This window comes from Bacillus stratosphericus, from assembly GCF_020524495.1.
GTDB lineage: Bacteria > Bacillota > Bacilli > Bacillales > Bacillaceae > Bacillus > Bacillus stratosphericus_B.
This window is the reverse complement of record NZ_JAIVLB010000018.1, coordinates 1-57,671: the sequence shown is the minus strand read 5'-3', so window position 1 is coordinate 57,671 and position 57,671 is coordinate 1. Positions and strand designations below refer to the sequence as shown.

The 57,671-nt window shown below is 40.4% G+C and carries 67 protein-coding genes and 1 pseudogene (1 of these 68 running past the window's edge); 4 read left to right on the top strand and 64 right to left on the bottom strand.

Annotated elements, in window-relative coordinates:
• The 10 genes from panD to LC033_RS09085 all read right to left on the bottom strand — a co-directional run.
• Positions 1–85, bottom strand: the start of a protein-coding gene (gene panD, locus LC033_RS09130) for an aspartate 1-decarboxylase (protein WP_024422780.1). It extends 299 nt beyond the left edge of the window; only the first 85 of its 384 coding nucleotides appear in the window; it begins with the start codon at positions 83–85; the stop codon falls past the left edge of the window.
• Entirely contained in the window at positions 78–944 is an 867-nt protein-coding gene (gene panC / locus LC033_RS09125; protein ID WP_226567953.1) for a pantoate--beta-alanine ligase, read from the bottom strand. Before panC ends, panD begins: the two co-directional genes overlap by 8 nt.
• Complete coding sequence (gene panB, locus LC033_RS09120; protein WP_226567952.1) at positions 941–1,780, bottom strand: 3-methyl-2-oxobutanoate hydroxymethyltransferase; 840 nt, start codon at positions 1,778–1,780, stop codon at positions 941–943. The genes panC and panB overlap by 4 nt, the downstream gene beginning before the upstream one ends.
• 199 nt (positions 1,781–1,979) lie before the next feature.
• On the bottom strand, positions 1,980–2,963 hold the full coding sequence (locus tag LC033_RS09115; protein ID WP_226567951.1) for a biotin--[acetyl-CoA-carboxylase] ligase: 984 nt from the start codon (positions 2,961–2,963) through the stop codon (positions 1,980–1,982).
• A complete protein-coding gene (locus tag LC033_RS09110; protein WP_226567950.1) occupies positions 2,936–4,138 on the bottom strand; it encodes a CCA tRNA nucleotidyltransferase in 1,203 nt (400 codons plus the stop codon). Before LC033_RS09110 ends, LC033_RS09115 begins: the two co-directional genes overlap by 28 nt.
• Entirely contained in the window at positions 4,131–5,276 is a 1,146-nt protein-coding gene (gene bshA, locus LC033_RS09105; protein WP_226567949.1) for an N-acetyl-alpha-D-glucosaminyl L-malate synthase BshA, read from the bottom strand. Before bshA ends, LC033_RS09110 begins: the two co-directional genes overlap by 8 nt.
• 2 nt (positions 5,277–5,278) lie before the next feature.
• Complete coding sequence (gene bshB1, locus LC033_RS09100) at positions 5,279–5,983, bottom strand: bacillithiol biosynthesis deacetylase BshB1 (protein WP_226567948.1); 705 nt, start codon at positions 5,981–5,983, stop codon at positions 5,279–5,281.
• On the bottom strand, positions 5,970–6,389 hold the full coding sequence (gene mgsA / locus LC033_RS09095; protein ID WP_226567947.1) for a methylglyoxal synthase: 420 nt from the start codon (positions 6,387–6,389) through the stop codon (positions 5,970–5,972). Before mgsA ends, bshB1 begins: the two co-directional genes overlap by 14 nt.
• Before the next feature lie 17 nt (positions 6,390–6,406).
• Positions 6,407–7,210 carry a 4-hydroxy-tetrahydrodipicolinate reductase gene (dapB, locus tag LC033_RS09090; protein ID WP_226567946.1) on the bottom strand — a complete coding sequence of 268 codons (804 nt, stop codon included), beginning with the start codon at positions 7,208–7,210 and terminating at the stop codon, positions 6,407–6,409.
• 5 nt (positions 7,211–7,215) lie between these two features.
• Positions 7,216–7,551, bottom strand: coding sequence for a nucleotide pyrophosphohydrolase (locus LC033_RS09085; RefSeq protein ID WP_226567945.1), 336 nt, complete (start codon positions 7,549–7,551; stop codon positions 7,216–7,218).
• A gap of 137 nt (positions 7,552–7,688) precedes the next feature.
• Here LC033_RS09085 and LC033_RS09080 point away from each other — a divergent pair, with 137 nt between their 5' ends.
• Both LC033_RS09080 and LC033_RS09075 read left to right on the top strand, forming a co-directional pair.
• On the top strand, positions 7,689–8,561 hold the full coding sequence (locus LC033_RS09080; RefSeq protein WP_226567944.1) for a YitT family protein: 873 nt from the start codon (positions 7,689–7,691) through the stop codon (positions 8,559–8,561).
• A gap of 35 nt (positions 8,562–8,596) precedes the next feature.
• A pseudogene (locus LC033_RS09075) lies at positions 8,597–8,770 on the top strand (IS3 family transposase); the annotation flags it as partial.
• Between the two features lie 53 nt (positions 8,771–8,823).
• Here the strand turns inward: LC033_RS09075 and ypjB are convergent.
• The 36 genes from ypjB to LC033_RS08895 form a co-directional block, all read right to left on the bottom strand.
• Positions 8,824–9,627: a sporulation protein YpjB gene (gene ypjB, locus LC033_RS09070; RefSeq protein ID WP_226567943.1), complete on the bottom strand. Its 804-nt coding sequence runs from the start codon at positions 9,625–9,627 to the stop codon at positions 8,824–8,826.
• A gap of 65 nt (positions 9,628–9,692) precedes the next feature.
• Positions 9,693–10,286 (bottom strand): lipoprotein heptaprenylglyceryl N-acetyltransferase LhaT, encoded by a 594-nt coding sequence (gene lhaT, locus LC033_RS09065; RefSeq protein ID WP_226567942.1) that lies wholly within the window; start codon positions 10,284–10,286, stop codon positions 9,693–9,695.
• Between the two features lie 102 nt (positions 10,287–10,388).
• Positions 10,389–11,156: a menaquinol-cytochrome c reductase cytochrome b/c subunit gene (locus LC033_RS09060; RefSeq protein WP_226567941.1), complete on the bottom strand. Its 768-nt coding sequence runs from the start codon at positions 11,154–11,156 to the stop codon at positions 10,389–10,391.
• A gap of 40 nt (positions 11,157–11,196) precedes the next feature.
• Positions 11,197–11,871 carry a menaquinol-cytochrome c reductase cytochrome b subunit gene (gene qcrB / locus LC033_RS09055; protein ID WP_003215804.1) on the bottom strand — a complete coding sequence of 225 codons (675 nt, stop codon included), beginning with the start codon at positions 11,869–11,871 and terminating at the stop codon, positions 11,197–11,199.
• Positions 11,872–11,873: 2 nt separating this feature from the next.
• The gene (locus LC033_RS09050) at positions 11,874–12,380 is read right to left on the bottom strand and encodes a ubiquinol-cytochrome c reductase iron-sulfur subunit (protein WP_226567940.1); all 507 of its coding nucleotides are present in this window, start codon (positions 12,378–12,380) and stop codon (positions 11,874–11,876) included.
• 142 nt (positions 12,381–12,522) lie between these two features.
• Entirely contained in the window at positions 12,523–12,969 is a 447-nt protein-coding gene (locus LC033_RS09045) for a YpiF family protein (protein ID WP_226567939.1), read from the bottom strand.
• Positions 12,970–13,029: 60 nt separating this feature from the next.
• Positions 13,030–13,569, bottom strand: a complete 540-nt coding sequence (locus LC033_RS09040) for a ReoY family proteolytic degradation factor (protein ID WP_226567938.1) — start codon at positions 13,567–13,569, stop codon at positions 13,030–13,032.
• A gap of 75 nt (positions 13,570–13,644) precedes the next feature.
• Positions 13,645–14,916: a tetratricopeptide repeat protein gene (locus LC033_RS09035; protein ID WP_226567937.1), complete on the bottom strand. Its 1,272-nt coding sequence runs from the start codon at positions 14,914–14,916 to the stop codon at positions 13,645–13,647.
• Positions 14,917–15,205: 289 nt separating this feature from the next.
• A complete protein-coding gene (aroA, locus tag LC033_RS09030; protein WP_226567936.1) occupies positions 15,206–16,492 on the bottom strand; it encodes a 3-phosphoshikimate 1-carboxyvinyltransferase in 1,287 nt (428 codons plus the stop codon).
• A gap of 9 nt (positions 16,493–16,501) precedes the next feature.
• Entirely contained in the window at positions 16,502–17,608 is a 1,107-nt protein-coding gene (locus LC033_RS09025; RefSeq protein WP_376776430.1) for a prephenate dehydrogenase, read from the bottom strand.
• Between the two features lie 109 nt (positions 17,609–17,717).
• Entirely contained in the window at positions 17,718–18,809 is a 1,092-nt protein-coding gene (gene hisC, locus LC033_RS09020; protein ID WP_226567934.1) for a histidinol-phosphate transaminase, read from the bottom strand.
• Positions 18,810–18,820: 11 nt separating this feature from the next.
• A complete protein-coding gene (gene trpA / locus LC033_RS09015) occupies positions 18,821–19,624 on the bottom strand; it encodes a tryptophan synthase subunit alpha (protein WP_226567933.1) in 804 nt (267 codons plus the stop codon).
• Positions 19,621–20,820 carry a tryptophan synthase subunit beta gene (trpB, locus tag LC033_RS09010; protein WP_226567961.1) on the bottom strand — a complete coding sequence of 400 codons (1,200 nt, stop codon included), beginning with the start codon at positions 20,818–20,820 and terminating at the stop codon, positions 19,621–19,623. Before trpB ends, trpA begins: the two co-directional genes overlap by 4 nt.
• Complete coding sequence (locus LC033_RS09005; protein ID WP_376776429.1) at positions 20,801–21,469, bottom strand: phosphoribosylanthranilate isomerase; 669 nt, start codon at positions 21,467–21,469, stop codon at positions 20,801–20,803. The genes trpB and LC033_RS09005 overlap by 20 nt, the downstream gene beginning before the upstream one ends.
• Complete coding sequence (gene trpC, locus LC033_RS09000; protein ID WP_226567931.1) at positions 21,466–22,218, bottom strand: indole-3-glycerol phosphate synthase TrpC; 753 nt, start codon at positions 22,216–22,218, stop codon at positions 21,466–21,468. Before trpC ends, LC033_RS09005 begins: the two co-directional genes overlap by 4 nt.
• Positions 22,211–23,233, bottom strand: coding sequence for an anthranilate phosphoribosyltransferase (gene trpD / locus LC033_RS08995; RefSeq protein ID WP_226567930.1), 1,023 nt, complete (start codon positions 23,231–23,233; stop codon positions 22,211–22,213). The genes trpC and trpD overlap by 8 nt, the downstream gene beginning before the upstream one ends.
• The gene (trpE, locus tag LC033_RS08990; protein ID WP_226567929.1) at positions 23,205–24,752 is read right to left on the bottom strand and encodes an anthranilate synthase component I; all 1,548 of its coding nucleotides are present in this window, start codon (positions 24,750–24,752) and stop codon (positions 23,205–23,207) included. The genes trpD and trpE overlap by 29 nt, the downstream gene beginning before the upstream one ends.
• A 231-nt stretch (positions 24,753–24,983) precedes the next feature.
• Entirely contained in the window at positions 24,984–25,367 is a 384-nt protein-coding gene (gene aroH, locus LC033_RS08985; protein ID WP_226567928.1) for a chorismate mutase, read from the bottom strand.
• Complete coding sequence (gene aroB / locus LC033_RS08980) at positions 25,364–26,455, bottom strand: 3-dehydroquinate synthase (RefSeq protein ID WP_226567927.1); 1,092 nt, start codon at positions 26,453–26,455, stop codon at positions 25,364–25,366. Before aroB ends, aroH begins: the two co-directional genes overlap by 4 nt.
• The gene (aroC, locus tag LC033_RS08975) at positions 26,455–27,627 is read right to left on the bottom strand and encodes a chorismate synthase (protein ID WP_226567926.1); all 1,173 of its coding nucleotides are present in this window, start codon (positions 27,625–27,627) and stop codon (positions 26,455–26,457) included. The genes aroB and aroC overlap by 1 nt, the downstream gene beginning before the upstream one ends.
• A 72-nt stretch (positions 27,628–27,699) precedes the next feature.
• Positions 27,700–28,479: a CheR family methyltransferase gene (locus LC033_RS08970; RefSeq protein ID WP_226567925.1), complete on the bottom strand. Its 780-nt coding sequence runs from the start codon at positions 28,477–28,479 to the stop codon at positions 27,700–27,702.
• Between the two features lie 140 nt (positions 28,480–28,619).
• Entirely contained in the window at positions 28,620–29,066 is a 447-nt protein-coding gene (gene ndk, locus LC033_RS08965; protein WP_226567924.1) for a nucleoside-diphosphate kinase, read from the bottom strand.
• A 129-nt stretch (positions 29,067–29,195) separates the two neighbouring features.
• Positions 29,196–30,158: a heptaprenyl diphosphate synthase component II gene (gene hepT, locus LC033_RS08960; protein ID WP_226567923.1), complete on the bottom strand. Its 963-nt coding sequence runs from the start codon at positions 30,156–30,158 to the stop codon at positions 29,196–29,198.
• 24 nt (positions 30,159–30,182) lie between these two features.
• Positions 30,183–30,887: a demethylmenaquinone methyltransferase gene (locus tag LC033_RS08955; RefSeq protein ID WP_226567922.1), complete on the bottom strand. Its 705-nt coding sequence runs from the start codon at positions 30,885–30,887 to the stop codon at positions 30,183–30,185.
• A 3-nt stretch (positions 30,888–30,890) separates the two neighbouring features.
• On the bottom strand, positions 30,891–31,658 hold the full coding sequence (locus LC033_RS08950; RefSeq protein ID WP_226567921.1) for a heptaprenyl diphosphate synthase component 1: 768 nt from the start codon (positions 31,656–31,658) through the stop codon (positions 30,891–30,893).
• Positions 31,659–31,772: 114 nt separating this feature from the next.
• A complete protein-coding gene (gene mtrB / locus LC033_RS08945; protein WP_226567920.1) occupies positions 31,773–32,003 on the bottom strand; it encodes a trp RNA-binding attenuation protein MtrB in 231 nt (76 codons plus the stop codon).
• A 23-nt stretch (positions 32,004–32,026) separates the two neighbouring features.
• Entirely contained in the window at positions 32,027–32,596 is a 570-nt protein-coding gene (gene folE / locus LC033_RS08940; RefSeq protein ID WP_226567919.1) for a GTP cyclohydrolase I FolE, read from the bottom strand.
• Between the two features lie 190 nt (positions 32,597–32,786).
• Complete coding sequence (gene hbs / locus LC033_RS08935; RefSeq protein WP_226567918.1) at positions 32,787–33,065, bottom strand: non-specific DNA-binding protein Hbs; 279 nt, start codon at positions 33,063–33,065, stop codon at positions 32,787–32,789.
• Positions 33,066–33,436: 371 nt separating this feature from the next.
• Positions 33,437–34,915: a stage IV sporulation protein A gene (spoIVA, locus tag LC033_RS08930; RefSeq protein ID WP_008344534.1), complete on the bottom strand. Its 1,479-nt coding sequence runs from the start codon at positions 34,913–34,915 to the stop codon at positions 33,437–33,439.
• A 205-nt stretch (positions 34,916–35,120) separates the two neighbouring features.
• A complete protein-coding gene (locus LC033_RS08925; protein WP_226567917.1) occupies positions 35,121–35,846 on the bottom strand; it encodes a YphF family lipoprotein in 726 nt (241 codons plus the stop codon).
• An 18-nt stretch (positions 35,847–35,864) separates the two neighbouring features.
• Positions 35,865–36,068, bottom strand: coding sequence for a DUF2768 domain-containing protein (locus LC033_RS08920; RefSeq protein ID WP_008344530.1), 204 nt, complete (start codon positions 36,066–36,068; stop codon positions 35,865–35,867).
• A gap of 265 nt (positions 36,069–36,333) precedes the next feature.
• Positions 36,334–37,371, bottom strand: a complete 1,038-nt coding sequence (locus tag LC033_RS08915; RefSeq protein WP_226567916.1) for an NAD(P)H-dependent glycerol-3-phosphate dehydrogenase — start codon at positions 37,369–37,371, stop codon at positions 36,334–36,336.
• 14 nt (positions 37,372–37,385) lie between these two features.
• Complete coding sequence (gene der / locus LC033_RS08910) at positions 37,386–38,696, bottom strand: ribosome biogenesis GTPase Der (RefSeq protein ID WP_226567915.1); 1,311 nt, start codon at positions 38,694–38,696, stop codon at positions 37,386–37,388.
• 159 nt (positions 38,697–38,855) lie between these two features.
• Positions 38,856–39,050 carry a capping complex subunit for YIEGIA gene (locus LC033_RS08905; RefSeq protein ID WP_008344527.1) on the bottom strand — a complete coding sequence of 65 codons (195 nt, stop codon included), beginning with the start codon at positions 39,048–39,050 and terminating at the stop codon, positions 38,856–38,858.
• 6 nt (positions 39,051–39,056) lie between these two features.
• Entirely contained in the window at positions 39,057–39,941 is an 885-nt protein-coding gene (locus LC033_RS08900; protein ID WP_226567914.1) for a YIEGIA family protein, read from the bottom strand.
• Entirely contained in the window at positions 39,938–40,531 is a 594-nt protein-coding gene (locus LC033_RS08895; protein ID WP_226567913.1) for a YphA family membrane protein, read from the bottom strand. The genes LC033_RS08900 and LC033_RS08895 overlap by 4 nt, the downstream gene beginning before the upstream one ends.
• A gap of 127 nt (positions 40,532–40,658) precedes the next feature.
• Between LC033_RS08895 and LC033_RS08890 the strand changes: the two genes are divergently transcribed.
• The gene (locus LC033_RS08890) at positions 40,659–40,790 is read left to right on the top strand and encodes a YpzI family protein (protein ID WP_226567912.1); all 132 of its coding nucleotides are present in this window, start codon (positions 40,659–40,661) and stop codon (positions 40,788–40,790) included.
• Between the two features lie 29 nt (positions 40,791–40,819).
• Here the strand turns inward: LC033_RS08890 and fni are convergent, their stop codons facing one another.
• From fni to LC033_RS08805, 17 genes are all read right to left on the bottom strand, one after another.
• Positions 40,820–41,875 (bottom strand): type 2 isopentenyl-diphosphate Delta-isomerase, encoded by a 1,056-nt coding sequence (gene fni / locus LC033_RS08885; protein ID WP_226567911.1) that lies wholly within the window; start codon positions 41,873–41,875, stop codon positions 40,820–40,822.
• 14 nt (positions 41,876–41,889) lie between these two features.
• Entirely contained in the window at positions 41,890–43,041 is a 1,152-nt protein-coding gene (rpsA, locus tag LC033_RS08880; RefSeq protein WP_226567910.1) for a 30S ribosomal protein S1, read from the bottom strand.
• 223 nt (positions 43,042–43,264) lie between these two features.
• Positions 43,265–43,942 carry a (d)CMP kinase gene (gene cmk / locus LC033_RS08875; RefSeq protein WP_226567909.1) on the bottom strand — a complete coding sequence of 226 codons (678 nt, stop codon included), beginning with the start codon at positions 43,940–43,942 and terminating at the stop codon, positions 43,265–43,267.
• A 71-nt stretch (positions 43,943–44,013) separates the two neighbouring features.
• Entirely contained in the window at positions 44,014–44,196 is a 183-nt protein-coding gene (locus tag LC033_RS08870) for a DUF5359 family protein (protein WP_099681003.1), read from the bottom strand.
• Between the two features lie 63 nt (positions 44,197–44,259).
• A complete protein-coding gene (locus LC033_RS08865) occupies positions 44,260–44,907 on the bottom strand; it encodes a flagellar brake protein (RefSeq protein ID WP_226567908.1) in 648 nt (215 codons plus the stop codon).
• A gap of 102 nt (positions 44,908–45,009) precedes the next feature.
• Positions 45,010–46,359: a germination protein YpeB gene (gene ypeB / locus LC033_RS08860; protein ID WP_226567907.1), complete on the bottom strand. Its 1,350-nt coding sequence runs from the start codon at positions 46,357–46,359 to the stop codon at positions 45,010–45,012.
• Between the two features lie 16 nt (positions 46,360–46,375).
• On the bottom strand, positions 46,376–47,293 hold the full coding sequence (gene sleB / locus LC033_RS08855) for a spore cortex-lytic enzyme (RefSeq protein WP_226567906.1): 918 nt from the start codon (positions 47,291–47,293) through the stop codon (positions 46,376–46,378).
• A gap of 132 nt (positions 47,294–47,425) precedes the next feature.
• A complete protein-coding gene (gene prsW / locus LC033_RS08850; RefSeq protein WP_226567905.1) occupies positions 47,426–48,082 on the bottom strand; it encodes a glutamic-type intramembrane protease PrsW in 657 nt (218 codons plus the stop codon).
• Positions 48,083–48,238: 156 nt separating this feature from the next.
• Positions 48,239–49,207 carry a YpdA family putative bacillithiol disulfide reductase gene (locus tag LC033_RS08845; RefSeq protein WP_226567904.1) on the bottom strand — a complete coding sequence of 323 codons (969 nt, stop codon included), beginning with the start codon at positions 49,205–49,207 and terminating at the stop codon, positions 48,239–48,241.
• A 122-nt stretch (positions 49,208–49,329) separates the two neighbouring features.
• The gene (locus LC033_RS08840) at positions 49,330–50,604 is read right to left on the bottom strand and encodes a Glu/Leu/Phe/Val family dehydrogenase (RefSeq protein ID WP_226567903.1); all 1,275 of its coding nucleotides are present in this window, start codon (positions 50,602–50,604) and stop codon (positions 49,330–49,332) included.
• A 183-nt stretch (positions 50,605–50,787) separates the two neighbouring features.
• Positions 50,788–51,366 (bottom strand): genetic competence negative regulator, encoded by a 579-nt coding sequence (locus tag LC033_RS08835; protein ID WP_226567902.1) that lies wholly within the window; start codon positions 51,364–51,366, stop codon positions 50,788–50,790.
• Positions 51,367–51,531: 165 nt separating this feature from the next.
• A complete protein-coding gene (locus LC033_RS08830; RefSeq protein WP_226567901.1) occupies positions 51,532–52,320 on the bottom strand; it encodes a metallophosphoesterase in 789 nt (262 codons plus the stop codon).
• Positions 52,321–52,411: 91 nt separating this feature from the next.
• On the bottom strand, positions 52,412–52,864 hold the full coding sequence (locus tag LC033_RS08825; RefSeq protein WP_226567900.1) for a YpbF family protein: 453 nt from the start codon (positions 52,862–52,864) through the stop codon (positions 52,412–52,414).
• A gap of 61 nt (positions 52,865–52,925) precedes the next feature.
• Positions 52,926–53,687 carry a LysM peptidoglycan-binding domain-containing protein gene (locus LC033_RS08820; RefSeq protein ID WP_226567899.1) on the bottom strand — a complete coding sequence of 254 codons (762 nt, stop codon included), beginning with the start codon at positions 53,685–53,687 and terminating at the stop codon, positions 52,926–52,928.
• Entirely contained in the window at positions 53,632–54,273 is a 642-nt protein-coding gene (locus tag LC033_RS08815) for a CPBP family intramembrane glutamic endopeptidase (protein ID WP_226567898.1), read from the bottom strand. Before LC033_RS08815 ends, LC033_RS08820 begins: the two co-directional genes overlap by 56 nt.
• Complete coding sequence (locus LC033_RS08810; protein ID WP_226567897.1) at positions 54,270–55,775, bottom strand: RecQ family ATP-dependent DNA helicase; 1,506 nt, start codon at positions 55,773–55,775, stop codon at positions 54,270–54,272. Before LC033_RS08810 ends, LC033_RS08815 begins: the two co-directional genes overlap by 4 nt.
• Positions 55,768–56,820: a YpbB family protein gene (locus tag LC033_RS08805; protein ID WP_226567896.1), complete on the bottom strand. Its 1,053-nt coding sequence runs from the start codon at positions 56,818–56,820 to the stop codon at positions 55,768–55,770. The genes LC033_RS08810 and LC033_RS08805 overlap by 8 nt, the downstream gene beginning before the upstream one ends.
• A 268-nt stretch (positions 56,821–57,088) precedes the next feature.
• On the opposite strand from LC033_RS08805, the gene LC033_RS08800 reads away from it, so the two are divergent.
• Positions 57,089–57,337: a ferredoxin gene (locus tag LC033_RS08800; protein ID WP_226567895.1), complete on the top strand. Its 249-nt coding sequence runs from the start codon at positions 57,089–57,091 to the stop codon at positions 57,335–57,337.
• Between the two features lie 55 nt (positions 57,338–57,392).
• Here the strand turns inward: LC033_RS08800 and LC033_RS08795 are convergent.
• The coding region (locus tag LC033_RS08795; RefSeq protein WP_226567894.1) for an IS3 family transposase at positions 57,393–57,671 on the bottom strand (279 nt) is incomplete at its 5' end.

Sequence of the window (57,671 nt, the reverse complement as noted above, 5' to 3'; positions counted from 1 at the left end):
CGATTGTAATACTGCCTACATAATGTAAATTTGCTTCTGTCACAGTTGCTTTGTGGAGCTTTGAGGTCATAAAGGTTCTATACATGTTTTTCACCGCTTTCAGGAACATAGAAAATCACATTATCAATCAGTCTTGCATGAGAGAACTTCACAGCAATAGCAATAATCACCTTACCTGTTAGCTGCTGAAGTGGTTCAAGTTCTGGATAGGAGTAAATCTCAATATAATCAATTTCTCCACTTGTTTGAAGAAGCTCCTCTTCAACTAACTGATAAATACGATGTAGATCACGTTCTCCTTTTTCAACAGCTGACTGTCCTTTTTTTAAGGCCCGGTATAGAGCGGGTGCTTCCTGTCTTTCGGTCTTAGACAAATAGACATTTCTTGAGCTTTTCGCTAAACCGTCTTCTTCTCGAACTGTTGGAACAGACACAAGGTGAAGGTCAAAGAAGAAATCCTTGATCATCCCATCTATCACAGCGACTTGCTGTGCATCCTTTAGACCAAAGTATACATTTGTTGGTGCAACGAGATGAAACAGCTTTGTGAGCACAGTGACAACGCCGTCCAAGTGCCCTGGACGTTTCTTCCCGCATAAGACATCAGTACGCTTTTGAACAGTCATCGTAATAGATGGTTCATCTTGATACATTTCTTTCACATCAGGTGTAAATAAAATATCCACTCCCGCTTCCTCTGCAAGGCGCTGGTCTCTTTTTATATCTCTTGGATAGGATTCAAAGTCTTCGTTCGGTCCAAATTGCAAAGGATTGACAAAAATGCTCATCACCAAAATGTCATTTTGTTCTCTTGCCTTTTTTGCCAAAGTCATGTGTCCTTCATGAAGGAAGCCCATTGTTGGGACAAAACCGATAGAATGCTGCTTCTTTTGATGCTGCTTTATGAGTTCTTTTAGCTCATGAATATGGGTAACAACGTTCATTTCTTGATTCCCCCATATAAACCATCAAGGACTTCTTCTTTGATATGAAATGTGTGTGCTTCCTCTGGAAATGTACGTGCTTTTACTTCTTTCGTATATTGTATGAGCGCTTCTTCTAGTACAGCATCGAGTTGCGCGTATTGTTTCACAAATTTAGGTATTCTAGACACCCCGTAGCCTACCACATCATGGTAAACGAGAACTTGTCCGTCCGCTTCAGCTCCTGCACCAATTCCAATGACAGGAATCTTCAGAATGTCGGTAATACGTTTTGTCAGTTCACCAGGTACGCATTCTAGTACAAGTGCGATCGCACCTGCTTCCTCACATTTCAGACTATCTTCAATCAATTTCTGAGCACTCTCTTGGTCTTTTCCTTGCACTTTATACCCGCCAAGTACACCGACTGATTGAGGTGTGAGTCCTAAATGACTGACGACAGGAATTCCGCCTCTTGTCAAAGCTTGAATGGATTCGAATACTCCGTCTCCGCCTTCTAGCTTCAGGGCATCAGCACCGCTTTCTTGCATGATACGTGCTGCATTTTTCATCGTTTCTTCTAATGAATAATGATAAGACATAAATGGCATATCGGTCACAATAAATGTATCTTTTGCGGCTCTTTTGACTGCTTTTGTGTGATGAATCATATCATCTATCGTCACTTGTACTGTTGAATCAAGTCCAAGTACGACCATCCCAAGTGAGTCACCAACTAAGATCATGTCGACTTCCGCTTTTTCGGCTTGCTTTGCAGCTGGATAGTCGTATGCTGTCAGCATCACAATAGGTTCGTTTTGTTCTTTCATTTTGAAAAAATCTAGCTTTGTTTTCATTTGTTCCTCCTCATTCTGGAGAGGAAATGGCTTGCCTCACATCACATGCTCTTTTCTCTCATGCGCGGGCAAATCATCCCTCTGTCCAAGTCCCTTAGGATCAAGGCAGAAATTTATCAATTTTTTCTTCCTAACAGGTACAGTTCTTTTTCAGATACTGCCCACACGAAGTATATCAAAAATGTGCCGGGTGTTCCACTTAAGTTGACTTGGTCTCTATGTCTGCGGAGTAGATTTTTTGGATACCCTCCGTCGTTTCAAGTAATAGGACACCTTCATCATTGATTCCGAGCGCCGTTCCTGTATATTGCCCATTGACGGTGCAGGCGACAATATGTTTACCGATGGTCATCGTATACGATTCCCATAATTGTTTGATCGGTGCAATTCCGTGCTTTAGATAATCATCATACCTTCTTTCGAAGATGTACAAAATGTTTTGAATCAGCGCAGCTCTGTCTACCTTTTCATTCAGTTCCATTCGTACACTTGTAGCTACATCCTTTAGTTCATCAGGAAAATCATCTGTCATTTGGTTCACATTTATGCCTTGGCCGATAATCACCGCATGAACCTGGTCAGCTTCTGCCTTTAATTCAGTTAGAATGCCAACGACCTTTTTTCCGTTTAACAAGATATCGTTTGGCCATTTAATGGAGGGACTGAGTCCTGTTTTCTGCGCGATTGCTTCTGTGATAGCTACAGATGCCAAAAGCGTCATTTGCGGTGCTTTGTGTAATGGGATTTCAGGCCGGAGAATCAGACTCATCCAAATGCCTGTCCCATTTGGTGAATGCCACGTTCTTTGAAGGCGCCCTTTTCCGTTTGTCTGATGATCACTGACAACAAGCGAGCCGTGGGGGGCTCCTTCATTTACAAGGTCATGGGCGATAAGCTGAGTTGATTCGACTTCTTCTTGAAAGTAAATGTGTCTGCCAAATTCTTCTGTTTCTAGACCAAAAAGAATTTCGTCCTCACTAATTTTGTCCGGTTTACGAAGCAGGCGGTATCCTTTTCTTCTGACGGCCTCTACCTCATAACCTTCTTTTCGTAAATCCTCAATATGCTTCCATACAGCCGTTCGGGAGCATCCAAGCTCATTACATAATTGCTGGCTCGAAACAAAATCTTGCTCAGAGGTGGTAAACAATTCAATTAATCGTTTTCTAATTGCTGATCGCATGCTATGAGCCACTCCTCTATGGCTTCTTTTCGGTTTTTTAAACGGTTTTGCAGAACTGCTTTCTTCACTAAATTAAGCTCTTCTGCAATCCATTTACCTGATGTCTTTTGCCGAAAGGCCATTAAATCTTTTCCTGAAACTGCAAGATCTTGAAGCTTTTTAATAGACAGGGATTCATATGAACGCTTCGCCGCCTCCAGCTCGTCAAAGAAAATGCGGCGCTCATGCTTTAGCTGCGTAATTTTCAAACTGGATAATAGCACGTGTTCACCAACTTCAAACATCTTTTCCGCATCCCAGTCACAATCGACATATTTACTGATGGCAACCGCCTTTTTTAGGAGCTTCGTTGACAACTTCCATTCTTTTAATAAGGACACAGCCTCTGTCTCATCTAGACGAAGCAAGTGGATAAAGGATCCCCATACCTCTTCTAGTCCATCTAATAAATAATATGGAAATGCTTGCAGGGATTGATTGAGCCTATTCGCTTTGAGACCTGGCAATTCTTCATACAATTTCGTTGAGATGAGCACCTTAATTGCTTGCTCACAATAGCGACCTTTTAAAAGCTTCTCCATTTCAATCTTTTTGCGCTCAACAGATATGTTGGCAAGCAGATGCTTATCTTTTTTCATCGCATCAGCCATTTCAGCAGACAGCTCAAAGCCGAGCTGACTTAAAAAACGGACGGCTCTCATCATGCGAAGCGCATCTTCTTGAAAGCGGCACGCAGGATCTCCAACGGTTTGAATTCGTTTCCGATCAATATCCTGTTTGCCTCCTACATAGTCAATGATCTCACCATTTATATCCATGGCCATCGCATTGATCGTTAAATCTCTTCTTAAAAGATCTTCTTTCAATGATGAGATAAACTCTACTTCCTTAGGTCTGCGAAAGTCTTCATATTCTGATTCACTTCGAAACGTAGTGACCTCATAGCTGACCCCATCATGTAAGACTATGACTGTGCCATGCTCCTTACCAACATCAACCGTTTTATGAAATAAAGACTCCACTACATCAGGTGTTGCATCTGTCGCAATATCAATATCTCCAATTTCTCGCCCTAAAAGGACATCTCTCACTGCTCCACCAACAAAGTAAGCCTGATAACCATGTTCGTGCAATGTATGTAAGACAGGGATAGCATGTGTGAATGGTTCATTCATCTTCATCATCACCTTCGATCAATTCTAGGTAAAGCTCTTCATACTCTCTCACAATTTTTTCAGAAGAGAAACTGACATGGACGCTTGACTGTGCTGCCATCGACACTTGTTGATGCATCGCTTCATCCTTGAGTAACGAGATCGCATATTTTGCTGCTCCGTCTATATCGCCGAGCGGGACAAGAAATCCTGTCTCTCCATGAGTAATGACCTCTGGAATTCCACCAACATCTGTCCCAATACAAGGTACCCCGCATGCCATTGCTTCAAGAAGTACAAGGCCAAAGCTCTCCTTCTCAGAAAGCAGCAGCTTCAAATCACTAATCGAATAAAGCTCCTCCACCTTCTCTTGCTTTCCTAAAAATAACACGCGGTCAGTCAGTCCTAGCTTTTTCACGAGTTCACATACAACCGATTTTTCAGGACCATCACCAATGAGCAACAGCTTTGCATGCACCTGTTCAGAAATCTTTTTAAAAACATGAATCACATCATGCACCCGCTTCACTTTTCGGAAATTCGATACATGGATAACGACTTTTTCGTCCTGTAAAAGGCCATAATGTTTCTTCAGCACATCGTGATCTTCACGCAAATAAATACGCTCATCGACGAAATTATGGATCGTATCGATTTTTTTATCTGGTTTAATCAAATCGTACGTCTGTGCGGCTAATGAATTTGACACAGCCGTTACGCGGTCAGATGATTCGATCGCAAACCGGATCACTTCCTTTAATGATGGATCATAGCCTAAAACCGTAATATCTGTCCCGTGAAGCGTGGTGACGACATTAACAGAGTGTCCTGTCATTTGCTTCGCTAAGAACGCACAGACAGCGTGCGGAACCGCATAATGCGCGTGAATAATATCCAACTTCTCTCGTTTTGCTACATCTGCTAATTTACTTGCTAGTGCAAGGTCATAAGGTGGATATTGAAAAACAGCATATTGATTGACATCAACCTCATGAAAATAAATATTCGGATACACTTTATTGAGTCTAAACGGAATGCTAGAGGTGATAAAATGAACGTCGTGCCCTTTTTCAGCTAAACGTTTTCCAAGCTCTGTGGCAATAATCCCTGAACCGCCGACGCTTGGATAACAAGTGATTCCGATCTTCAACTTCTTCATATTTACCCTCCGAGTAAGTCATCATCAATCAAAAGTGGTTTCTTTGTCAGAAACCCTTCTGCATAAGCTTTATTGACTTCCCTTCCATACATAGACTCTCTCATTTTGACAAAATCAATATAACCATTCACAAGCGGTGTCTCCACAGAATGCACCGATTTGACAAATTGGCTTTGATACGCATGTAAGCTATCGATTTTTTGGCTCATCTCACTAGAAATATCGATCACAAAATCTGGACGTTGATGACCGTTAATCATGTAATAATACATCTGGCTTATTTTATGCGCTGGCTGCTTGTATGAATCTTCAAATTTACGTATACCTGCAGAAAAAGCTGCCTCTTCTACAAGTGAGCCCGCATGACCATGATCAGGATGTCGATCTTGGTGGTGCGGGGCAAAAATAAGTCGTGGTTTGTATGTTCGAATGACGCCCGCAATTTCCTTTATCGCTTCGTCATTCAGATAAAGTCCTCTATCTGGCAGCGTGAGCTGGATTCGAGTCGTCACTCCTAAAATAGCTTCTGCTTCTTTTGCCTCTTCTTTTCGGCTGTTCACCGTGCCATTTGAGGATAATTCAGCCTGGGTCAAGTCGCAAATCCCGACACGCGCCCCTTTTTTTACGTATTTTGCAATCGTTCCACCCATTCCGATTTCTACATCATCGCTATGGGCACCGAATGCAAGGATGTCAAGTCGTTTCATTTGTTCCTCCGTTTTTTGCTACATCTCGAAAATCAAACGTACCTTTATTTAAATTCCTGACTAAAATTTCAGCTGTTCCCATATTGGTTGCTAATGGGATGGCATACACATCGCAAAGCCGGATGAGTGCCGATACATCTGGTTCATGCGGCTGTGCGGTTAGCGGATCTCTAAAAAAGAGCACAAGATCCATTGCATTATTAGCAATTAAAGCACCAATCTGCTGATCTCCTCCAAGTGGCCCTGATTGGAAACGATGGATGGGAAGCCCAGTCGCTTCTTTCACTCTCAAACCTGTTGTCCCTGTTGCATAAAGTGTATGATCTGCCAAAATATCACGGTACGCAATGGCAAACTGAATCATGTCACTTTTTTTCTTATCATGAGCGATTAAAGCAATGTTCATCAGGAATCCACTCCTTATTAGTCGATGATATTTTCTAAACCATAAACGAGTTGGTCAATGTGCATGACTTGTTCCACCGAAAGCTTCACACCTGACATAAATGAGGCACGGTTATACGAATCATGACGAATGGTCACAGTCTGTCCATCCATCCCAAACAGTACTTCTTGATGTGCAATCATGCCCGGAAGCCTTACGCTGTGCAAACGGATGCCATCGTAATCTGCTCCTCGTGCCCCTTCGATTAATTCTTTTTCTTCTGGATGTCCCTGCTTTTTGCTTTGTCTTACTTCTGCAATCATTTCAGCTGTTTTTAGGCCCGTACCGCTCGGGGCGTCCAGTTTTTTATCATGATGAAGCTCAATGATCTCAACGTCAGGAAAGTAATTTGCTGCCATTTTGGCAAACTTCATCATTAAAACAGCACCAACAGCAAAGTTAGGTGCAATAATGCATCCTATGCCCTTTTCTTCTGTTAATTGCTGAAGCTGCTTCAGGTCAGCCTCTGAAAAACCAGTTGTGCCTACGACTGGACGCACGCCATGTTCAAGCGCTTTTTTCGTATGTACTTTTCCGCTTTCTGGTGTCGTCAGATCAATTAATACATCGGGTGCTGTCTCTGAAAGACACACATCAATATCCGTATATATTGGCGCATGAGATGTCGTATGAATCACATCAGATAATTTTTTCCCTTCGTGTCTATGATCAAGTGCTGCCACTAGCTCAAAATGGTTTGTTTCTTCTGCCAGCTTGACAGCCTCTATCCCCATTCTTCCTCTTGCTCCAGCGACTACTACTTTGATGGTTTGGTTCGTCATCGTCTCTACTTCCCTTCCTTTTTCGTCCAGCGGTCTTTGTCTCTTGTATTGAATTTATGCATCACACGATCATGAGCTTCTTCAAGTGAAATATTGAGTGAATTCGCCAGACATGTTAACACAAACAAAACATCGCCAATTTCTTCTTCCATGCTTTTTTCCGTTTCAGTTGTTTTTTTCGGCTTTTCTCCATAATAATGGTTAACCTCTCTTGCTAGCTCACCCAACTCTTCTGTCATACGGGCCATCATGGCAAGTGGGCTGAAATAGCGTTCTTTAAATTGTCCTATATAATCATCTACTTCTTGCTGCACATGGCGCAGTGTTTTTTCTTTCGTCATGAAGCTCATCCTCCTATCCGTCTCTTACATGTTAGCGAAATCATAAATATTTGACAAATGTTTAAAACTCGGTTTGCTAGTTTCTCTCCCATACCATATAATATTATCGCTGTCTAAGCAAAAAAAGGAGGGATCTTTTGCTAAAAGAAATTCGTTTTAAAAACATCGTATTTATTTTAATAGGGTCTGCGATTTTTTCTTTCGGTCTTGTTCATTTTAATATGCAGAACAACTTGGCGGAAGGCGGATTTACAGGTATTACACTGCTTTTATATTTTCTATTTCACATTGACCCTTCCATTTCAAACCTTGTCTTAAACATTCCAATCTTTTTTATCGGCTGGAAAATGCTTGGAAGAACCATGTTTACCTATACAATTGTAGGAACAATCAGCCTTTCTGTCTTCCTTGCCATCTTCCAGCGCTTTCAAATACATATGCCTCTCCAGCACGATTTAGCCTTAGCTGCACTCTTTGCAGGGGTGTTTATCGGAACTGGCCTTGGGATCATCTTTAAATTCGGTGGTACTACAGGTGGCGTCGACATTATTGCAAGACTGATCAACAAGCATTATCAGGTGGCAATGGGAAGGACAATGTTTATCTTTGACGCATGCGTCATTACCATCTCTCTCACCTTTTTAAATTACAAAGAAGCCATGTATACACTCGTTGCAGTCTTTGTCGCTGCGAAAGTCATCGACTTCATGCAAGAAGGCGCTTACGCAGCCAAAGGGGCCATGATTATTTCAGAAAAGGATGATATCATTCAAAAGAAAATCACAGAGGAAATGGAACGCGGAGTGACCATTTTAAAAGGCGTTGGCTCCTATACGAAACAGGAACGCAATGTCCTTTATTGTGTCGTTCCAAAAAATGAGCTTGTTCACCTCAAAAGCGTCGTGACATCAGTTGATCCTCATGCATTTGTCTCAGTGAGTGACGTGCATGACGTACTTGGTGAAGGCTTCACATTAGATGAACATAAAAAGCCACTCAATCCCCATTAAAAAAAGAAGCCCCAAATGTTAGACACAATCTAACATTTGGAGGTATCTTAAAGTCTGAATTTATGTACCTAAAAGCATTTGAGAACATCGACCACTTTAAGCAAGAACTTGAGCAATATATTGATTACTACAATTAAAAACGAATAAAGACAAAACTAAAAGTCATGAGTCCCATACAATATCGAACTCATGACTCGAAAGCTGTCTAATAAAAACCCGTGTCCAAATTTAGGGGGTCACTTGAAAAATGGTGCTTCTTTTTTTATGACTTTGGGTAATCAGCTTGCCGCTTTTGCTTCTTTTCTTTTTCAGCACGGTATTTTCGGAACCCAACATACGTTAACGTTAATAAAATAATACTTCCTGTTGTTAAGATGACCCATAAAAGTGATGGATCGGCTTCATCTTGATCGACGTGAGCAAACACACTCGATAAATCCTCTTCCAGCTTTGTGAGGCGCTCAAGCTTTGTCCCACTAGATGCTTTTAAAAATTCCCCTTGTTCGATCACTTCCATGTGCTGCTTAATGGTTTGAAGCTTTTCTGGCGAAATATCGATGGTTAAACTCGGATAAATCATATCGTATAAAGAAACCAGCTCATTCCAAGTTTCATAGAACATCGTCGATTCTGGATCTTTCACTTCCTTTTTCAAAGTAAGAAAAGATTCCATAATGGGCTTTTCGAGCGAACCCCACAGAGGTTCAGAGTCTGATTGAATCGCATCGAGCAGCATTCTAAACTGAGAGGCATAACGAAGTTTTTCGCGCTCATTCAAGTCTTCCTGCGGGAGCCCTTTAATCATATCTTGATAGCCAAGTGTAATTTGCCGCACCTGTGTATTCGGTAGAGTTCCATGCCAATTCTCAGCTTTAAATGTCTTTTCAACATACAATGCGACTTGTAATGCTTCATCATATTTAGCTTGTCTCGTTAATTGAAAGATTGAATCTGATAGTTCCGTTAATTCTTGCAGCGCTATAGCGGCTGTATCCTCACCTTTAGCAGCAGCTGGATGACATACGAGAAAAAATAATAGAATCATCGCGATTGGCTTTCGTTTCATGCAAGTCCCTCCTAGCCCTTCTCTATACAGCGTATGAAGAAAAGGACAAGGTTAGACCAACATTGTTAAGGGAGTTCAAGCTTGATCGATTTTTTGGATATGACGAGATAATACGAGACAAGAAGAACAGCGATACTTAACCAAAACGTGACATAGCCGATCTCATTCGAATACGCAGAAAGCATAGAATAACGCGGCATCATACCAAATACATAATCAATCACATCATTATGTAAAATCCATATGCCAGCTACAACCAAATGGCGCATCTGAAAACGATAATACGGCGCAAATAAAACCGCCTGAACCGCCATGGCAAAGTGTGAACCAATCAGCATATACCCTTCCCACGGAAAATCATCAACAGATAAAAGAACGAAGATATTCATCCCTACCGCCCACAACCCATATTTGATCAAGGTTACGAGGGCAAGTGCTTCAAAATAAGGGGCGCGACGTTTCATCAGAAATGCAAGTAATACAAATAAAAAGAAAAAGCTTGCCGTTGGGCTGTCTGGAACAAAAGGTAAAAAGATAGCCGGCGTCTCTACGATCTGCGGAATATACCAGTAGTATCCATACACAGTGCCAACAAAGTTAACAATGAGCACCAGCACAAGCATGTAGCGTGTGGCTAGCAGATATTGAATCCATCTCATATTTCTCTTCACTCACGATCTGTTAAAATCAGAAAAAAAGCTGACTGCGCCAGCTTTTTTCTCTTTTGAGTATATCCTTGTACTTGCATTTAAACAACTGAATTATTTAGATTTGACCTCAGATAAATATTTAGAAAGCTTTTCAAGCTCTTCATCGCTGCCTTTAAAGATACCCTTAGGCATGTTGCCTTTTCCTTCTACAGCGATTTTAGCGATTTCCTCAGGAGCTAGGCCATTGTCAACAAGTGACGGTCCAGCTGCACCGCCCTGCATATTATCACCGTGACAGGAAATACACGTCTGCTCTTGATAAATTTTATACTCTTCGGCTGAAGTGTCAATCTCCGCTTCTTTCTTAATTTCACCTTGTTTCGCAGCTGCTTCCCAATCATGAGTAGCAACAGACTCCCAAGTTAAATAGGTTGCTGCACCAACTGCAAGGATCATCATCCCGACTGCAATCGGTCTTCTATACGGTCTGCGTTCAGAACCAGAATCAAGAAATGGTGCGAGCAAAAGTGCACCAAACGCAATTCCCGGCATAATCATTGCGCCAACTACAGTATAGCTTCCTGCAGCAAATTCATATTTTAATAACTGGTACAAAAATAGAAAATACCAGTCTGGCAGCGGAATATAGCCAGTATCTGTTGGATCAGCCATCCGCTCAAGCGGAGGTGCATGAACAACAGTTAGGACAAGAAATCCAATTAAAAAAACGGCACCTACAAGCCATTCCTTTAAAAGAAAGTTCGGCCAAAAGGCTTCTGTTTTTCCCGGATATTCGGAATAGTCTTTAGGTATGTTAGGTTTTCTTTCTGCCGGAATTCTGGAATCTCCGACAAACTTCATCCCTTTTCCCCTATGCAAAGTCATCCCCTCCTCATAGAACATTCATCAAACGCATATTTTATAGCGGTCCAGAAATTCCTTGCTTACGAATCATAATAAAGTGGGCAGCCATGAGCCCAAATAATGCCGCTGGCAAGAAAAAGACATGGATAGCAAAAAATCTCGTCAGCGTTTGTGCTCCTACAATGTCAGGATGACCTGCAAGCAGCGTTTTAATCTCTTTTCCAATGAAAGGTGTCGCCTCTGCAATTTGAAGACCAACCTTCGTTGCAAACAGCGCCTTCATATCCCATGGTAAAAGATAACCTGTAAAACCAAGTCCAAGCATCACAAAGAAAATGAGCACACCAACAATCCAGTTTAGCTCTCTAGGCTTCTTATACGCCCCTTGGAAAAAGACCCTTAGCGTATGTAAAAACATCATGACAATAACTAGGCTCGCACCCCAATGATGCATTCCTCTGACAATCTGTCCGAATGCCACTTCATTTTGCAAATAATAAACAGATTCCCATGCATTTTTAATGTCCGGTACATAATACATCGTTAAAAACATGCCCGAAAGGACTTGAATTACTGTCACAAAAAACGTTAAACCGCCAAAACAATACACAAAGGCGGAGAAATGATGCGCTGGATTGACGTGCTCTGGCACCTCATGATCCGCAATATCTCTCCATATCGGTGTAATGTCTAGCCGCTCATCTACCCAATCATAAATCTTGTTAAGCATCGTTACCCTTCCCCTTTCGGCACAGCTTTTCCAAGATAGAGGTATCCGTCCTTCACTTGCTGCTTATAATGGTCAAGCGGTGCAAGCGGTGGAGTTCCGGGTACGTTTGTACCATCCTTGTCGTACAGCCCATAGTGACATGGGCAGAAAAATTTGTTTGGATTTTTCGGATCACTGTTCCAGTTCACTGTACATCCTAAATGTTTACAGATTGGCGATAAAGCGACAATTTCATCTCCTTCTTTGTACACCCATGCTGACCTAGATTCCTTTGACTCATACCACGCGTCAACTTGATCAATTTTAAAGTCAAAGCGCTTTGGTTCATTTGTCAGTTCATCCACACTGACAACTTGAACCATATCCTGCTCCTCTGTTCCTTTTAGCACAGGGTCAAGCGCAAAGCGAACCATAGGCATGAGCATTCCAGCGGCCATAAATCCCCCCACGCCTGTCAACGTGTAATTCAAAAATTGACGCCTGGACACTCCATGTCTCTTCTCGCTCATTTTTTTCCCCCCCTCAGGTCGTCAGCTACTTTATAACTGAATTAGAAAAAATTTCATAAAACTAGGACACCCTCATAATATATCAATCTATTCACAAGGTCAACAGCCTAAAAAGCTATGTACAATGCAAATGTAAGGGTTTTTATGAAGGGTTCCACTTTTGTAACAAAAAGTTCAAAATTTGTTCTACACTGTCTTGAATGATTTTTTGCTTTAATTCGACCTTTAGATGCTCTAGCGGAACCGGCTTCAACATAAATGCCGATTCACTCATTTCTAAGTACTCTTTCCAATTGTGATCGGATGTGATAAACACAACATGCTGAAAATGTTCTTGTAAAGACTGTTTAACCGCAAGTATGTCTTCTTGCTTACGATCATTTATTTCTAAATATGTATGAGGAGGAAAAAGAAATACTCGCCCTTTCAGCTGCCTTTCAAGTTCCTCTGCTACAAGTATTGTAAACTCACCTAAAGACACGCTTTGTTTGATTTGGCCTGCATCCATTCCAACTAATGGAATGATAGCGGTATCAATGTAATCTTTAGATTTCAAGAAGCGATCAGTATCCTCCGCCTGAAACTTCATCTATTTCCCCTCTTTCATGACATAAGCCCTGCCTGTATGGGCAAGGCTTATTGGTTCAGTTTATGATAATAGGCTCAATTCTTTTGCTAACTTATTAAATGTTTCTTGATCATGACGGTCAAGGGCTTCATCTATTTCTTTCATGAGTCGTTCTTTTTGAAAAGTAGCGATAGAGTGCTCTAGCACTTTCTCAGCGAGATCCTTATCTTTTTCATTTTCATAAAGATCCTTAGGAATATGCGGATTTGTTTCAAGGACTGCTGCATATTCCGGCGAACGAAAAGCAGAACGGAAATTCAATTGAATAAACAAATCCTGCTGTTTATTCAAACGAATATCATGGAATGATTTCTCAGCATCTGTCGTCATAATGTTTTCTTTATAAAATCTAAAGGGAACTTCATCCACACAGTGTGTTGACATGATAATTCCCCTTGGGCAAAATTCTGCTTGCTCTACAAAATGAACCTTTTCCATCAAAGAGTCGTGACTCATTAAATAATTTAATATCCAAACACACTCTCTTCGCTTTAACTGATAATGGTTTAAGAACCACCGGATAAATTCCTTCTTTTCATTGACAGAAACAGGGGTCTGCATGTTATTCCCTCCTCTATCGTAAATTAAATTGCTATACATGAATTATTCAACAAACCAGTTCTTCATTCCTGCATACTATAAGGAAAATTCATCTTCAATTCTTAAAATCGTTTCTTCAATTTCTTCGTTCGTGCCATCTTTCTGAAGAACTTTTCGTAATAACGGCAATGCTTCTTTCTGTCTGCTTTCTTCTAAAAGAAACGAAGCGTATTCATATAAAAAGTCACGTTCCTCATTAAAATCAGGGAGAGCAAGCTTGAAGTACTCGGCTGCGTCTTTGTATTCCTCTCGTCCAACAGAAGCAGAGGCAGCAAACCAATTCCATTTTGGATCCTCTTCCCCAAAGCTTTTAACCTCTTTAATGACATCCAGGATTTCATCAAATAGCTCTTCATTTAAATAGATCGCAAGTAGCGTTTGAATCGCTTCAATATATCCTGGATCAAGAGCAAGTGCTTTTTGAAGCAGTTTTTTCGCATCTTCCGAATCCCCAGATTTTAAATCAATCTTTGCAGCATATAAGTATAATTCTTTGTTATACTCATCAATTTTAATACCCTCTTTTACTACCTCTAAAGCCTCTTCATATAGACCTTCTTCCTCATAACTTTTCGCTAAAGGCATATAAAGAGACGAATAAGACGGATCAATATCCTTTAGTTCTAAAAACTGTTGTATGGATGTTTTCGTTCTGCCAGCTCTCATCGCTGTAAGTCCGTAACCAAAGAGTGTATTCGGATCTGCTTGATCCTGAACTGCCTTTTCGTACCATTCAAGCGCATCCTCAAATTCTCCAGCTGTGCTTAACGATTCAGCGAGCCGCTGGTATACATTGACACCGCCAATCTCATTTTGTTGATTAGCAACTTTGTAGTAATAGTCGGATGCTTTCTTTGAAAGACCTTGAGAAAAATACAATTCACCTAATGCAAAATCAATGATAGCTTCATTCGGAAGTAATTCTTTCGCTTTTAAAAGCTTTTGTTCACTAACTTCAAATAGTCCTTGCATTTGATATAAATCTGCCATTAACAATAAACTCTCTGGATAAGCATCGTCATCTTCAGAAATCGTTTCTAATACAGCAATCGCCTTCTCTTCTTCATCTGAATCAATTAATAGCTCTGCATAAAAACAGGTTAAACCGGTTTCCTCTGGGTATAATTCATGTAAATCACTGATAAGATTCCGCGCTTTGTCGATATCTCCCCAGTCATAGTATAGCTGAGCTGCCTGTGCTTTTTCTTCATCATGCAAATACTTTTCTGCTTGAGCAAGTGTTTGGAGTCCTTTTTCAGTCTCACCTGCCTCTACTAATTTTATGGCTTCTTGTAATGAACTATTCAAATCAAACCGTTCCTTTCTGTTTCCACAAACCTAAACTGTTGTTACTTCATATCATAATCGACAGCTACACATCCAGCAAATATGTTGCTCTTTTTAAATGAACCCATTTTTGTGTTTTAAAGACTCTTTTTCGTTTCATACTTTACTAAACTGACGATTTGTAAACCGTAGGCGCTCAAAAATCATTTTTTATCGAGCAAAATGATTTTTTTCAAGGTTTCACCTTGAGACAAGCTATGCTATATTTTTTTCAAATATGCAAAAGGAAAGAAAAAGCCTGAGGACATCCTCAGACTGTTTTCGTTAAATATTCAATGTGTTCAAAGAAATTTGGATAAGATACATGTACTGCATCTGTATCTTCAATCTGGACTGATTGCTCTGTGATACACGCAGCAATCCCTAACATCATGCCGATCCTGTGATCTCCATAGCTTGAAACGACTGCGCCACCCTTAAGCATCGTTTTCCCATGAATCTTCATTCCGTCATCTGTTGCTTCAATATTAGCACCAAGTTTTTTGAGTTCTGAAACCACTGTATCAATTCGATTGGTTTCTTTTACTTTTAACTCAGCGGCATCTTTAATAATCGTCGTTCCTTCCGCTTGGGTAGCAAGGAGCGCAATAATAGGAATTTCGTCTATGAGTCTGGAGATCATATCACCAGAAATTTCAATGGCTTTTAATGAAGAGGTAGAGATCGTTAAAACACCGTATGGTTCTCCGCCTTTGGCATCCACTTCATTGATATCCAAGTTCGCACCCATTTGTTTCAGCACATCAATAATACCAGTTCTTGTTTTGTTTAAGCCGACATTTTTCAATATAATCCGGCTGTTTGGAACGATAGATCCAGCTACTAGGAAGAATGCAGCTGAAGAAATATCTCCAGGGACAAATATATCTGTCGCTTTTAACGTTTGTCCTCCTTCAATGGAAACACTTTGTGCATCTTCATGTAGCGAGACACCAAACATTGAGAGCATTCGTTCTGTATGATCTCTTGATTTATGTGGTTCAGTTAACGTCGTCGTTCCTTCTGCTTGAAGTCCAGCTAAAAGAACAGCAGACTTAATTTGTGCACTAGCAACAGGAGACTGATAAGAGATGGCTTTTAAATTGCCTCCACGAATAGAAAGCGGCGTATATTCACCATTTGCTCTGCCATCTATCTTGGCACCTAATTGTTTTAGTGGACCTGTTACTCGTTTCATTGGTCTTTTAGCAATACTTTCGTCACCGATCAGCGTACTGTGAAACTCACAACCTGCTAAGATCCCCATCATTAAACGAATGGTTGTACCAGAATTACCAACATCGAGGATGTCACTCGGCTCCTTAAGCTCTTTGAGCCCCTTGCCGTGAATGACAACATCGGTCCCTTTTTGCTCGATGTCAACGCCCATCTTTCTGAAACAATCAATCGTATTTAAACAATCGGCTCCAGGAAGAAAATTTTTCACCACGGTGGTTCCATCAGCAATTGCACCAAACATCACTGATCTATGAGAAATGGATTTATCACCTGGAATATGAATTTCTCCTTTCATAGGAGCATTTTTATGAATTTTCATATTTGCACCTCAGTCAGCATAAAATGTATCGTAATTCGCTCTGTTTTTTATACAGATTTCTGCTCGCTTGCGATCGTCATCTGTTTGAAAACTAATGCGTAAAATTCCGTTAATGTCTTCACGTGTTTCAATAATACGGATATTCGTAATACTAATGTTTTCACTTGCTAGATGCCCTGTAATCTCCGAAATGACACCAGGATAATCCGGGACATCCACATAAAGATCATAAAAAGCAGGAATGGCTCCTTTTTTCCGCAGAGGGAGCCCGTCACGATATTCCTTGGCATCTTGAAAATAAGAGAATAATCCCTCAGCGTCTTCTTGCTGAACAAAGGACTCAATGCGGTCGATCTCTTTTTTCCATTCATGGAATCGGTCCAAAATCTTGTTTTTATTGTGCAAAAGGATATCGCGCCACATTGCAGGATTACTTGATGCAATCCGTGTAATATCACGAAAGCCTCCAGCAGCAAACCGTTTTACAAGAGGGAAGTGTTCTTCAAAATGATACGCTTGATGCACAAGACTAGCTGCAACTATATGTGGGAAATGACTAATAACACTTGTCACAGCATCATGCTCTTCTGGACTCATTTCTATAAAATGAGCATTTGTCCCTTTTAATAAATCCTTTAAACGATCAACAGCCGGACGACTCGTTGTATTTGCTGGCGTTAAAATGTAGAATGCATTTTCAAATAAAAAGTCTTTTGCTGCAATGACACCTGATTTATGAGAGCCTGCCATTGGATGTCCACCAATAAATTGATAATGGTCAGGCAACGTTTTTTCAGCAAAATTGACGACCTTTTGCTTTGTGCTGCCAACATCAGTAATTGTTAGCTCTCTTTCAATTCCAGATCCTGCAATATCACTTAACATCTTGACGGTTTGTTGGACTGGCGTTGCCAAAATAATCGTTTTAGATTCATTCAAGCCTTCCATAAATGAATTGGCTGTTGCATCAATAATACCAAGCTTTGTTGCAGCAACCATTTGCTCATCAGAAACATCGTAGCCTATTATTTTTTTGTGAGGATATTCTTTTTTAATCGATAGTGCGATGGAACCACCAATTAAACCAAGTCCAGCGATCAATATTGCTTCGTTCATGTTCATCACCTGATTTTTCGCGAAAATTAAACAAGCCCATTCAATAGGTTATATTGGATTGGTACAATGAAAGCCATATCCTATAGCAGAATATGACTTCATTGTTATGCTACGCACGAATGCCTTGTAATAAATCGGCAAGTATACTTAGGATTTCTTCATTTTGCTCCTTTGTTCCTACAGTAATACGCAAAGAAGTTGGGAATCCAATTACTTTACGAACAATATAGCCTTTTTTCAATAGTGCATTAAATAGCTCGTCTGCATCTCTTTCAAAATCAATCAGCACAAAATTTGTTTGAGACGGATAGATAAATAGCCCAAAACGATTAGCAAATTCTTGATATTGCGTTAGACCTGCTTCATTTTTTTGTCTGCATGATTGAATAAAGTCTTGGTCTTTTATGGCTGCACGCGCAGCTGCCTGTGCGATACGACTTGTATTAAAGGGCTCTCTTGCTGGTTCAATGGCTCTAATCAGTTCCTCTGATGCGATCCCATAGCCTACTCGAAGTGCTGCAAGCCCATAGGCTTTAGAAAACGTTCGAAGGACGATGACATTTTGATATGAGTTTAATAAAGATAAACTGTTCGGAAAATCTTCCGCTCGAACGTATTCAAAATACGCTTCATCTAGAACGACAAGCACGTGAGATGGTACTTGATCTAAAAACGCCACAAACTCTGCTTCTGACAAATGATTCCCAGTTGGGTTATTTGGATTACATACCCAAACGACCTTCGTTTTTTCATCAATGGCATCCAGCATTCCCTGCAGATCGTGAGCTCCCCCCTCTAAAAGAGGCACTTCTCGAATTTCTGCATGTTCAATCACTGCATTGTGACGGTACTGTGGAAAAGATGGAGAGGGGATGACGGTATTTGTATATTGGTCAAGGAATGCTCTAGCAATAATTTGCACAAGTTCATCTGAGCCATTCCCGAATATTAATTGTTTTTCACTCACTTGAAGAAACTCAGAAAGATCCGTTCTTAAACTTGCACTGTATCCATCTGGATAAATCGCTAATTGTTCAAGCTCAGCTTGTATGGCCTCTCTTACATGTGTGGAACACCCAAAAGGGTTTTCATTTGAAGCCAATTTCACAATTTTATCTAATTGATATTCTTTTTTGACCTCTTCAATTGGTTTCCCAGGTTGATATGGTTTTAGCTGTTTTAATTGATCCTTGATTTGCAAAATGTTTCACCTCATTTGAATGAATAGAGGGGACTAAACGTTTTTGCATATGTTTCAAATTCTCTTAAAGCATCTTGGCGTGTATTACTTGCTATCAATTGTTCTTGAAGTTCTTCAATTTTTTTTACAAGTGCACTGCCTACAACGACACCGTCACTCATTTTATTCATCGAGTCTACCTGCTCTCTTGTTGAAATGCCAAAGCCTACTGCAACCGGTATTTGACTGAGCTGTTTCACTTGTTGAATAAAATCAGTGATAGAGGCGTCAAAGGATAGTCTGACACCTGTTACACCAAGAGATGAAACACAATACACAAAACCTTCTGCCTGCTCTACGATTTTTTCTAATCGTTCCTTGCTTGTTGGTGCAACGAGCGATATATATGAAATGTCATGTGTTTGACAGTTCTTCTGCAGCTCCCTGCTCTCTTCAAACGGCAAATCGGGTGTTAAGAGCCCCGAAATGTGATTTTTGTGCAGTAAAGCGAAAAAGTATTCTGTGTCTAATTGTAACACAGGATTATAATACGTAAATAGAATTACAGGAATTTTTACACCGTTTTTTTTCATCTTCCCTGCTAACTCTATCGCTTTTACGATATTCATGCCTTGATTTAGAGCTCTTCTGGAGGCTCTTTGAATCACAGGACCGTCTGCTAATGGATCGGAATAAGGAACACCTAGTTCAATAGCATGTGCACCAGCTGCTTGGAGAGTGATAGCTAAATCAATGGTGATCTCTTCTGACGGATCTCCTGCCGTGATAAATGGAATGAATAATTTCTCACCTTGCTCTAATTGAAATGTAATCATTTTGTTTTACCCTCACTTTCAAGCACATTCATTAATGTATGCACATCCTTATCTCCTCTTCCTGATAGGCAAACAAGGACGATTTCATCTTCATTCATATTCCGGCTCATCTCAAACGCTTTGGCTAAGGCATGTGCTGATTCAATCGCTGGCAGAATACCTTCTTTTTCTGTCAGCAACTTTAACGCATGTAGTGCTTCTTGATCTGTGGCACTTACATATTGAACCCGTCCACTTGCATGCAAGTATGCATGCTCTGGTCCGATTCCAGGGTAGTCTAAACCAGCGGAAATAGAATACGGTTCAATAATTTGGCCAAATTCATCTTGGATCAGATAGGTCAACGATCCATGAATTACACCTTTTGTTCCTTTCGTGATGGTCGCTGCATGAAGAGGGGTGTCAATTCCTTTCCCAGCTGCTTCTACACCAATGATATCCACCTCTTCATCTAAAAACGCTCGGTACATTCCAATGGCATTACTTCCACCTCCAACACAGGCAATCACTTTATGAGGAAGCTGACCTTCTTTTTCAAGTAACTGTATTTTTGACTCATCACCGATCATTCGCTGGAATTCACTGACGATTTGAGGATAAGGATGAGGACCAACTACTGATCCAATCATGTAAAAATGGTCGCTGCAGTGCTGGACCCAATAACGGATGGCTTCGTTGGTTGCATCTTTTAATGTCCCGTTTCCGCTTGTGACAGGAATGACCTCAGCCCCGAGCAGTTTCATTCGGAACACATTGAGTGATTGTCTTTCCACGTCTTCTTTTCCCATAAATACGGTGCAGGATAATCCAAACTTTGCGGCGACCGTTGCAGCAGCTACCCCGTGCTGACCCGCCCCTGTTTCGGCGATAATGTTTGATTTCCCCATTTTCTTCGCTAGTAGGGCTTGGCCAAGCGCGTTGTTAATTTTATGAGCGCCGGTGTGGTTTAAATCTTCTCTTTTCAAATAAATTTTTGCACCGCCGAGATACGCTGATAATTGGTCAGCGTATGTGAGTGCTGTCGGTCTGCCTGAATAGTTTTGTAAAAGCGCTATATATTCCTTTTGAAAAGTAGGGTCTTCTTTTAATTCATGAAATGCTTTTTTGATTTCTTCCAGTGGCTGCATGAGCGTTTCAGGGACAAATTTCCCTCCGAATTCTCCATATCGGCCAATTTCATTCGGATATGCATACATCATTTAACACCCTTTCTTCAAACGCTTTGATCTTTGCGCTGCTTTTCTTCCCGTTTTCTTCTATTCCGCTTGAAAGATCGATGGCTTTTGGGCTATAGGCAAGCAGATCTGTGATCGTTGCTGGTGTCACTCCACCTGCAATAGCGCAAGTCTTTACCAGATGCTTTGCATGCTGAACGTATGAAGGTACCGCCTCCCAAGCAAAAGCTGTTCCAGACCCGCCTCTTATCCCTTTCACCTTCGCATCAATGAGATAGCCATCGACGAAAGGGGCAAATGCCGTCATTTTTTCGAGCGTTCCTTTTAAATTGGGCTCGTGATGAAACACTTTCCAAACGATCGCCCTTGTTTGTTGTTTTATTTCTTTTGCATCTTCTCGTGTTTCATCTCCATGAAGCTGCACGATATTTAAGGGAATGTGGTTTGCGATGTCACACACTTTCTGTATCTTTTCATTTACAAATACACCTACAACATCTTTCCTGCACTTTGTTTGTACTAGCCAGTGTTTTACTTGGTCTGGATGAACTTGTCTTTTACTTGGAGCAAAGATAAATCCGATGGCATCTGCTCGAGATTGCGAGATACATTTGACATCCTCTTGTGAGACTGCACCGCAATATTTTAAATAAGGCTTCGTCATTTTCATTCTCCAAACAATGTATGAACGGCTTTTTCCTGTGATGGTTCTCTCATTAAAGATTCACCAACAAGGACAGCGTCCGCTCCATGTTTTTCTAAAAAGATAAGATCATCAAATGTCTGAATGCCGCTTTCACTCACTAGTAATACATCCTTTGGAACAAATGATGCAATCTCTTTTGTTTGCTCGACTGTTGTTGTGAATGTATTTAAATTCCGGTTGTTCACTCCAATGATCTCAGGAGTAAAAATGTTTAAGATATTCGTGAGTGTATCTGCTTCATGTACTTCTACGAGGACATCAAGCCCTTTTTCTTTTGCTTCAGCATACAGTTCATACAGCTTTTTCGGCTCAAGTACTTCTCCAATTAATAAAATCGCATCAGCCCCTATACATTTTGACTCTTCTACTTGTATTGGGTCAATGATGAAATCTTTTCTTAAAATTGGACATACAACGTGTTCTTTAATGAGGGACAGGTACTCGTTTTTCCCTTGGAAAAACGGTTCATCGGTTAAGACAGATAAGCAATCTACGTTAGATTTTTCGTATGCTTTTGCTGTTTGTAAAGGATCAAAATTCGGCTGAATGATCCCTTTAGAGGGAGACGCTTTTTTCACCTCAGCAATGAGTCCGATAGAGCGATAGGGATTCATCAGTGCTTTTTTAAATGATCGTCTTTCATATTTTCCATCAGCAGGTAATTGCAAGGTTTGGATATGTTCTTTTTTACGAGCGATAATTTGATTAAGCATGGATCTCTTCCTCTTTCGTTTTTTGTTTTAATCGGTTTAATTGTTGTTTGGCTGACCCGTTTTTGATCGTTTCTAACGCTTTTAATGTTCCCACCATAAGGCTTTCTGACTTCCCTGCCACATATAAAGCAGCTCCAGCATTAAGGGCTGTAATATGAAGCGGTGCTCCTTCTGTTTGATGATTCAATATATTCAGAATCAATTTGGCGCTCTCTTCCGGTGAATGGACCTGAATGTCTGATAAATGCCCTTTTTTCAATCCAAAGTCTTCTGGGTTTAGGGTATACTCTGTCATTTCATCTTTTTTCAATTCAATCACATACGAATTTGCAGTAATCGTTAATTCATCCAGCCCATCTTCTCCGCAAACAAATAAAACATGCTCTGGCTCAAGAGGGGCAAGAGCTTTGGCCATTAGCTTTGCCTTTTCCTTTGAATACACACCGATGATTTGCTTTTTGGCTTGCATCGGGTGGCATAGCGGACCTAATAGATTAAATACCGTCCGAAATCCGAGCTGCTTACGGACTGAGGCTACTTGTTTCATAGATGAATGATAGAGCGGTGCAAATAAAAAGCCCATGTTTTTCACCTGTATTTGTCGTCTTGTTTCTTCTGGTGTCGATTGAATTTGGATTCCAAGACATTCTAGCACGTCGGCACTCCCGCTTTTAGAAGAAACCGAACGATTTCCATGTTTGGCGATTTTAGCACCGGCAGCGGAAGCTACAATGGCAGCGGCCGTCGATATATTAAATGTCGATAAACCATCCCCTCCAGTACCGCACGTATCAACGACGTCAAGTGATCGTTCCATTGGTGCTGTATTTTTCCTCATTGCTTTCACAAAGCCTGTCATCTCTTCAGAGGTTTCCCCTCTATGCGCTAAGATAGATAGACTTGCAGCAACTTCAGCATCTGTTAAAGAGCCACTCATCATCTCATGCATTAGTCTGTTCGCTTCATTTTCTGATAGGAGTCCACCATTAACTAGAGCTGATAGTTGTTGATTCACTTTGCACATTCTCCCTTTCTGAGAAAATATGTTCAGCAAGCTGAATGGCTTTCAGAAGTGCTCCTGCCTTGTTACGCGTCTCTTCCCATTCGTTTTCAGGAACAGAGTCAGCCACAATACCGGCACCAGCTTGTATAGAAGCGGTCTGATCTTTAACGCTCATGGTACGAATGGTAATACAGGAGTCGATATTGCCGTCGAACCCAATATAGGCGATACAGCCGCCATACGTTTCTCTTGGCTCAGGCTCCATTTCATTTAATAATTGCATGGCGCGAATTTTCGGTGCACCTGTTAATGTACCTGCTGGAAATGCGGACATGAGGGCATCTACTGGATGCGTATCTTGCTTCAACTGCCCTGTCACAACGGAGATGATGTGCATGACATGTGAAAAGTTCACTACTTTTGTACAGGTCGGGACGGATACACTGCCGTATTCTGCCACACGGCCTACATCATTCCTGGCAAGGTCCACTAACATGTAATGCTCTGCTTTTTCTTTTTCATCATCTAAAAGCTCGCTTGCTAGTGCTGCATCCTCTTCTTTGGTTATTCCTCTTTTTCTTGTACCTGCGATTGGATGGATTTCTAAGTGTCCATTTTTTGCATGAATTAATCGTTCTGGTGAGCTTCCAACTAAATCTCGATCTTTTAATTTCATAAAATACATATAGGGTGATGGATTCACAATCCGAAGCACACGATACAATTCAAATGAACTTACCGTGACAGGGATATCAAAACGCTGCGAGAGTACACCTTGGAAGATATCACCCGCTCTAATGTACTCCTTGATTTTTTCTACATCCTTTAGAAATTGCGTTTTTTCATATGTTGAGGTCACTTGTTCAAAGGACGGTGGTTCGTTCATATTCCCTGATAAAATCAGTTCTTTCATATCAACCTTTGTGTGGAGCTGCTGAATCATATGTTCAAGTCGCTCTTGATTTTTCTTATAAGCTCGTATTTTTTCGTCCTCTGTTTCATTTCCTGTCAGCTGAGTATATTGAATAAAATGAACATGATTCGTTTCGTGGTCAAAAGCAATCATCGTTTGACAGACAAATAATGTGCAGTTATCAGTCGTTGATGCATTCACATGCGGTCTGACAGAAGGCTCAATACTTGGGATGAGATCGTAACTCAAGTACCCAACGGCTCCACCTGTAAATGGGATGTCAACATCTGGTGTCTTGATTTGATATTGCTCTTTCATCCAGTCTAGTAAATCTTTCAGCTCTGCTTTTTGCATCACTTCCTGCCCCGCAGCATCACGCGCAAAATATTGATCTTGGGTATCATGTAAGGTTAAGAAAGGGTGTAATCCGATAAAGGAATATCTTGACCAGCTAGAAGACTCATCTTTGCTTTCTAGCAGATACACTATATCCTGTTTCAGTTTCTCAACAATTTGAATAGGTGAGAGTGTATCGACTGTAATGGTTTCAACAATCGGGATCGTTTTGTAAGACGCACTGTCCTTTAAAAATTGGGTAAGGTTTGTTTGAAAATTCATAAACACACTCCTTAAATGGGATTAAGGAGAATGAGGGGAATATAGAGGGGTTTGTTTGAGTATACGAAATAAGCCTAAAAGAGGCTTCCTCTTTTAGGCAGTATGATTAAATAGAAGTATCGTATCTCTGCTCAACTCTACTCATCTCAACTACCCTAGTCTCATTCTCATCTTCTCTATGCTTGTAATGCCGTTTACACCTGTGTGTAAACTTCGACTGTTCATATCGTATTATAATTGCTTGTTTTTTGTCAACTGTAAATCAGGACGAAGCGTGACGGCTTCTTCCAAGTACACATGATGTATGTCTTCCTGCTTTGTATCTGTTTGGACGGTCATTAAAACGCGAATGCATTGATTTAGACCGCCATGAATGTCCAGCTCCTGCATACAAGTGACAGGAACATACGTCCAGCCTTCAAACTGACGAAGTGCTTTTGCCGGAAAAACGGAGTGAATATCTTGTGTAGCAGAAATTAAGATCTGCACGACACGTTCTGGATCTACTTGGTTTTTTGAAATGATGGCTTCTAGCAGCTGTTTCGTTTTGTTTAACACTTCTTTTTCTGTATCTTCTGTCAAAGTTGTAGCCCCACGTATCCCGCGAAACATCATAGACATCCATCCTCCCGTTTCCATTCTTCAAGCCAGTAATGCAGCTCTTCTTTCGTGAAAGATTGCAAGGTAACGTCTCCAACCTGTTTTAATAAAACAAATTGAACATGGCCACCTCTTGCCTTTTTATCACCAATCATGCGATCGACAAATGTTTTAGTTGAAATATCTTGCGTGACTTGTACTGGAAATCCTAGTTCTTTCATCCATTCTTTCATATCCGAACGATTGAGGGAAAGTCCTAATTGCTTTTCGCTCACATATAAAGCAAACTGCATACCAATCGCAATAGCATCCCCATGAGTGATGGCGCCATATCCATACTCCGCTTCAATGGCATGCCCAAGCGTATGGCCTAAATTTAAAAATGCACGCACGCCTTGTTCCTTTTCGTCTTCTTGGACAATCGACGCTTTTACTTGAATCCCTTGATACAGTATATGTGACAGCTCGTCTTTTGATAATTCCTTTAGCGAACGAATGGTCATAAGCTCTGATAAAAAGTCTTCACTTGAAATCAGCGCATGTTTGATGACCTCAGCAAAACCCGATCTCAGCTCAATTTGAGAAAGTGTCTCTAGCATACTGGTATCATAAATCACAGTTCTCGGCTGATGAAACGCGCCAATTAAATTTTTACCTAGCGGATGATTGATTCCTGTTTTTCCACCCACTGCACTGTCATGTGCAAGCAAAGTGGTCGGAATTTGAATAAAATCAATACCTCTCATATAAGTGGCAGCAGCAAAACCAGCCAAGTCTCCAATCACACCGCCTCCTAGCGCAATGACGCACGAGGAACGATCAAGCTGAAATTGAATGGCTTTCGTATGAATATACTCAAACTGCGCAAAAGATTTCGATTGTTCTCCGTTTGGTACAACCACTTTTTGCACAGACCACTTCTGCTTCAGTAATTGAACCATTTCCTCTCCGTAAATGGCATCAACTGTTGAATCTGTGATAATCAAGAGCTTAGTAAAGGAGCACCCAGTGGAAGTAATCAAGTCTAGGATATTTTGTCTAATCCCATCACCGATATATACAGGATAAGTGGCTGAAGACGTCTTCACTTCCAGTGTTTTCATTAAAACTCCCTCTGAAGCTGACGCATTTTTTCAATATTTTCTTTAATGCGATCAATTTGGTCAAGACCAAACTGCTCAACGACTGCATTGGCAATTTCCCAAGCCACGACTGCTTCTGCAACAACGCTTGCGGCTGGAACAGCGCAGCTATCAGAACGCTCAATACTTGCAGAGAAAGGTTCTTTTGTTTCTATATCAACGCTTTGAAGCGGCTTATAAAGAGTTGGGATTGGTTTCATGACCCCTCTTACGACAATCGGCATGCCGGTTGACATTCCGCCTTCAAGACCGCCTAAGCGATTCGTTTTTCTTGTATAGCCCTTTTCTTCATCCCAAATAATTTCATCATGAACGTCACTGCCATTTTTAGAAGCTGCCTCGAAGCCAATACCAAATTCTACACCTTTAAAAGCATTGATACTTAGGACAGCACCAGCAAGCTTGCTGTCTAATTTGCGATCATAATGAACATAGCTTCCAACTCCAACTGGCATGCCTTCAACGATGACTTCCACAATGCCGCCAATCGAATCGCCGTTTTTTTTAGCTTCGTCAATGGCATCCATCATTTTTTGACCTGCTTCACTGTCATAGCAGCGAACGGGTGATGCTTCTGTTACCTTTTGCAAATCTTCAATAGACTCATATGCGGTATCAGCTGCTTTCACTCCACCAATTTCAAGGACGTGACCAGCTACTTTGATCCCAAGATGAGCTAAAATTTGTTTCGCTACCGCTCCTGCTGCCACGCGAACCGTTGTCTCACGGGCTGATGAACGCTCTAATACGTTCCTCATATCACGATGTCCATATTTAATCGCACCATTTAAATCCGCATGCCCTGGTCTTGGACGAGAGATTTGACGCTTCATTTCACTTTCTTCTTCTTCAGTGATAGGCTCTGCACCCATCACCTTTGTCCAGTGCTTCCAGTCATTGTTTTCAACGACAAGTGTAATAGGAGAACCTAATGTTTTCCCGTGGCGAACACCACTCAGCACTTTCGCTTGGTCTTTTTCGATCAGCATTCTTCTTCCGCGGCCATGACCTTTCTGTCTTCTAGCCAGTTCATAATTGATGTCATCCTGCTCTATATAAAGTCCCGCTGGAACTCCTTCAATGATTGTGGTCAGTTGTGGACCATGTGATTCACCTGCTGTTAAGTACCTCATGACTCAATCTCCCTTCATCGCATTAACGCTTTTAAGTAAAGCTATAATAACACATCTCCTAGAAAAAATCAGCTAGATACCCTTTTTTTGATAAAAGAAAGTATCAGCAGATGTCAGTCCAAACTTTTCCGGGTGAAAAATTTGTTCTGTGGAACCAACAAATAAAACCCCATTTTGTTTTAAACTACTGCTCATTTTCAAGTAAATTTCTTCTTTCGCGTCTTCTGTGAAATAAATAAGTACATTTCGGCAGACAATGAGATCGAGCTGTTTTTCATATGGATCTGCTAAAAGGTTGTGCTTTTTAAATTGAATGTGCTTTCGAACCTCGTCCTTCACAGTGTAAAATGAAGAATCTTCTTTTGTGAAATATTTTTGTTTGATTTGAACTGGCACCTCTTGCAGGGAGCGTTCGTGATATGTCCCTTTTTGTGCTGATTGCAGGACTTTATCATCAATATCTGTTGCGATAACTTGGAAGTTCTTTACAAGAGGATGACTTGAGAGTAGCATCGAGAGCGTATAAGGCTCTTCGCCTGTCGAACATGCTGCGCTCCATATTTTTAAACTCCCATCGTTTTTTGAAAGAAGGGGAAGGATTTTTTGATCAAGGACTTCCCAACGCTGATAGTTTCGGTAAAATTCTGACACATTAATTGTCATTCGGTCCATCGTTTCATCTAACAGCGCTCTGTCCTTTTCAAGAGCAGATGCGAATGCTTCAAAATCTCTAAATCCTTTTTTATCATAAAGTGACGTTAATCGTCGTTTCATTTGTGCTTCTTTATATAAATGAAGATCAACCCCGGTTAGTTTTTTCCATTTTTCAACAAATACTTGATATTGATTCATCAATGTCCTCTCCCGTCTCATATCTTTGTCCTAGTATAGCTGTTTTTATCAAAAATTTGCATCATCTCATGCGAAATTTCTTATAGAAATCAATATAAAAAAGCCAAAGTGCTCACTTGATGAACACCTTGGCTTGAACATTAATAAATCCAGCTTGAAATTGTTTGATCCCAATTTGTGAGTTCTTCTTGTTTAAAGAATAGGTTAATTTCTCTTTCGGCACTTTCTGGTGAGTCTGAGCCATGGATAATGTTCTTTCCAACGGTTAATCCATAATCTCCTCTTATTGTGCCAGGCAGTGCTTCTTTCGGATTTGTTTTACCGATAATCTGTCTTGTCACATCAACTACCTGTTCACCTTGCCATACCATTGCAAAAACAGGTCCTGACGTAATAAAGGAAACCAATTCCCCGAAAAATGGTTTTTCTTTATGTTCTCCGTAATGTGTTTCCGCTACTTCTTTCGGAATACTCATTAGTTTTGCACCAACAAGCTTAAGCCCCTTTTTTTCGAATCTTGACACAATTTCACCGATTAATTGTCTTTCAACACCATCAGGCTTGACCATAAGAAATGTTTTGTCCATATGCTTTTTCCACCCCGTCATTATGTATGTATAGGCTTACATTGTTACAAAGTGATCTTATCATTTTTTTTTATCATAATCAATTTTTGACAAAAAATTTCACAAAAAAACCAATCAACTAGAAGTTGATTAGAATTTTCGTTTTCCAATATATTTGGCAATGGAGGATAAGGATGTCTTCGCTCGTCCCTGCGGAAGCTTGTCTAGCTGTTCAAATGCTTTTTTCAAATACATTTCACTCACTCGATTAGAACGGTCGATCGCATCTGTTTGTTTTAGACTTTCAATCACAGGCTTCAGCTGCTTTTCGGTCGTTTCACTATTAATCAGCTTCAATTGACCTTCTAGTGTCGGACTCATCAGTGCATATAAGACTGGGAGTGTTACATTGCCTTGTAAAAGATCTCCGCCAACAGGCTTGCCTAGCGCTTCTTCAGTTGATGTAAAGTCAAGGACATCATCGATGATCTGATAGGACATGCCGACATAGTATCCAAACCAGTAAAGGGCTTTATGTGTTTTTTCATCTGTGCCTGCTGCAATCGCACCTAATTGACAGCTGCCTGCAATAAGCAAGGCTGTTTTTCGCTTGATTCTTCTTAAATATGTACGCAGGTTTTGATCCATGTTGTATTTGTCTTTTACTTGCTCTATTTCACCGAGACAGAGCTCAACGACCATTTTTGACAAAATTTCATGTGCCATTGGGTGGTTGATTTTAGTCATGTACTCAAGCGATCTTGCAAATAAGTAATCCCCTGTGTACATGGCAATTCTGTTATCCCATTTTGCTTTGATGGTTGGCTTTCCTCTTCTCAGTTCTGCATCATCAATGACATCATCGTGAACAAGCGATGCCATATGAATCAATTCCAAGGCAACGGCTACATATTTAATTTTATTAATATCATAGTCGCCAAACATACCTGAAAGGAGAACAAAAACGGGGCGGATTCGTTTTCCGCCCGCTTGTAGCAAATGAAGCCCTGCTTCACTTAATAATGCATAATCAGAGCGAACTGTTTGTTCAAGCTCTTTTTCAATTATATCTATATCATGATTTAAAAAAGAGATCATTGCTTTTAGTTTCATTATCTTCACCCAAATATCGTTTATTCAAAGCTTCTTTCCGATATGTGTTGCTGCTACACCGCCTGTAAATGGATGATACGAGACATCAGACAAACTTGCCTCTTCGAAAAGAGCCGCCAGCTCTTTCATGCCAGGGAACGTTTTGGCTGATTCTTGAAGCCATGAATACTCCTGATAGCTCTTGGCAAACAGCTTACCAAAAAGCGGCATAATGTATTTGAAATAGACGTGATACCCTTGTTTAAAGCCCATTATCTCAGGCTGTGATGTCTCAAGGCAGACAACCATTCCACCAGGCTTCACCACTCTTGTCATTTCCTTTAACACCGTTAAGTAATCAGGGACATTTCGAAGACCAAAACCGATCGTGACATAATCAAATTTGTTATTATCAAAAGGAAGCTCCATTGCATTGCCGTGGAGCAGTTCAATTTGATTGTAGCCCCCTGTCTTCACCTTCGTTTCTCCAACACTGAGCATATTTTTACTGAAATCAAGGCCTTTAATCTCACCTTTTTCTCCTACAGCGTCTGCAAGTGCAATGGTCCAATCTGCTGTTCCGCAGCACACATCTAATGCTTTAGCTCCTTTTTGGACATTCATGAGCTTCATTGTTTTATCGCGCCACTTTTTATGCTGTTTAAAGCTGATGACAGAGTTCATTTGATCATAGTTTTTATAAATTTTTTCAAACACACCGTGTACTCGCTGTTCTTTTGATTGCTGCATGACTTACCCTTCTTCCACTTTCTGATGATACGTAGGCTCATTTTTCATATGATCCAAGCGATTTAATAGCTCTTTTTGAACGACCGGAGATGAAACAAGATACTTCTTGATCGTCAGTTTGGCTTGCTCGTAGCCTTTATTCTCAAAGTTGTCAAAACATGTATAGGCGTCCGTATAGCTATCGTTCAAAAAAAGTTTTAAATGTTTGTCATCTTCTGCTTGTTTCATAAAACGCTTATAAACAAGGAAACGACTTGCAATCTCATTCCAATGCGTTATTTGAAAGTACTCAGAAATTCTTTGGAATAGCGCCGACTCCACTGTGGCCACACTTTTGTAAAAGTGCGCTGCATCTTGAATGGACCGATCATACAGTCTAATTTTATGTTCATTTATCTCTTTGATCGCCGTGGCGAGAGTGCGGATCATGTAAATATCTTTCATATCAGATAGAAGAGAATAATAGAGACCGCTGAAATAGTCTCCTGCTAGGATGGTTAGCTGACGATTTTTAAATTCGTCTTGTTTGATGGCTGCTGCAGTTGTGACTTCGTCATGGGTATCAAGGGCAATTTGCACAAGCATCGCCGTTAAAATATAATTTTCTTTTTTCTTTGCATCAATTTGAGCTTCGTCAAACATTGCATGAAAAAGAAGGATCTTATCTTCATCGATGAGTGGCGCACGCAAATGCTTGGCCAAATAAGGATGAGAAAGCTTTTTATTTAATTTTATATTTAGATTAGATAAAATTCCGTAGATGTCTTGCAAAGATATCACCCTTGTCCCAAAAATTACAGTTTATATGTAGCTCTGCACATCGTATAGAGCTTTATTATACCACATCGGCTCTCACTTTTATGCTATCAAGTGCATGCTTGTGCTTTATTTCTTTGCCTCGCTTTGAATTTCACCGAAGCTTGTTTGAATGACAGCATCGCCTCTTACTTTAATTGCCGACGTATGCTCAGTAAATTGTGCAATAATGACTTCACCTTTATCGAGTTTTTCGGAATGGTGAAATCTTGTATCAGATCCTCTAGTTAAGCCGATTACGTTTACACCATTATCAATGGCTTTAATCACCACAAACTCAGATGCTTTATTTTCACTCAATCTGTTCACCTTCCATCTATTGTTTAGTCGTTTTTAATAAAGGAAAGCACTTCTGCTCTTACTGCCGCATCATTTGCAAATGTGCCGCGCACTGCTGATGTCACCGTTTTAGCGCCTGGCTTTTTCACTCCGCGCATCGTCATACACATATGCTCTGCTTCAACGACAATCATCACGCCATGCGGATTTAGTATTTCCACCATACTATCTGCAATAGTTGATGTAATGCGCTCCTGAAGCTGCGGGCGCTTTGCCACGGCTTCCACTGCTCTTGCAAGCTTGCTAAGCCCTGTTACTTTTCCTCCACGCGGAATATAAGCGACATGGGCTTTTCCATAGAAGGGTACAAGGTGGTGTTCACACATTGAATAGAAAGCAATATCTTTTACAAGTACGAGCTCTTCATGATCTTCACTAAAAATGGTTTTAAAATGTTCTTTTGGATCTTCATTTAATCCCGAGAACACTTCTTCATACATTTTTGCTACTCGTTTTGGGGTATCAAGAAGTCCTTCACGCTCTGGATCTTCTCCAATTGCTTTTAATATATCGCGTACAGCGTGTTCAATTAGTTCTTTATTTATTTCACTCATGTATTATATCCTCCAAAGGCGATTACATTTCATTCAGATTCTAGCACACTTCAGATCCTAAAAGCAAAGGAGATCGTTCTAAACGAACATTTTGATTCAAAAGGAAAAGCCCCTTATCGAAGGGGCTTTTCTAGACCAGTGTGAAACTGTATATGTATAACTCCTTTTATAGGAACATTACACATAACGATTATTTACCTGCCACCGCGTCTTTAAGTGCTTTACCTGGTTTGAAAGCAGGTACTTTGCTAGCAGGGATTTCGATCTCTGCACCAGTTTGTGGGTTACGTCCTTTACGAGCTGAACGCTCACGTACTTCAAAGTTACCAAAACCAATAAGTTGGATTTTGTCACCATTTTTAAGTGCATCTAAAATTGTATCAAAAACAGAATCAACTGCTTTTGTCGCGTCTTTTTTAGATAACTCGCTTGATTCAGCAACCGCGTTAATAAGTTCTGTCTTGTTCATGCCTTTCACCTCCTCCCAAAAATATGCATTCAGTAGATTGTTATCATTTCTTCACAATTCTTCTTCTTTCTATACACTTTCTTTGAAAAAAAGCATCTAGAAAGCGTTATACATGGCTTTTCATGTAGAAAACATCTCTTTGAAGGAATGTTTGTCCAACAAAGTGAAGATTTTCTGTAAGTAGATTAACACATATGAAATACCATATCAAGCATTTTAAAGGGGAGAATCCTTATTTGTCAAGGATTAAGGGCACTTTTGCGAACGAACATTCCTAATTTTAGTTGAATCTGACTAATCTTTATACAATTGTCTTTTGATGACTCATTCAACACGAAAAAAAGACCCCTATCAATGAGAGGTCTCACATGTTATAGAATAATCGCGATCAAACCGCCTGATCCTTCGTTGATAATTCTTTCAAGCGTTTCCTTCAGCTTATATCTTGCATTTTCCGGCATCAGAGATAGCTTTGCTTGAATTCCTTCCCTGACAAGGGAGCTGAGGGAACGACCAAATATATCTGAATTCCAAATGGAAAGCGGGTCATCTTCGAAGTCTTGCATTAAGTAGCGGACGAGCTCTTCACTTTGTTTTTCTGTTCCAATAATTGGTGCAAACTCGCTCTCTACATCGACCTTAATCATATGAATAGATGGAGCAACTGCCTTTAATCTCACACCGAATCTTGATCCTTGCCTAATGATTTCTGGCTCATCTAAACTCATATCTGACAAAGCTGGAGCTGCAATCCCGTAGCCAGTTTGTTTCACCATTTTTAATGCATCTGAGACTTGATCATATTCAGTCTTCGCATGAGCAAAATCTTGCATGAGCTCAAGAAGATGGTCTTTACCCCTAATTTCCACACCAACCACTTCTTTTAAAATGTGATCATATAGATCATCCGGCGCATACAGGTCAATTTCCGCAATACCCTGACCCATTTCAATACCTGCTAACCCCGCTCTTTCAATAAAGTCAAATTCACTGAATTGACCAACGACGCGGTCGACATCTCTTAATCTTTTAATATCCTTTACGGTTTCTTTCACTGAATCCTGGTAGCTCTCTCTTAGCCAATGATCTTCTTTTAACACCATAACCCAGCTAGGCAGGTTCACATTCACCTCAAGCACTGGGAATTCATATAATGCTTCACGAAGAACACTGAGTACATCTTGTTCTCTCATACTTTCTACGCTCATGGCGAGTACAGGAATATCATATTTTTGACTGAGTTCCTGCCGCAGTGCTTCTGTTTCAGGATGATATGGTCTCACGGAGTTGATCACCATAATAAATGGCTTTCCAACTTCTTTGAGTTCGTCAATCACACGTTCTTCTGATTCAATATAATCGTGTCTCGGAATTTCTCCAATTGATCCATCAGTCGTAATCACAACACCGATGGTTGAATGCTCTTGGATGACCTTGCGTGTACCAATTTCCGCTGCTTCATGAAACGGGATTGGTTCCTCATACCACGGCGTGTTGATCATTCTCGGTCCATTTTCATCTTCATACCCGCGGGCACCAGGAACTGTATACCCTACACAATCTACAAGCCTGATGTTAACATCAAGTCCGTCACTTACGTGAATAGATGCCGCTTGATTTGGCACAAATTTTGGCTCTGTGGTCATAATGGTTTTTCCTGCTGCGCTTTGCGGCAATTCATCCTGTGCTCTTGCACGATCCGCCTCATTATTGATATTCGGGAGCACCACGAGCTCCATAAACTTTTTAATAAACGTAGATTTCCCTGTACGAACAGCTCCAACGACTCCTAAATATATATCGCCTCCTGTTCGTTCAGCGATATCCTTGAAAATATCGACTTTTTCCAAGTGATCCCCTCCCGGACTTGCTATCCTCGTTTTCAAATAAGATACTCTATACTTCAATCAAACTGTGCTTGAAAGGTGTCAGGACAATATATGTGTATGACGTTGTCCCATTTGAATATGACACCTTTTTTGTTTTGAGAGTATGTTTAGCCATAAAAAAACCTTTCTCCTCATTTATATGCAGAGGAAAAAGGTTCATTCTTGTTTATGACGTCTTTTTTTCTAAAAAGGCAGGCTCACCTTTTTTATTGATTGTATATGGGACAGAAAATGCGGGTACAAATGGGGTTTCCTGCCAATATACATCTTCAATGTTTTCGCCTGGTTTCAGCTTTTGTTTCGCATTTTTCAAAATTTGAGCAAAATCACTGCGATAGTCAACATAGATTTCGCCTTTTGATGAAATCAGTAATGGAAGTGAATGTCCCGTGACAGGGCTCATCACAGTAGGCGGCGCCTTTAATCCTAGTTTTTTTTCATTTAACGTATATAAATCTTTGGACACAACTTTCCCATATGGCGGATATGTATGTTCGTCTTGATATATTTTGATCCTTAGACGTAATTCACTGATGGTTTGCGTCATTTTGACATCAAGCAGTTTCACCGTTGGGTTTTTTTCGACGTCAGTGAGGACAAAGATATATTCCCCCCCGCCTTCAAAAGATGTAGACGGTACATCGTGTAAATACCTTGGAGACAAGCGCTTAAAATCGATGACATACTTTTGATAAACAGGCGTGTCTGCTTCTTTTGTTTCAATTGGCAAAAGACCGTTTGTTTCTTTTTGAAAATTTTCAATCGCTGCCTGCACACTTTGCAACTGCTCCTCGTAGGGCACCCTGTTTTCAGCTTTACGTTTCTCTGGATAAAGACATCCTGTAAGTAAAATAAGTGTTAACAATATGACACTGACTTTTCCTTTGATCATCACATTCTTCCTTTTTCTTTATTCATTAACCGGCCCGCTAAATACAACTAAAAACACAATGATACCTGATATGAGCATCAAGCTATACGCAACGGTCGAGGCTGTTATTTTAAGAAATCGGCTTTTCAGCTTAAACCTACTCAAATAAATGGTTACTACGGCTAAAAACATGAGCCCCATAGAACCAAGCGCAAACCACATCTTGATTAAAGCAAAACTCATCCTGCCTATCCCCTCTCATAACGAACGAATTGTAAGCGTTTATGTTTCATTCTAAACCAATAATAAGTAAAATATCAATCATTTTTCCAATCATTCGGGAAAAGTGAATAAAAAAACTGAAGCAAAGAGGGGGACTCCGCTTCAGTCATTAGGTCGACTATTTTTCCTCATTCTGTAGAGGCAAAGCTCTATCCAAACTTCATTGTTATGTTATGCAAGTCTTCCCCTTCTTGCATCCTCTACACGCCTAAGTTCAGTCTTCCAATTACTTTGTTTGGTTTTCGAACATGTTCACAAGATCTTCCATTTCATGTGTTTTCACACGTGCCATTAATGATTCTACAGCATCGTCTACCTTTTTCCCTTCAAACAGGACATGGTAAAGCGCTTCTGTAATTGGCATGCTGACCTTATATTCTTTGGAGAGCTGGTAAGCGCCTTTGGTTGTGCGGACGCCTTCTACCACCATCCCCATTTTCTCAAGGACTTCTTCTAGCTTATATCCTTTACCGAGTAAATTCCCGCAGCGCCAGTTACGTGAATGGACACTTGTACATGTGACGATCAAATCACCTACGCCCGTTAAACCGGCAAATGTAAGAGGGTTTCCTCCCATTTTTGTACCAAGGCGTGCGATTTCAGCCAATCCTCTTGTGATGAGTGCCGCTTTCGCATTGTCACCATATCCAAGTCCGTCTGTAATCCCTGCTGCAAGAGCAATGATGTTTTTAAGTGCTCCTCCAATCTCCACACCAATGACATCAGGGTTTGTGTACACTCTAAAGTTGTTGTTCATGAACAAGTCTTGAACAAATTGAGCGGCTTCAATATTTTCTGATGAAACGGTTACGGTTGTCGGGTGACGCAATCCTACTTCTTCGGCATGGCTCGGTCCTGATAGGACGACCACAGCTTCTCTTTGCTCAGCTGGAACTTCTTGTTCAATCATTTGAGAAATTCTTAGCAGCGTATCTGGTTCAATCCCCTTACTAACGTGAACAAATGGCACTTTTGACGAGATAAACTCATTTGCCTGCTTCAATACTTCACGTATAGCCTTTGTTGGAACAGCGACGATAATAGCCTCTGCGTTCTCTAAAGCCTGTTTCATATCTGTTGTGACCTTAATAGACGCTGGTAGCGTGACATTTGGCAAGTAATCATGATTTTCATGTTTTTCATTGATTTGATCAATCAATTCTTGTCTATGTCCCCACATGTGTACATCATGATGATTATCAGCTAATACAAGCGCAAGAGCTGTTCCCCAGCTTCCGGCTCCAAGTACTGAAATTTTCTTCATCCTGCTCACCCTTTTTATTTTCTTGCTCTCGCAAATATTTTAATTGGTGTTCCTTCAAAACCAAACGCATCCCTAATTCGGTTTTCTAGAAAACGCTCATAAGAAAAGTGCATAAGCTCTGGATCGTTCACAAACACAACAAAGGATGGCGGCTTAATCGCCACTTGTGTTGCGTAGTAAATTTTCAGACGCTGGCCGTTATGGGTCGGTGTTGGATTCATTGCAATGGCGTCCATGATAATATCGTTCAGAATATTGGTCTGAACACGCATCGCATGATTCTCGCTAGCTGTAATGATGGACGGCATTAAGGTATGAATTCTCTTTTTCGTTAGAGCAGACATGAATAAGACTGGTGCATAGTCAAGGAATTGAAAATGCTCGCGAATGTTTTGCTCAAATTCCTTCATTGTACGCTCATCTTTTTCAACAGCATCCCATTTGTTCACAATGATCACAACGGCTTTACCAGCTTCATGTGCGTAGCCGGCAATTCGTTTATCCTGCTCAATAATCCCCTCTTCACCGTCAAGAACAACAGCGACTACATCAGAGCGGTCAATCGCTTTTAGTGCACGAAGTACACTGTATTTCTCTGTGGTTTCATACACTTTCCCTTTTTTTCTCATCCCTGCTGTATCCACAATGACAAAGTCACGCTGATTGTACGTAAACATCGTATCAACAGCATCTCTTGTTGTACCAGCGATGTTACTTACAATCACACGGTCTTCCCCAAGCATGGCATTGACCAAAGAGGATTTACCTACATTTGGCCGCCCAATTAAGCAAAACTGTACCACTTCTTCATCATACTGGGTATCTGGAAAGTTTTTAAAATGCTCTGCCACTGCATCAAGCAAATCACCGAGGCCTAGCCCGTGCGTTCCAGAAATCGGATACGGTTCGCCAAACCCAAGTGAATAAAAATCATAAACGTCGCTTCTCATTTCAGGGTTGTCCAGTTTATTGACAGCAAGCACAACTGGTTTTTTTGTGCGATATAAAATTTTTGCGACTTCTTCATCCGCAGATGTCACGCCGTCTCGCCCATTGACCATAAAGATAATGACATCCGCTTCATCCATTGCGATCTCAGCTTGATGGCGAATTTGCGCCAAAAACGGCTCATCTCCAATATCTATTCCACCAGTATCTATTAAATTAAAGTCATAATTTAACCATTCAGCAGAGTTATAAATTCGATCTCTTGTTACACCAGGTGTGTCTTCTACAATCGATATTCTTTCGCCTGCGATTCGGTTAAAAATTGTAGATTTTCCAACGTTGGGCCTTCCAACAATGGCTACGACAGGTTTACCCATAGTACCCTTCCTTTCAATCCAGCGCATTCAATATGTTCATCATCATGTTTCAACCGGGATTTAAAATTTTCATTCAGTTTGTTATGAAATAAACCCTTCAAACATGAAGGGTTCAACTTATATATTATATCAATTTTTAATCAGACCACAATGAATAACTTAAAAATGTTTGACAATTAAGTAAAGATCTTCTCCAATTCCGTGTGCAATGCCGTCCAAAATCGCCTCTAAATTCATCGCATACATATCGAGCTCTTCTTTATTTTCACAGAAAAAAACCGCTGTTCCTCCTATGACTCGCTCTTTATTTGTTGTAGCCACAGCCAATATAAATTGCTCTATTGTATTCGCCATTTCTCTTTACCTCGCTTTCTTTTTAATGAAATCCGTCGGCATTCTAATAGCATTTTCTAAGATCGGCACCTCTTCTAATACACGAACAGCCAGATCTTCACGTTTCCATTGCGGTAAAATAAACACGCCAAGGGTGCCATTATTCAGATCGCGTTTTGCTAGCGGACAAAGCGATGGTTCACCAGAGTCACGATACACGCCAAGTACATTCGATAAATCAAATAAAATTGCTTGTCGCTGCCCAAGGTTTGCAATCGTTGTGGCTGAGTTAAAATTCTTTGGTGTTAAGATAAAGCCCATTCCATGGTCTAAAATAAGTTTCTGCTTTTCAGGAAGCCCGATATTCATAATGTAAATATCATTCACATAAAGCCCCGCCCCGTCAAAACGAAGTTCGCCTTTTTGAATATTGACGATATCCTTTAGTTGGCTGCCAGACATTAATAGCTTTGCCATGAAAAAACAAAGAACACCGACCACTGTCCCAATAACGAGAGAGAAGAAAATACAGGCTGTCGTTGTAATGAGTGAAGTGAGAATGGCAATATAATTTCGACTTTCAAAGGCGATCGCAATGCCTTCAATATATGTACTACCTCTTGAGACAAGTTCATACGAATCCATTTGGGTTAAAGTATTTCTTTCCATATTTCGCACATCACGAAATTGCGTGGCTGCCAATGTCAGAAAAGTAATCGCGGTGAATTCCTCCTCAATCAATGCAGGCATAATGATCGCACCAAGCCCTGACGCGATAAAACCAAGCGAAATGTGAATCACTTGTCCATGTATATACGTGGGATATTGCCGATAATCTGTTCTTAGGATATAAATTCTGGCCGCCATCCCAAAGATGACACCAATAATCACAGGAAACGTGTAATCCGTCATGTTGATTTTGCAGCCCCTTTTACTGGTTTTCTGGATGAACGGGTACTTAAGAGCTTTTCAAGCTGGCCTACACCTAATAGGAAAATGGCTCCTTGAACAACAAGAGAAAGAAACGAGAGATCTCCAATAATAATCGATGATGTGAGGCGATGAATCGTGAGAGAATAAAGAGTTTCTCCGAGACACGCAGACATCATCCATAAAGTGATTCGTTCCGTCAACTGATGTCCATATGTCAAACACATCAAGATCAGCAAGGCAAATACAACCCAGTCCACCTTTATTATCGTGAACCAAACAGGGTCATATAATTCAAAAATCATAAAAAAGCTATACGCGCTTATCATCGAACATAATTGCATGATTTTGACGATTCCATAGCCAGGCTGGAATATAACAAAAGCAACACAAGCATATAAAAAAGTCATCAAAAACCCTGCATTGATACTGAAATCAAAAATGGATATCATGAAATGACTGAAAATAATATGAACAAGTACACACACTGCCAGCACATTGCGCCATGTCCTTTTTTCCATAATAAATGTCACCATAATCCAAACGAACCATATTGACCAATAATAGTACATTGCCTCCAACCTCATCACCTCAATTACATTATGGGAAAATCTCCAGTTTTTAAACGTGTGAAGCGTTACGGGCTTTGTATGAAATAAACAAGAGGTGACACCCTAATCATTGAGGAGGGATGTATGGATGGGTAAGGATAGACAGGAAACACGCCTAAAGGCATCAAGAAGAGTTGAATCTGATCGAGATCAATCAATTCGTCATAAAGGGGCAACAGCATTAGAAGATTCAGATGACGCTCGAAAAAGAAATCAATAAAAAAAGGCATGTGATGATCACATGCCTTTCTACCTTGACCTTAAGCTATAATACATTGTATCCACGCCTCTCTCTTTCAACCAATGACTCGTTTCACCTGAGATCACAATCGGTGTTTGTCTCAGCTCCTGTATGGTCCTTGCACCTAGCACTGTCATCATCATCTTTACATCTTCTTGAAGATCAAGAATATCAGTGATAAGGCTGCTTTCTCCTCCTCTGGTAAGTGATTTCAGGAAAAAGCCAGCTAATCCAGCAGCGGACGCACCAAGAGCGATTGATTTTGTCACATCAAGAGCATCTTGAATCCCTCCAGAGGCTAAAACCGTTTGATCTTGAAAGGCCGTGTGTACTTCAGCAAGACTCGCTGCAGTTGGAATCCCCCAATGGTCAAAATAACGAAGTGCTTTCTGGCGACGAAGGTTTTCGATTTTAGAAAAGTTCGTTCCGCCAAACCCTCCCACATCAACGGCAGTTACTCCCGCATGAAATAACTTTTTTGCCGTTTCCTTGCTCATGCCAAATCCGACTTCCTTTACGACAACAGGCACATCAATCGACTCAGCGATGGCTTCAATGCGTTCAATGGCGCCTCGAAAATCACGATCCCCTTCAGGCATCACCATTTCTTGAATGGCATTTAAGTGAATTTGAAGCATATTTGCCTCTAGCATGTTGACAGCTTCCCGTGCCTGTTGAAGCGTCGCTTCACTGCCTAAATTCGCGAAAACAAGTCCACCAGGATTGACTTTCCGAACAATTTCATACGTACGTCTTTCTTCACGGTCTTTCAGCGCAGCCATTTGGGACCCAACTGCCACTGGAATATTGGTTTCCTTCGCTGCGATGGATAAAGAACGATTGATCTCATAAGTCGACTCTCCACCCCCACCAGTCATTGCATTGATAAAAATTGGCGAACCGAAAGTCAGTCCGCCAATTGTCGTAAGTGTATCAATTTGTGCTGTCGCAAGATCTGGTAGACCGACGTGAACGAAGGAAACATCCTCTAAACCTGTTGCTGCATGCTGGCCAGTCGACAAAGCATGCTCAATATGCTGTTTCTTTCTTTCTGATCGCATCAATTTTGATCACCAAATTATTTTAGTTTATTGAGTTTATCTCCGATCAGGTCACCAAGCTGGAATCCGCTAGTGTTTTCTTCTTTCGCCTGATACTGACGATAATCCTCTTCTATTTGCTTTTCCGGATTTTCTTCTAAATCACGAATGCTTAATGAAATGCGCTCTTCATCTTCATTCACATCAAGCACTTTCACTTTCACAGTTTGCCCTTCTTCAAGGACTTCTTGAGGAGTACCGATATGTTTATGTGAGATTTGGGAAATATGCACAAGTCCTTCTACACCTGGAAGAATTTCAACAAATGCACCAAAGCTCACAAGACGCTGAACGGTTCCTTCAAGTACATCATCTTGTTTTACCTTTTCGCTAATTTGACTCCAAGGTCCTGGTAACGTTTCTTTGATAGATAGTGAGATACGTTCGTTATCTCGATCAACAGCAAGTACTTTCACCTTGACTTCCTGTCCTTCTTCTACAACGTCAGATGGCTTTTCAACATGCGCATGGGATAGTTGAGAAATGTGAACTAATCCATCAATGCCGCCAATGTCAACAAATGCACCGAAGTTCGTCAAGCGCTGCACCTTTCCATCAATCAAACTACCTACTTCAAGCTTTTGGAGGAAGTCCCGCTTTTTGTCTAATTGCTCTTGCTCAACTACTGCACGGTGTGAAAGGATCACACGATTTTTTTCGCAGTCAAGCTCTACCACAATAAGTGAGAGCGTATTTCCTTTGTAGTCTGTAAAGTCTTCTACATAGTGTGCTTCAACAAGAGATGCAGGAATAAATCCCCGTACACCAATGTCTACAACAAGACCACCTTTGACAACGTCTTTTACTTCAGCTTCAAAAACTTCTTTTGTTTTAAATTTTTTCTCTAGGTCTTCCCAAGCGCGGTCTGCATCAACAGCACGTTTCGATAAAATCAAAGCATCGTCTTCGACCTTTGTTACTTTAAGCTCTAACTCGTCGCCATCTTTCACGACATCTGATGCTTTTTCAACGTGAAGACTTGATAATTCACTGATTGGGATGATCCCAGGTTGCTTCACATTGACGATATCTACATTGACATGCTTGTCCTCAACTTTAGAAACAATCCCTTTCACTACATCTCCAACTTCTGGTACCTGAACATCGATTTGATTCATTTCCTCTGTCATTTCGATAACCTCCTTGGTCCAAACCTACACAGCTTAAGTAAAACGGCTGAGCGAATATGTGTCTTAAGCATGATGATTGCCAGCCGAATATGTATTATAGAAACATTCAAATCAACATAATTGCTTGAATGATCAATAAAAATAGTATTAGTATAAACTTCTAATAAAAGGCCTTGTTTGTCAAGAGATAAACCTCTAACTTATAAAAGTTTTCTAAAATTTCTTACTGTTTTTCAACGCAGTCCACTGCATCTAAAATTTTACCTGCCACCTCTTGAATGGAAAGGGAAGTGGTGTCAATTTCAATTGCATCATCAGCCTTCTTCAGTGGTGATATCTCACGCTCAGAATCAAGTTTGTCACGCCTTGCAATCTCTTCGATCAGCTGATCGTAATTGACATCATAGCCTTTTTTCTGATTCTCCTCAAAACGGCGTTTTGCTCTTTCCTCTACTGAAGCAAGCAAGAAGATTTTCACTTCGGCATCTGGAAGAACGTGTGTGCCAATGTCTCTTCCGTCCATCACAACTCCGCCTCGTTTGCCAAGCTCTTGCTGGCGGCGAACCAGTTCCTCACGAACAGTTCTATGTTTTGCTACAATCGATACTTGGTTACTGACATCGTCTGTTCGAATGTCCTCAGTAACATCGGTATGGTCTAGATGTACTTTTTGACCTTCGTTAGTTGACACAAGTTCAATGACTGTCTTTTTCAGTAATACATCAAGTGCCTGTTCATCTTCAAGGTTTACACCATGATTGAGTGCCGCAAGTGTAATTGCGCGGTACATCGCACCTGTATCAATATAAATATATGATTTTTTCGCTGCAACAATTTTTGCTACAGTGCTTTTTCCTGCTGCAGCAGGACCGTCAATTGCGATAGATAATTTCTTTTTCATAATACCTCTCCTTGATTGAATCTACCTTATGAATTGTAACACGATCACCGCTCAAAATGGGGAATTTTCTATCAATCCTTTTGCTTAAACGTCTCAATCCAATCTTCAATGCTCATGTTGTTCACACCCTCATATTGCACGACTTTTGACAAAAACAGTTCCCCTTTCGTCAAATGAAGTGTAATCTGAACGGCTAATAATAGCACAAGCTGAATCAGTACTGCCTTGAATAACCATCTTTCAATTGTCTTCATACAAAAAGCCTCCACGCTAGATTCTTTCAACTCTAGTATGGAAACTTTTTACACCCTTTATTCTTATGCTTTTTTCACACGTGTTAAAAGCTGCTGCTGAAAGCAGTACTTCATGATGTGTTGCTGGTGGTCATTTGTGATCTCAGTAAACTCCATGATTGCTCTTTTTTTGCCGGTCTGTTCATCTTGATATACACGATTCATCTCTGCAACCGCTTTAATTTTTACTGGTTCTTTGAGCGGTAGTTCAAACTCTGTGATCACTTCACCGTAATCTTTTAGTAAGACGTGTTCTGGAACAGCAATCGCTACGCCGCCAGCACTCATATTCACGATCAATGTGTCAAAGGGCTCTTCATCAGTTTGTGTAATGGTGGCTTTCACCATCGTATCCACTCGCAGATATTCTCTGCGCTGAAGCCGAATCATTTCTTCTTTTGGCGGAATCGAAATGACAATCATCGGAATGTCTTTTTTTCTTTTTCCTATAACTTCGCTTGTACATTTGTATGGAATTTGATTTTCATCGAAAAAGAAGACGGTAATTTCTGTTTGCTGATTTAAATAGATGGTGCGTCCTGTTTCTTTATCTCCTGGATAATTAATGCAAATATTATCGTTATTATTTTCCAAAACTTTCGATTTTGCTGCTTTCACTTCTTTGTTCTCATTGACATATTCAATTGTAATTGTATCCCCTATTTGTAACATTCCTCATCACTCTTTTCATCTGTAAAATCGTACCCTCTCCTATATTAAACCATGTATAAAACAAAAGGAAAAGACTTATTAGTCTTTTCCTCGTTTCCTTTTCTACAGGTCTTTGTATATAGGTTCTGCATTTTTTAGCTTATCTATTCTTTCTTCTTTTCCTGTATTTGCATTAATGAACATCCGGTATGTGTCATTTTTAATTGTTCCAAGGAATTCATAGCAGAGAACCTCCTCTGACATATCATTTTGAACAATGACTAAATGAGTATCCTCGATCTTCACGTGCTTATTCAGTGTCTTCTCAGCTTCTTTTTGCGAGATTTTAGGTGCTTTGATATCGCGTTTTTTATGATTCATTAAGTAGTCTTTCGCTGAGAACCCAACAACCTCTCCATCATCTAGTGCGACTTTCATGCGTATACTATCCGGATAGAGTAGTACATTTTTTTGAAGAGGCACATAGGTAAATACACCGATATTATCAAATTGTGCACTTTCATCTAAATGGAACGATTCCGTATCAAATCCATGCTTCTTTAAGAAGCTTAGTGCTTTTTCAGATGCATCATTTAAGCTGATTTTTTGTTTTTTCACTTCTCGATTCTGAAGAAGATAGACGGGGTGTCCACCTTTTTCAGTCAAGTCTACATAAAAATTTGCTTGGCTATCTGGATCTGACATTGATAAGCTATACACATCTCGATTTGTTTTGCTTCCGCTTTTTCGCACTTTAAAATCTTGATTATGATCAGGTGTAAATTGCTGCGCAATGCGGATTGCTTCCTTTTTTGAAATCTTTTTGCCTTTTAAATGACTGTAGCCTTGCGCTTCTGATTGTGATGATACATTCGTAGGACCGAGATCTACATCCGCAAATGCATCTGCATTGCTTTCAACGGTTTTTAATCCGTCAATGATGGTGTTGTCGTTCTTTCGATCGCCATCAGCTAACGCCATTTCAACATCCATCCATTTTAAATTTTTACTCAATACTAAGTGCTGGACTTGTCTAAGCTCGTTTTGGATATCTGCCGCTTGATCATATAATGCGGTAATGGTTTTATGGGTATCTTTGTTTAATGGTTCGTCTGACAAAGTCTTAACTGACGATTGATAGCTAAAGTCTCCGACATTCGCCAAAAATTCTTCCGTTTTGTTAAAAGGCATCAATGTGAGCGGGAGCTGACTGACATTGTTATGTGCTTCTGATGACATTCTCCATACATCTGCAAGTGCTGGAGAGATCGATGTTTGGCTGTTCATTGCAAGTGTCGATCCAAGTTTATCGTGCAACTGATCGACTTGGTACGTTAAATCGTGGAATGCTCTTTGGTAGTTGTTCTCTGCATGAAGTAGCACCGCATCTTTTTCTTGATGTTCTTTATAGCCCCAGTAACCTGTTGAGATGACAGCAATTCCTAAAATAGCAATCAATATTCCTCTGATCATTTATTTACACCTCTTTTTATTCACAGAAAATATGTTTCCCTATCCGTTTAATTTGTGATCTTCCCCAAACCCATGGGCTTGTTGCTGTATTAGGGTTAAAGTAATAAACGGCGCTTTCAGATGGATCCCAGCCATTAATAGCATCAAATACTGCTTTTTTTGCCGTTTCATTTGGCCTCATATAAAATTGTCCATCTGCCACAGCTGTAAACGCAAGCGGCTCAAAAATGACACCGGCAATGGTATTTGGAAAGGTTGGGCTCTTCAAACGGTTTAAGATGACGGCAGCGATGGCCACTTGTCCTTCATAAGGCTCACCTCTTGCTTCACTATATACTACTTGTGAAAGGAGCTGAATGTCATTATTAGAAAAACCACCTGGCATGTTGGCAGCCGTTTGTTTCGGCGTTTGATTTGCTTTTTTATTGCCTGACTGGTTTCCAGACTTGACAGACGATCTTCTTCCTTTGCTCTGACTTTGTTGCTTCTCTTTTGACCTTTGGGCCGTCTTTTTTGAACTTCTTTGCGCGGGTGCCTTTGTTTGCTGATCAAGCGGCTTCCCGCCATAGTGTGTAAACTGGTTCCCTTTTTGCAATTGCTCCTGCACAAACTCTTTATAGTATTTTGTCTTTTGAACTAATTTGCTTTTTGTTTTTTTACCTACAAGTCCATCGACCTTCTTTAAACCAAACTGACTTTGAAAGTTACGAACGGCCCAGTATGTTCCCCAGCCATAGACTCCATCAATTTTTCCATTGTAAAAACCATTGTATTGAAGCCGTGCTTGCAGCTCGACTACATCTTCTCCTGTTGCTCCTCGCTGAATGACTTGATTAGTGAAGGCTTCACTTTTTTCTGGTGTTATCAGTGAAAACACGAGTAGAACGATTGAGAAGATAAGGACGGTTTGTTTCATGAAACGAGCTTTGTCCATATTTGATCCTCCTGTATTTTTGATGTTTGAATATATGTTTCTTCCGATCCCTATTTTTATACATTCATCACAGGAGGGAATTTGATGAAAAGACAAAAAAACGCCCTATTTTCTTATTGGGCGTTTTCCAATTTAAATTTCCACCATTTTCACCGCGTGAGCTTTTTTGGCTTTCCGCAGGCCAAACCACCATAAAAAAATCATGAAAGGCAGCATAATATATCCCCAGTTTTTCATCCCAAGAAGAATGAAATCATATAAGCCGTGAAAAAGCACAGGGAGCGTTAAAGAAAGGATAAGCCATTTGACTTGCTCTTTTTTAGCAGAGAAACGAGCCTTTCCTATATAAAATCCCATCACCACACCGAACAAAGCGTGACTTGATACTGGTAATAAGGCACGTGTAAAAGCATATTCTACTCCATGACCGACTAAGTAGAGAATATTTTCAAGCGTCGCAAAACCAAGTGAAACACTTGTTCCATAAACAATCCCGTCATAGTGCTCATCAAACTGTACATGCGCATAGACGCTGACCATTAATATAAACCATTTTAATGATTCCTCTAAAAAACCCGAAGTCACAAAAGAAATCAAGATCGGATTAGTTGTAATATGTTCCTCCTGAAGGACATATTGAATAAACATGGTTGGAAACACAAGTATGACACCTAGCATAAAAGATCTGATGACCATGTGAACCGGCTCATTGTCGTACTGATCTTTCAAATAAAAATAACTTAAAAGTGCGATGCCGGGAGCTAAACCTGCTGAGATGATTGCGATCATAATCAGACCTCTTTCCCTACATTATCCTTTATTATCGTACCATGATTTACCCATTTTTTATATGAATGAGCCCATTTTTCATAAAATAACTTTCTATATACTCCCAGTTTAAATAAAAAAGAACTGAATCCAATTGTGGAGTCCAGTTCTTTTTTATTAGTTGATTCTTTTGTTGATTTCTTCTGCAATCAGCTCTCCATGAAACCTTCCATTTTCAATGAAAATTTCATTGGCGTTGTTTCCAGCGGCTATAACCCCTGCAATGAAGATGCCTTCTATGTTTGTTTCCATCGTTTGTTCATTAAATGCTGGCCGACCTGATTCTTGATCAATCGTTACACCCATTTTTTTTAAGAAAGAATGATCAGGATGATAACCTGTCATCGCAAAGACAAAATCACTTTTTACACGATCGATTTGGTCTTGTTGATTTGTAAAGATCACCTCTTCTTCTGTGATTTCTTTGACCTGTGCGCCAAACTCCATTCGAATGGTTCCATTCCGAACGAGGGCTTCAAACTCTGGTAAAATCCAAGGTTTGATGTTAGATGAATACTCAGTTCCTCTATACAAAACAGTGACCTTGCTTCCGCATTTCACAAGTTCTAGCGCAGCATCGACACTGGAGTTCTTCCCCCCGATGACCGTCACATCTTTATCAAAGTATGGGTGGCCTTCTTTAAAATAATGATACACGTGAGGAAGCTCTTCCCCTTTGACGTTCATATAGTTAGGATGATCATAGTAGCCAGTGGCAATTACGACGTAGTCACATGAATAGTCCTCTTTTGACGTGCTGACGGTAAAACGCCCATCTTTTTTCGTTACAGCGTTTACTTTTTCAAACGCATGCACACGCAGGCTTTTTCGTCTGACCACCTCTCTGTAATAGGATAGTGCCTGAATACGAACTGGCTTCCGGTTTTCAGTAATAAAAGCGACACCACCGATCTCAAGCTTTTCGCTTGTGCTGAAAAAGGTTTGATGTGTTGGATAATGATAAATACTGTTGACCACATTTCCCTTTTCAATCACAAGTGCATCAATCCCGATTTGCTTGAATGCGATGGCCGCTGATAATCCACATGGGCCGCCTCCTATAATGATCGCTTTTTCTTGTTTCATTTGTTCCACTCCTGTCGTTTCACTGCAATACAATTACTGGGCTGTTTGTTCTTTGTGCCATTACATAAAAAAATCTCCTATTTAAGGATAGGAGATTTTAAGACGCGGTGCAAATAAGCCGCTTAAATCCAGCCTCTGAATCGAGAAGCTTCAGCCATTTTACGTACGCCGACCATATATGCTGCAAGTCGCATATCAATGCGGCGGTTTTGCGCCATTTCATAAATATTATTAAATGATTTCACCATCATATCTTCTAAACGAGTTTCCACTTCTTCTTCTGTCCAGTAGAACCCTTGGTTATTCTGAACCCATTCAAAGTAAGAAACAGTTACACCACCCGCACTCGCAAGTACATCTGGGACAAGTAGTACACCACGATCTGAAAGAATTTTTGTTCCTTCCAGCGTCGTTGGCCCATTTGCTGCCTCTACGACAATTTTGGCTTTAATGTTGGCAGCATTATCTTCTGTAATTTGATTTTCAATGGCTGCAGGTACTAAGATATCACAATCCAGCTCAAGCAACTCTTGGTTTGTAATTGTATCGTTAAACAATTTAGTGACGGTTCCAAAGCTATCACGTCGGTCAAGCAAGTAGTCAATGTCTAGACCATCTTCATCATATAATCCGCCGTAAGCATCTGAAATCCCTACGATTTTTGCCCCCGAATCATACATGAATTTAGCCAAATAACTTCCTGCATTTCCGAATCCCTGTACGACAACACGAGCCCCATTGATGTCAATTCCTTTTTTCTTCGCCGCTTCTTTGATGCAGATCGTCACACCTTTTGCAGTTGCAGTGTCACGTCCGTGTGACCCTCCAAGAACAATTGGTTTTCCTGTAATAAATCCTGGCGAGTTAAACTCATCAATTCTAGAATATTCATCCATCATCCATGCCATAATTTGAGAGTTTGTAAACACATCTGGTGCTGGAACATCTTTTGTTGGTCCAACGATTTGACTAATGGCGCGTACATAGCCGCGGCTAAGTTTTTCAAGCTCTCTGAATGACATTTCTCTTGGATCACAGATAATACCGCCTTTTCCTCCGCCATAAGGAAGATCCACAATACCACATTTTAAACTCATCCAAATTGAAAGCGCTTTTACTTCTTTTTCAGTGACATTCGGGTGGAATCTAATTCCGCCTTTTGTTGGACCGACAGCATCATTGTGCTGTGCACGATAACCAGTGAAAATTTTCACCGATCCATCGTCCATACGTACTGGAATTTTGACCGTTAATAGTCGGATTGGCTCCTTCAGCAATTCATACACTTCTTGCGGATACCCCAATTTGTCAAGCGCTTTATGTATGACGGTTTGAGTTGATTTTAAAACATCTAACTTATCTTCTGCGTTTTGAGCGGCGTTTTGATCTGCTGCCATTAAAATAAACCCCCTAGAAATCTTTCATGATCTACTGCTCCCTTTCAAGCAATAGTATACACCTTCGTACTGGTAAAGCAAAGGTAAAAAGCGTTTTTTATCAAAATAAAATATCAGGTTTATAAATATAAAAAAATACTGTTGTTTCATCACAACAGTATTATTTATAATAGAAAAAAGTGATTAAAAATACATCGGGATTGTTTTGATTGCATCTTCTTGCATAATCACTTTTCCATACTCTTGTAGCCGGTGAATGGTTAATGTCGTAGGAGATCCAAACTCCGCTAAAATGGAAATCACGGTATCAGCAGACAGTTCTTCAAAATCATCAAGGCTGAGAAAATATTGACCTTCATAATGGTAAACTGTCCCCCCTAAAAGTCCAATACGACTTAAACTATGGGACAGTTGAATCACATCTTCAAACGAGGCAAATTGATAGAGCACTTGCTTACTCTCGTCGAGCTTGACTTGCATCTCAATGTAATCTTCATCAAACTCTTCATCAGCATCTTCCTGCTGACTCTTCGTAACAATGACAACCATCCCCTGCGCCTGAAGAGAAAATACTTCAACAGCAATCGGTCCATTCGCTTCAAAGCCGAGCTCCTGATTCGCTTCGTTCATCATGTCTTTAAACAGCTGATGAACTTTGAACGAATCTTTCCAAAGGTCTTCTTTCGTAAGACCTCGGTCTGTCAGGTCATCTAGTGTGAGAAAAATTTTGATTTTATTATAATTCAGACGCTCCAGTCGCATAACGTTCCCTCCTGCCTCTTCTAAACACACATCATACTGTAGTATATGAGATGATGAGTCATAGGTTCTTAATTTTGTATTCAGTTTACACTGTGTCAAGACGGAAGACAAGCATGAAGCGATGTTTATGGTGACTTTCATGGAAAATATTAGCAGTACATCAAATTAGTGAGTTTTTAGCGGCATTAAATAGATTAGATGGGTTTCTGGCTCTGCACCAAGACGCATTGAAATCTTTGTTGTTCCATAGCCATTACTAATCAGAAAGAAAGCCCCTTTGATCTGACCTGTTCCCCCTTTTTCATACGGACCAAATTTCCCAATGCGTATCTGCCCACCGTGGGTATGACCGCTCAGTACGAGGTCGATTCCTTCTTCCTCACTCATCACGTGATGCACATCTGGATTGTGTGACAGGAGAATATTTACATCTTCTTTGACAAACACAGGTCGTATCGCCTCATAATCTGCTTTTTCAAGTCGAATATCATCGATTCCGCCTATTTTGATTGGCTGGCCTTCAAAATCCCACACAGCCGTTTTATTTTGCAACGTGGTGACATCATAAGCGTGAAATATCTCATTTAATTTTTGCTGATGCAGCTCATGATCATTATTTCCCCAAACAAAATAAACTGGCGCAATTCTTGTTAAACGTTTCACATTTTCTTCAATCCTCGCATAGGGTACGCCTTTCTCTGCTAAGTCCCCACCTATCATAATCACATCGGGCTTTTCCTGCTCTACTTCCGCTAACAACGTATCACTAATAAGGCGGCGATGCGTATCAGAAATAAAGAAAATGACTGCGGGTCTATCTGATTGAAGTGCTTCTATTGTAAAGTGATGCTTTTTGATGTTGTTTTGTTTTGCCGTTTTCACCATTTTTGCTGTTACACACACACCTGTTGTAACAGCAAAAATGGCGGCAGTAAATCCGATGGCATATTTCATCACAAATGGCTCCCTTACATCATCTTTCTTTTCTTTTATAAGACGCTTGAATGAAAAAAGACGTTTCAGCTGTTAAACGTCTTTTTTTCATTTATTTACTTTCATAATAGAGATTGATGTCATATTGATTCTGCATGTAGTGAAAAACGGCCTCACGTTCTTTCCACTGATTTGATTGAGGCCATAAATCTGTGCTTTTTTGTATAATTTCACATCTGAGCTTATGATATTCATCCTCAGCCTTTTCTTCTTTTTTCATATAAAAAAACGATGCGTAAAAAGCAAACACTTCGGCCATGATCCAAAATAGAAACACCTCATGACCAAGCAATGTTGCAATCATAGCTTCTGGCTGCAGCGATCCCCCGCTATTAGCTGTTATGACAAAATAAAACAGAAAAATCGCTAGAGATAAAAGGGCTGTCCATTGCCACCTTTTGCACTGCTTTGCGAAGCCCTCATATTTGTGCTTTCTTTTAATCAATGTTTCAATCATTTTCTGTGTCGGCTGATCCATATAGCGACTGATTGCCTGCAATGTCATCACATACACCCTGTCCCTTTTTTCTACATATGTATGTGCTTATCCATTGATTCATGTCAGATCATTCGTTTTCTAATGGGATATTTAGCACTTGTCCACTGTACACACTGTTTCCTTTTAATTGATTATAAGCTCTAATTTTCTCTTCACCCGAACGGTTTTGGTAATACTTCATGGAAATTCGATACAGGTTTTCCTCTGGGCCAACAGTGTGCTGTACGACACGAACTGGCTTTTCTTCCTGCTGCTTTTTCTCTTCGGCTTCTTTTCGTTTTTTCTCTTCTTGCTGTTTTTGCAGGGCTAGCTGCTGCTCTTTACGCTTTTTTGCGGCTGCTGCCTTTTCACGCTCTTCTTTCTCTTTAGCAGCTTTTTCTTTTTTCTTTTGCTCTGCTTTTTCTTTTGATCGCTGCTTTTCTTTTTCTTCATCTTTCTTTTTCTTCTCTTCATCAGACGCATCCGCTTTATCAGCGCTTGCGTCATTTTTTGTTTCGACAAGTGCTGACGGAACTGGGTCTGTGTCAGCACTTGATGTTTTATCAATATATACGTCTTGATTATTGTTATGTTTGATTTCCTCTGATGTGTAGTAGATCAAAAGGAAGAATACTCCTATGACGATAATAGGAAAGATAATAGCCAATGTCGTAAACAATGGGTTGCGCACCTTTTTTGTGCGCTGCTTTTTATATTCATGAAAATCTTCTCGCGTAGGAAAGTGAGAGTCATCTGAAGGATGTACTTCTTCTTGAAGATTTTCCTCTACATCGTCATGGATGTTTGTCAGTTGTTGTTTTTTTCTCTTCATTCTCGACATTTCTTCCATGTTCAGCCCTCCTCCTATATTTAAAACGAATTTGACATGCAAAGACTAAGTCAATGACAAAATGGGTCATGACAGGAACAAATAAATTCCCTGTCCACTCGTATAAAAGTCCTAAAAAAATACTAATGGAAACCACAAGGATAAACAAGAGTATTTTTGATAAGTAGCGAAAGTGAAGGAGCGCAAACATAATGCTGGCGATTTCAAGCCCAAATTGCTGTTGAACGATCCCTCGGAATAAAATTTCCTCTGAAAAGGCAATGAACAGTGTTAACCAAACAATATGCTGGATGCTACGATTTTTGAACATTTTTTCATTTAAGCCGCCATCATCATACATATGAGCAGGAAATACCCTCATGATAATTGCATCCAAAATGATGACAAGTAAAGCACCGCCAATTCCATAAGTCAGTATTCGCATATCATGGATCTGCCAAAGTGAGGTGAAATCAGTCCAATGTTCAAACATAAAAATGCCTAGCAAAAAAGAAACGATGAGCATGAGCAGCTGCGTGAAATAAAGTTGTTTTACTACTTGTCGATCGGTTAATTTTTGAATGATACGGCGATGTTGTTCTATCAATGTTGCGCCTCTTTTGTCAGATGAAACATACGATCCAGCACGGTCTTCCAGTGTTTCATTTCATTCAGCTCCAATTGTTGATCTTTTTTTTCATAATCAGAAAGGTCAAGTCCGCAAGAACAGCAACAGTTTTCAGAGAAAGATCCCTCCGTTTCAAGCTGTTCGTCAAAGTATGATAACAGAGATTGTCTAAAGCAGCTATGACCAGTGGTTCGCTCTTTAAACTGCCACACTTTTCTTAGCTTTTCTGTTTGTCTGTCCTGCAGTTTTTCTTTCAGATTCTTCATGAGTACTTGAGGCTGTTCGGATTCGCACATCATGTAATAATGCGTCAGCATCCTCGCACGCGTCTCCTGGAGCCCAGCTTCAATCAATCGTTCGCGTAATTTTTTTTCATGATTTATAGACATTTCCGCTATTTGGGCTAAGAAAAAATCAATTTCTGGATCATCAAAGCCTTCTGCTTGAATCAAACGACTTTGAATATCCGCATCTTCTTCTGTATACAAAAGAACGCTCACACTGCTTTTCCCGTCCCGACCCCCTCTTCCAATCTCCTGCATAAAAGCTTCGATCGATTGCGGCGGGCTCATATGAATCACAAACCGTATATCTGCCTTATCAATTCCCATCCCAAAAGCACTTGTACAGCAAATGAGATCAATTTGCCCGCTGATAAATTGCTGCTGAATCAGCATACGGTCCCCTGCGTCCATTCCGCCATGATAATATTCTACACGTTGTTGGGTTTTTTGTTTGATGAAGAGGGTCATATCTTCTGTCATTTGCCGGGTCGGGCAATAAATCAGTCCAGGCCCTTGAAGAGTTTCCGCAAGCTCAATGGCCCGTTTCTCTTTTGCCTCTTTCGTTTCATGCGCTTCTTTGACTAGGGCAATGTTAGGCCGGTTCACCGAGTGAATATGAAAGTCTGGATGCTGTAATTGCAGAGTTTGCACTGTATCCTTTAGGGTTTGTTTTGTCGCTGTTGCCGTCAATGCTAAAGCCACAGGATGACCTAACGCTTTTCTCCATTCTCCTAACTTGGAATATTCAGGGCGAAAATCATGTCCCCACTCTGATATACAGTGAGCTTCATCGACGACAAAAAGACCAATATGCATCGACTTAAGCTGCTCTAATAGTACTTCTGACATCAGTGCCTCAGGCGCGACAAATAAAAATTTATATGATGGCAAATGCCGAATGATATGTCGTCTCACCTGAAAGGACAGTGTACTGTTTAGCGCCGCCACCCGTTTTTCTCCGCGCATTTTCATACGCTCCACTTGGTCCTCCATCAATGATAAAAGCGGCGAAATAATAAGCACTAACCCGTCTGTCATATAGGCAGGGATTTGATAACAAAGCGACTTTCCGCCCCCAGTAGGCAACATGGCCACCGTATCTTGATGATCAAGTACACTTTGAATAATCTCCTCTTGACCTGCTTTAAATGTGTCATAACCAAAGTATTGCATGAGCGTCTGATGAAGCTTATCCATTTGCTTTCACCATCCTTGTCATTGCCAATCGTATTTGAAAATAAGTGAATGGATGCTCGAGTTTTTCTTTAATCAGCTTCATTTTGTTTGTTTGGAGCAGGCCGGCTACATTATGGATTGCCTGCTGCTCCTCTATGGTCACATAGGGTTCTATTGAAAAGCTAGGCTCATGAATAGACAGCTCCACAATATGGTCCTCGATCGTTGCCTTTTTTAACGAGCGAATGTGAGCAATTTGATGAATGCTAAACCCTTTTTGTACAAGCTCAAGTGTTCTGTGGGTAGAGGTGGTTAACACACGTTTGAATGCAAGGTCACCTACCATACGCTGCATGAGCGGTGCCTCACCTTTTTGTGCAGAATGAATAAAATAATGGAGCACATTCCAAAAAAGCATGTAAACATACCACACATCTTCTTTCATCCATTCAGCCATTTGCTGATACGTACGCCCGATTCTTTCATTTGAGGTCAATGAATAAACAAAGATCAGTGCTTCTTGATCACTTAAACGAACAAGGAGTTTTTTAAGTTCATGATGCAAATCTTTAGAAAAATTTTTCTTATGGTGATACTGTTTTAAAAAAGATTTTGTCCACCTTTGAACCGATACATCTCTTTGAATCGGCACATATTGATGTGACCCTGCCGCATGATGTGAGAGCACTTGTACAAGTAAAGATAGCCTCACCCATAGCATCTTTGCTTTATCATGATACTGGGCACCCTGAAAATAAGCAGGCATCGGTTTTTCAGAAAAAAGCTGTCTTACCATATGCTGTCCAACATCTGTTACGCTGAATGTATCCCCTGTTTTTATGATGAAGTGCTGCTCTTCAAGCTTTTGAACAGAGCGGTTAAGCTGATCCCGCGTAAAGGCTGGATAACAGCCGAAATAGCTAGAAAGCTGAAACAAACTTGCATCCTGTATCGTTTGTGAAGATTTTTTCCCTTTAAAAAGATGGTAGACAGCACTAATGGAGCGTTCGCCGTTCAATTTATGTACGCTATCCATCAACATGACATCCAAGTAATGAATCGCCATTCATCAAAGCACCTGTCTTCCTGACAAAATTCGAATATTTTCTCCCTTTATTTTAACAGATTTCTTAGTAGATGAAATGTTTAAACTCAATTTATGGGGGAAAGTTATGAACAAAACCTTATGTGATTAGCATTCTCAATCACTTTACAGTTGAAATGTGAATTTAAAATCATTACAATAAGGTTTGAGGAAATTGTTTTTTTATCGGTGAAACTAAAAAGGTTAAACCATTTGTTCCATCGAACAATCTGGGAGGTATTTTTTTAACATGTCAAAATATACAATTGTAGACAAAGACACATGTATTGCTTGCGGCGCATGCGGTGCAGCTGCTCCAGACATTTACGATTATGATGATGAAGGCATTGCATTTGTTACGCTTGATGACAACCAAGGGACTGTAGAAGTTCCAGATGTACTTGAAGAAGATATGCTTGATGCATTTGAAGGCTGCCCAACTGACTCAATCAAAGTTGCGGACGAATCTTTCGATGGTGACCCACTTAAGCATGAATAGTATAAAAGCCCCTTATGCTGGTCTTATCCCTGTCAAGTAGACAATTATAAAAAGCCTAACCTGCCAGTGTGTGACGGTATTCTACCGGAGCACACTGGTTTAATTTTTTCTGGAATCGATCATGATTATAGAATTGAATGTAATCTTCTATGCTTTTATGAAGCTCTTTTTCCGTTTGACACGAAGAAAAGTAAGTGTTCTCTGTTTTGAGATGTGAGAAAAATGATTCGATACAGGCATTATCTAGGCAGTTTCCCCTTCGGGAATGACTGCCCTTCAAACCAACGTTTTCTAGTCGCTTTTGATATGCTTTTGTTGTGTATTGGAATCCTTG

Coding starts and splice junctions, on each gene's coding strand:
- LC033_RS08870 (WP_099681003.1), bottom strand. CDS start 44,196: ATGAAGACAATTGAAAGATGGTTATTCAAGGCAGTACTGATTCAGCTT.
- trpB (WP_226567961.1), bottom strand. CDS start 20,820: ATGTATGCATATCCGAATGAAATTGGCCGATATGGAGAATTCGGAGGG.
- aroC (WP_226567926.1), bottom strand. CDS start 27,627: ATGAGGTACTTAACAGCAGGTGAATCACATGGTCCACAACTGACCACA.
- LC033_RS09040 (WP_226567938.1), bottom strand. CDS start 13,569: ATGCAGACCCCTGTTTCTGTCAATGAAAAGAAGGAATTTATCCGGTGG.
- LC033_RS09045 (WP_226567939.1), bottom strand. CDS start 12,969: ATGAAGTTTCAGGCGGAGGATACTGATCGCTTCTTGAAATCTAAAGAT.
- LC033_RS08805 (WP_226567896.1), bottom strand. CDS start 56,820: ATGGCGATTCATTACTTGGATGTCATGTTGATGGATAGCGTACATAAA.
- panC (WP_226567953.1), bottom strand. CDS start 944: ATGAACGTTGTTACCCATATTCATGAGCTAAAAGAACTCATAAAGCAG.
- LC033_RS09115 (WP_226567951.1), bottom strand. CDS start 2,963: ATGCGATCAGCAATTAGAAAACGATTAATTGAATTGTTTACCACCTCT.
- LC033_RS08810 (WP_226567897.1), bottom strand. CDS start 55,775: ATGGATAAGCTTCATCAGACGCTCATGCAATACTTTGGTTATGACACA.
- ypjB (WP_226567943.1), bottom strand. CDS start 9,627: ATGAAACGAAAGCCAATCGCGATGATTCTATTATTTTTTCTCGTATGT.
- LC033_RS09025 (WP_376776430.1), bottom strand. CDS start 17,608: ATGAACGAAGCAATATTGATCGCTGGACTTGGTTTAATTGGTGGTTCC.
- LC033_RS08840 (WP_226567903.1), bottom strand. CDS start 50,604: ATGGCAGCAGATCAAAACGCCGCTCAAAACGCAGAAGATAAGTTAGAT.
- LC033_RS08970 (WP_226567925.1), bottom strand. CDS start 28,479: ATGAATCAATATCAAGTATTTGTTGAAAAATGGAAAAAACTAACCGGG.
- LC033_RS08955 (WP_226567922.1), bottom strand. CDS start 30,887: ATGCAGCAATCAAAAGAACAGCGAGTACACGGTGTGTTTGAAAAAATT.
- aroB (WP_226567927.1), bottom strand. CDS start 26,455: ATGAAAACACTGGAAGTGAAGACGTCTTCAGCCACTTATCCTGTATAT.
- sleB (WP_226567906.1), bottom strand. CDS start 47,293: ATGGACAAAGCTCGTTTCATGAAACAAACCGTCCTTATCTTCTCAATC.
- LC033_RS08830 (WP_226567901.1), bottom strand. CDS start 52,320: ATGAAATATGCCATCGGATTTACTGCCGCCATTTTTGCTGTTACAACA.
- LC033_RS09085 (WP_226567945.1), bottom strand. CDS start 7,551: ATGACGAAAGAAAAAACACTGCGCCATGTGCAGCAAGAAGTAGATGAT.
- mgsA (WP_226567947.1), bottom strand. CDS start 6,389: ATGAACATTGCTTTAATCGCTCATGATAAGAAAAAAAGTGACATGATT.
- LC033_RS09110 (WP_226567950.1), bottom strand. CDS start 4,138: ATGAATGAACCATTCACACATGCTATCCCTGTCTTACATACATTGCAC.
- qcrB (WP_003215804.1), bottom strand. CDS start 11,871: ATGCTTAACAAGATTTATGATTGGGTAGATGAGCGGCTAGACATTACA.
- dapB (WP_226567946.1), bottom strand. CDS start 7,210: ATGACGAACCAAACCATCAAAGTAGTAGTCGCTGGAGCAAGAGGAAGA.
- trpE (WP_226567929.1), bottom strand. CDS start 24,752: ATGAATTTTCAAACAAACCTTACCCAATTTTTAAAGGACAGTGCGTCT.
- trpA (WP_226567933.1), bottom strand. CDS start 19,624: ATGATTACATTTCAATTAGAGCAAGGTGAGAAATTATTCATTCCATTT.
- ndk (WP_226567924.1), bottom strand. CDS start 29,066: ATGGACAAAACATTTCTTATGGTCAAGCCTGATGGTGTTGAAAGACAA.
- rpsA (WP_226567910.1), bottom strand. CDS start 43,041: ATGACAGAGGAAATGAATCAAATCGATGTTCAGGTACCAGAAGTTGGA.
- prsW (WP_226567905.1), bottom strand. CDS start 48,082: ATGATCGCAATCATCTCAGCAGGTTTAGCTCCCGGCATCGCACTTTTA.
- hepT (WP_226567923.1), bottom strand. CDS start 30,158: ATGAAACTAAAAGCAATGATCTCTTTTTTAAATCATGATATAGATATA.
- ypeB (WP_226567907.1), bottom strand. CDS start 46,359: ATGATCAGAGGAATATTGATTGCTATTTTAGGAATTGCTGTCATCTCA.
- bshB1 (WP_226567948.1), bottom strand. CDS start 5,983: ATGAAACGACTTGACATCCTTGCATTCGGTGCCCATAGCGATGATGTA.
- LC033_RS08890 (WP_226567912.1), top strand. CDS start 40,659: ATGGGTAAGGATAGACAGGAAACACGCCTAAAGGCATCAAGAAGAGTT.
- LC033_RS08905 (WP_008344527.1), bottom strand. CDS start 39,050: ATGGCGAATACAATAGAGCAATTTATATTGGCTGTGGCTACAACAAAT.
- cmk (WP_226567909.1), bottom strand. CDS start 43,942: ATGAAAAAGAAATTATCTATCGCAATTGACGGTCCTGCTGCAGCAGGA.
- LC033_RS08835 (WP_226567902.1), bottom strand. CDS start 51,366: ATGCGACTGGAGCGTCTGAATTATAATAAAATCAAAATTTTTCTCACA.
- der (WP_226567915.1), bottom strand. CDS start 38,696: ATGGGTAAACCTGTCGTAGCCATTGTTGGAAGGCCCAACGTTGGAAAA.
- aroA (WP_226567936.1), bottom strand. CDS start 16,492: ATGAAAATTCATAAAAATGCTCCTATGAAAGGAGAAATTCATATTCCA.
- hbs (WP_226567918.1), bottom strand. CDS start 33,065: ATGAACAAGACAGAACTTATTAACGCGGTTGCTGAATCAAGCGAGTTA.
- LC033_RS08925 (WP_226567917.1), bottom strand. CDS start 35,846: ATGATCAAAGGAAAAGTCAGTGTCATATTGTTAACACTTATTTTACTT.
- bshA (WP_226567949.1), bottom strand. CDS start 5,276: ATGAAGAAGTTGAAGATCGGAATCACTTGTTATCCAAGCGTCGGCGGT.
- LC033_RS08825 (WP_226567900.1), bottom strand. CDS start 52,864: ATGACATTGCAGGCAATCAGTCGCTATATGGATCAGCCGACACAGAAA.
- aroH (WP_226567928.1), bottom strand. CDS start 25,367: ATGATGTTTCGCGGGATACGTGGGGCTACAACTTTGACAGAAGATACA.
- LC033_RS08845 (WP_226567904.1), bottom strand. CDS start 49,207: ATGAAACAAGAAAAAGCGATCATTATAGGAGGCGGCCCATGTGGATTA.
- LC033_RS09050 (WP_226567940.1), bottom strand. CDS start 12,380: ATGAGCGAGAAGAGACATGGAGTGTCCAGGCGTCAATTTTTGAATTAC.
- LC033_RS08915 (WP_226567916.1), bottom strand. CDS start 37,371: ATGAAGAAAATTTCAGTACTTGGAGCCGGAAGCTGGGGAACAGCTCTT.
- trpC (WP_226567931.1), bottom strand. CDS start 22,218: ATGCTTAATCAAATTATCGCTCGTAAAAAAGAACATATCCAAACCTTG.
- LC033_RS08900 (WP_226567914.1), bottom strand. CDS start 39,941: ATGACGGATTACACGTTTCCTGTGATTATTGGTGTCATCTTTGGGATG.
- panB (WP_226567952.1), bottom strand. CDS start 1,780: ATGAAAACAAAGCTAGATTTTTTCAAAATGAAAGAACAAAACGAACCT.
- LC033_RS08895 (WP_226567913.1), bottom strand. CDS start 40,531: ATGTACTATTATTGGTCAATATGGTTCGTTTGGATTATGGTGACATTT.
- LC033_RS08865 (WP_226567908.1), bottom strand. CDS start 44,907: ATGTTACAAATAGGGGATACAATTACAATTGAATATGTCAATGAGAAC.
- LC033_RS08820 (WP_226567899.1), bottom strand. CDS start 53,687: ATGGAAGAAATGTCGAGAATGAAGAGAAAAAAACAACAACTGACAAAC.
- LC033_RS09005 (WP_376776429.1), bottom strand. CDS start 21,469: ATGAAAATGACGAAGCCTTATTTAAAATATTGCGGTGCAGTCTCACAA.
- folE (WP_226567919.1), bottom strand. CDS start 32,596: ATGAGTGAAATAAATAAAGAACTAATTGAACACGCTGTACGCGATATA.
- lhaT (WP_226567942.1), bottom strand. CDS start 10,286: ATGAGATGGATTCAATATCTGCTAGCCACACGCTACATGCTTGTGCTG.
- LC033_RS08920 (WP_008344530.1), bottom strand. CDS start 36,068: ATGAGTTTTGCTTTAATCAAGATGTGGTTTGCGCTTGGTTCTATGGGG.
- LC033_RS08800 (WP_226567895.1), top strand. CDS start 57,089: ATGTCAAAATATACAATTGTAGACAAAGACACATGTATTGCTTGCGGC.